Here is a 55,651-nt window from a genome sequence, read left to right as displayed (position 1 = left end):
TGCAGGCCCACGTTGCCGCCGGACAGCACGACACCGACGCGGTCCGGGAGGTCCTCGACGCGGCCCGCCAGCAGTGCCGCCAGGGCGCTCGCACCGCTCGGCTCGAGCACGATCTTCAGTCGCTCGAAGGCGAACGCCATCGCCGCCCGGATCTCGTCGTCGGACACCAGCGAGAACGCCTCGACCAGCCGCTGGTTCACCGCGAAGGTCAGCTCGCCCGGCGACGAGATCGCTTGCCCGTCGGCGATCGTGCGCGGCACCTCGATCTCGACCCGGTGCCCGGCGGCCAGCGAGCGGGCGTGGTCGTCGCCCGCGGCCGGCTCGACGCCGATCATCCGGATGCCGGGCGACAACGCGGTCGCGGCGGTCGCACAGCCGGCCATCAGCCCGCCACCCCCGACCGGGACGAGCAGCGCGCCGAGCGGGCCGACCTCCCGGATCAACTCGAGCGCCACCGTGCCCTGCCCGGCCATCACGTCGTAGTGGTCGTACGGCGGAATCAGCGTCAGCCCGCGATCCTGCGACAGCTTCGCCGCCAGCGCCGCCCGGTCCTCGGTGTAGCGGTCGTAGCGGACCACCTCCGCGCCGTACCCCTCGGTGGCCGCGACCTTCGTCGGCGGCGCGTCGGCCGGCATCAGGATCACCGCGCGCGTCCCGGCCAGCGCGGCCGCGAGCGCGACGGCCTGGGCGTGGTTCCCGGACGAGTACGCCGCGACGCCGCGTGCGCGTTCGGCCGCGGTCAACCGGCTGACCGCGTTGCAGGCGCCGCGGAACTTGAACGCCCCGATCCGCTGGAAGTTCTCCGCCTTGAGGAACACCTCGGCGCCGACCCGCTCGTTCAGCGTGCGCGATGTCAGCACCGGCGTCCGGTGCGCCGCCCCTTCGATCCGGTCCGCCGCGGCCAGTACGTCGTCAAGGGTCAGCATGGGCCCGAATCTATCGCTCTAGCAGGAGATTCGGGTGTCTCCGATCCCGAGGCAGAGGTCCTTTCCCGGCCCGCCGTCGAGCACGTCCTGGCCGGTCCCGCCGATCAGCAGGTCCTTGCCCTTGCCGCCGCGCAGGACGTCCTTGCCGCCGCCACCGATCAACAGGTCGTCGCCGTTCAGGCCGCACAGGACGTCGTTGCCCGGCGTACCGATCAGCAGGTCGTTTCCGTTCGTACCGGTCTGGGTGCAGGCAACAGCTGGTGGCGCTTCGGCCACTTCGGCAGCTCCCGCTTCGCAGTTGGTTCCCTGTGGCCGAGCCACTCCGCGCTGGTCCGTAGTAAGTACAGTGCACGCGGCTGCCGGGACCAGTCCGTTCGCCGGTGAGCCGGCCAGCGGGAGCATGGTCTGGGTGGGACCGCCGTTGCTCGCCAGCGCGGCCAGCTGCGGACTGCCGACGTTGCTTTGATCGCCCGGACCGGCCAGTGAGCAGCTGCCGTCGCCGTCCAGGTTGTAGCCGGTCGAAGTGGTCGCCAGCTCGATGCCGCAGTCGCTGGAGCCGGTACCGCCGGCCAGGATCGAGCCGAAGGTGTGCAGCCCGGCATTGGTGGCGACGTTGCGTCCCACGCCGCCCGCGGTGTTGCCGGAAACCGTTGCGTGGCGCAGATGTACGTCGTGCTCGAGCGTGTAGATGCCGCCGCCCGCCGCGTCGGCGCTGTTGCCCGTCACAGTCGAGTTGTCGACCCGCACCTCGCCGGTCAGCGCGGCGATGCCGCCGCCCTGGCTGTCCGCGACACCGGCGGCCGAGTTGCCGCTGATGGTGGAGCGGACGACCACGATCTGCGCCGGGGGAGGGCCGCCGCTGTTCTCGATGATGCCGGTGGCGAGGCCGCCGCCCGCACCGGTCCGGGAGTTGCCGGAGATCGTCGACTCGGTCACCGTCACGACCGGCTGGTCGTCAGGTTCGTCCTGGTCGAACAGCACCTGTACGCCGCCGCCCTGACTCGTTCCCGCCGGGTGGTTGTGGGTGATGGTCGAGCCGGTGATGGTGAGGTCGCCGCAGGCCGAGCAGATGACGCCGGTGCCACCGTTGTTGTGCACCGTCGTACCGGTGAGAGCGAACAGCCCAGATCCCTGCCCAGTCGTCCGTACGCCGTCACTGCCGTTGCCGCTGATCGTCGACCCGGTCACCGTCAGGGCTCCGTCGGTCAGACCGACTCCGCGACCGGTGTTGTTCGAGATGGTCGTCCCGGTGACGTGCACGGTGCCGAGCGACAGCCCGACGCCCGTACCGGTGTTGGCGTGAATGGTGGAGTCGGTCAGGTCGAGCACTGCGCCACCGAGCGGGCTGGCAAGCACTCGGCCGGCTCCGGCGTTGTTGCCGGTCACCGTGACACCGGTGAGCGAGGCGTCGCCGTTGTGGCGCAGCGCGGCCCCGTCGACGTCGTCCCCGCCTGTCAGAACGACTGCCTGCAAGGCGATCGAGCCATCCGAGTCGACCGTGTCGAGCACGCGTTCGCCGACGCAGTTCTGGTCGATCGTCGCCCCGTTGCCGTCGAGGGTGAGCGGCTGCGCCGACGTACTGTCCAGGTCGCCGGCGACGTTGGTGTCGTCGTCACCACACAGACTCAGCCCGTACGACGCGGCCGGCGCGAGCGTGATCGTCGTGGGAGTGCCGGCCGCGTTGGCCGCGCTGACCGCCTCCCGCAGCGAGGTCAACCCGTCGGCGCCGTTGACGACGTCCGCGGTGGTTGTGACGGTGATGGTGGCGGCCTGCGCCCGGCCGGCCGGAACCAGAACCGCGGCAACAAGCACCAGACAGGACAAAACGACGCGACGCATGAGCACTCCCCCAAGCCGTGCGCGGTTCCCCCCGGCAACCGGCTTTCCGAGACCTCACCGTCCCACAACGCCTCAGTGGCCGCCAGAGTTCGTAGCATCGCGATGTCAAGACGGACGGGACGGCTCCGTACTGATGACGAGCGGTTCCCATCGGGGGAGCCGGGACCAGAGGAGACACCGTGAAGTACCTGGTGGTGCTGAACATCAATCCCGACGTGCTGAACGCCCTGACCGAGGCCGAGCAGCAGGCGATCTTCAGCGGGCACGAGAAGTTCCTGGCGACCGTGCAGGAGTCCGGTGAGTTCCACAGCACGGTCGCGCTGGCCGAGCCGGCCAAGTCCTCGGTGGTCAAGGTCCGCGACGGCGTACCGGCCGTGACGGACGGGCCCTTCGTGGAGGCGAAGGAGTTCCTGGCCGGCTACTACCTGCTGGACTGCGCGTCCCGCGAGCGGGCCGAGGAACTGGCGGCGATGATCCCGGACGCCGGGATCGAGGGCCTCGGCGTCGAGGTCCGCGAGGTGGTCTTCGAGCTCGGCAACTGAGCTGCGACGACGGACGGCAGGGACCCTCGCGGGTGCCCTGCCGTCGGAAGTCGTCTGCTCGGGTCAGACCGTCCGCCCGCCGGACTGTCTGCCGACCGGCCGCTGGTCCTGGCCGATCAGCTCGCCGAGCTCACCGAGCAGCTGAACGGTTGGCCCCTGGCCACGGACCCGGCGGCGGTCCATCGGCGTCCGGGCGCTCTTCCTGCTCTGTCTTGTAGGGCCGCATGCCGCGGGCCTTGTAGTTCGCCAGTGCGTTGGGACCGTCGAGGGTGTTGGTGTGCAGCCAGACGCGAGTGACCTCGCTGAGCTCGGGGTGCCGCGCCGGGAACGACCAGGCCTGCTGCAGCCCGACGGTGAGCAGATGCCCGCCGATGCCCCGGCCGAAGAAGCCGGGGAGCAGCCCGAAGTTCTCGACCTCGATCTCGCTGCCCTCGCCCTTCAGCGCGATGTAGCCGGCCGGTACGCCGCCGGCGTACGCGACCCAGGTCTCGAAGGCCGGGCGGGTCAGGTGCTCGATCCAGCGGTCCCAGGTCCAGGTGAGCTTCTCGGTCCAGTGCCAGTCGCCGCCGACCGAGGCGTAGAGGAACCGGGCGAACTCCGGCGAGACCTCCTCGACTCGTCTGACGTCGACCGGCTCCTGCGGCTCCTTCGCCGGGCGCAGGTCCGCGGGACTGGTCTGTTCGAGGTAGGTCAGCGTGGAGGTGGTCATGAGTCCTGAGTGGTCAGTACGCCACGGATGCCGGCGACGACCAGGTCGATGCCGAGGGCGTAGTACTGGTCGGTGGAGGTCGGGCAGATCAGGGTATCCGCGGTGCTGGTGATCAGGGGATAGCGCTTCGGATCGAGAGCGCCGAGCGCGGCGCGCTTCAGTCGCAGGGACTGCTCGCGCGCGGCCGGTTCGGGACTCTCGCCGGCGCCGGGCTCGGCGGTGACCAGCGTGATCAGCGTGCAGATCGACTGGCGCCCGACCTCGGCCGCGAAGTTCGGCTCGAAGCCGCCCTCGACGAGCAGCTCCATCGTCCGCTCGCCCAGCTCCAGGCCGGGCTCAGCGATCAGGATCCGGGTCAACGTCAGTCCGGCGACCCTCGGATGCGGCCGCAGGGCATCGACGAAGGCGGTCAGCATCTCGCGCAGCCGGTCGTCCCACGGCCGGTCCGACGGCTCCGGCAGGCGGATGTCGGCGAGCAGCCGGTCGCCGAGCGCGGCCAGCAGCTCGCTCTTGTCGCTGAAGTGCCGGTAGAGCGCCATCGGCGTGACGTCGTGCAGCTGCGCGATCCGCCGAAGGGTGACCGCGTCGAGCCCTTCGGTGTCGGCGACCTGCAACGCGCTGTCGACGACCTTGGCCGGGTCGAGCCGCCGCGAACTCTCCTTGCTGAGCGTGGGCATATTGACAAGTTTACACCGTAGACCGTACGTTTACGGCGTCCGCTTACGACGTATACATACAACGTAGACTTGTGAGGTAGTCGCCATGCGACGCAGTCCTTGGGCCACCCTGGCGGTGCTCGCCCTGGCGCAGTTCATCGTGGTGCTCGACGTCACGATCGTGAACGTCGCGCTGCCCGACATCCAGGCCGATCTGGGCTTCTCGCCCGACTCCCTGCAGTGGGTGATCAGCGCCTACACCCTGCTCTTCGGCGGTTTCCTGCTGCTCGGCGGGCGGATGGCCGACCTGCTCGGTCCGCGCCGGGTCTTCGTCGCCGGACTGCTGCTGTTCGGCGTCACCTCGCTGATCGCCGGGCTGGCGACGTCGCCCGGCTTCCTGATCGGGGCCCGCGCGGTCCAGGGGCTCGGCGGTGCTCTGCTCTCCCCGGCTGCGCTCGCGATCCTCACGATGACCTTCGCGCACGGCCGCGAACGCAACATCGCGATGGGCGTCTGGGGCGGCCTGGCCGGGCTCGGCGGCACCCTCGGGGTGGTGGCCGGCGGCGTACTGGTCGACCAGCTCAGCTGGCAGTGGGTGTTTTTCGTCAACGTGCCGATCGTGCTCGCGCTGGTCGCGCTGATCCCGGTCTTCGTGCCCGACACCCGGCACAACCAGGACCGGCCGCGCGGCTTCGACACCGCGGGCGCTGTTCTCGGGACAGGCGGTCTGCTGGCGATCGTGTACGCCGTGGTCCGGGCGGAGCCGAAGGGATGGGGCTCGGTCGAGGTGCTCGGCTTCCTGATCGGGGGAGTGGTCCTGCTCGCGGCCTTCGTTTTGGTCGAAGCGCGATCGAAGGCACCGTTGGTTCCGCTCCGGCTCTTCCGGTCCCGCGCGCTGAGCGTCTCCAGCGTCTCGCTGGCGCTGAACGGCGCGGGCTTCCTGTCGATGTTCTTCCTGACCGCGATCTACCTGCAGCAGGTCCGCGGCGACTCGGCGCTCGAGGCGGGCGTGCACTTCCTGCCGATGGGCTTCGCCGCGATCATCGGTGCCGTCGCCGCGTCGCAACTGGTCCAGCGGGTCGGCACTCGGACCGTCCAGCTCGGGGGTTCGGTGCTCAGCCTGGTGGGGCTGTTCCTGCTGTCCCGTGCCGACGCCGGCGGCGCGTACACGAGTGAGCTGCTGCCCGGCCTCATCCTGTTCGGCGTCGGCATCATCGGCGTGGGGGTGCCGGCTCAGATCGCCGCCGTCTCCGAGGTCGAGCACCACGAGGCCGGCGCGGCGTCCGGTGCCGTCACCACCATGTACCAGGTCGGCGGCGCGCTCGGGCTGGCCGTCGTCACCACCCTGTCCGTCACCCGTACGACGGACGCCCTGACCCAGGGGATCGCCCAGCAGCAGGCGCTGGTCGAGGGCTTCCAGCGCGGCATGCTGATCGCCGCACTGTTCGCGGTCGCCAACGTGGTGGTCACGATGGTGACCCCGCAGATCCAGCCCACCGCCGAGCAGCTCGCGGAGGCCGCCGCCGCTGCGTGACCCGAGTCGCTTAGCGTGGCGCGGTGATCCCCACCAGCTTCGCCACGCAGACCATCGCCCGAGAGGGTGCTCCGGGCCGGAGCTGGATCGAACAACTCCCCGGCCTCACCGAGCACTACCTCGGGCGATGGCGTTGTGTCCCGGACGGTCCGGCGCTGCACGGCCAGGTCGCGCTGATCGTGCCCGCCACGCGCGACGGAGCGTCCGTCGTACTGAAGCTGTCGTTTCCGCATCCTGGCAATCGTGGCGAGCCGTTCGCTCTGGCGGCGTGGAACGGGCGGGGTGCGATCCGCCTTCTCGAGCGCGACGACGACGCCTTTGTGGTGCTGCTGGAACGTGCGTCGCACGAAACGTTGTCCAGCGCAACGGAGGTGTGGACGGTGGCGGGCCGTCTCGCCCAGCGCCTCGCCGTCCCTGCTCCTCCCGAGATCACCCGGCTGTCCTCCCTCTCGCCGGGCTGGCGGCAGCAGATGCTTGCTCAGAGCAAAGAGCTCGGCAATCCGTTGCCAAGCAGGGTGATCGACGCCGCCCTGGAAACCATCGACGTCTTCGCCGACGACCCCACCGACACGATGCTGCACGGCGACCTGCATTGCGCCAACATCCTCCGCGCCGACCGTGAGCCCTGGCTCGCGATCGACCCGAAAGGCCTGGCCGGCAGTGCGGCGTACGACGCGGCCACCATCGTGCGCGACCGCCCGGACGAACTCGCCGGCGATCTCGCCGCCGTGCTGCACCGCCGCCTCGACGCCTTCAGCGAAGCCGCCGAGGTGGACCCTCAGCTCGCCCGCCGGGCCACCCAGGCCCGAGCCGTCAGCTCGGCCCTCTGGGAACGCCTGCACAACCAGCCCCGCCTCGGCATCGACTTCGCCGACCGGATCGCCGAACTACTGCTCTGACCTGTGCGCCTTCACGATCAACGCCGTACCGGCACCCCGCGCCGGCGGCCGCCACTGCTTGCTCACCACGTCCCCGAACCCCGCCGCGGCGACCTCCTCCGCGAGTCCGTCGGGCGCCCACTTCGCATGCACCGAGATCAGCAACCGCCCACCCGGCTTCAGGATCCGGTGAATCTCCGCGAACCCAGCCGCCCGATCCGGCCACAGGTGCACGTTGTTGACCGACATCACCACACTCGCCGACCGCTCCGGCCGATGCGTGTCCGCCGCCTCGCCGTGAATCAGCTCCACTTTCCCGCACTCCACCAGCTCCCGGCACCGCCGCTTGGCCGCCAGCAACATCTCCTGCGAGGGATCCACCCCGACGACCACCCCGGCGTACTGAGCCGCGGCCCGCAACCCCACCCCAGGCCCTGGCCCGAGCACCACCACCTGCTCCTTGCCCTGCAACCCGGCCATCTGCACCAGGTACTTCTCGGTCGCTCCGTTCATCCGAGCCATCAACCACCCACCGAAGCGCCCCCAGGCTCCTTCGGGCCGCCCGAAACCTTTGGTCAGTACTTCGTCCACGACACCCATGCGGTCCATGACACCACGCACGGTCATGGGGCGGTGGTCATCCCACCCAGGTGACGTCGAAGATTCGGATCAGTTCGCGGTCCGCGTCGAGGTAGAAGGAGAGCAGACCGAGAGGATGGAAGGTGGTCTGCCGGAATGCCGGTTCCTCGGGGCTCAGCGGCAGGCTGTCCCAGGGAGCGGAGACCAGTTCGGTCGCGCGCCGCACCAGAGCGTCGAAGGCCTCGGTCGGGAGTCCGTCGAGCTGAGCGAGTGCGGTCGCGTGGAACTCCACGCGATAAGTCACGTCCTGTCGGCCCAGCCCGGCAGGACCTTCTCGGCGGGAACGAACTCCTCGTCCCGGCTTTCCCGGGCAGCGGCCGCCGCCTCGTCGAACTCCGGCTGTGAATACGCGACCGCTCTGAGGTGCCACAAGTGCAGCACGTCACGCAGTTGGCGGAACCGCCAGACCTCGTGTGCCGCGTCCAGCGCTTGGTGGTACTCGCTCAGGAACTGCTCGTGCCATCGCTGGGGCAGCACGCGGAGGATCTCCGCGGGGTCGTCCCCGGGTCCCTGAACCGGCTGCGCAGTCATGACGTCAGATTAACCGCTAGCCGCACCCTGGTGCGCTAGCTTGTCCACAGGATCAATCGGCAGGACGTAGCTGTAACCAGGTTTTCCGCTCAGTTCGACCTCCCCGGTGCGAGTGAAGCCGACGCGGGCGAGGACCTTCTGGGACGCCACGTTGTCGACGGTGGTCCGCGCGGTGATCTGCCTCAGCCCGTACGGCGTACTGACGACCTCCCGAACCGCCCACGTCGCCAGCCCGCGCCCGGCGGCCGACTCCGCGATCCGGTAGCCGAGCTCGGCCGAGCCGTCCTTGATGTCGACCAGGTTGACCCGCCCGACGATCCGTCCGTCGTCGACCAGCACGTGAAAGTGGTCCGTGCCGGCGTCCTGCATCGCGAGCAACGCCGCGTGCCGCTCGGCGAACTCCGCGAAGTACTCGTCACCACGGTCGGGAATCACCCGCGCGAAGTACGCCCTGTTCTCCCGCTCGAACCGCAGCAGCTCGTCCGCGTGCTCGGCCCCGAGCCGTTCCACCGACACCATGCGGCGAACCTACAACCCGCCCCGCGCCGTACGCGAAGGAGTTATTCGACCGGATACGCGACGTACGCGAACGCACTGCTGTCCGGCGACCAGCTCGGCACGTTCATCGTGCCCTGCCCGCCGAACACCGTCGCGATCTCCCGGATCCGCCCGCCCTCGAGCAGCCGCACCCGCACGTCCTCGACGTCGGCCGGATGCCCCAGCGTGCCCGGCGGAAAACTCACGTACGCGATCGCGGACCCGTCCGGCGCCGGATGCGGGAACCAGTTCACCCGCTCGTCGTCGGTCAACTGCTCGACGGTCTCACCCGCGATCCGGAACAACTGCGCATGCCCCGGCGCGGTCGAGGCTCGCTCGGAGTTGAAGTAGATGGACCCATCTGGTCCGAACTCACATCCGTCATCAGCAAATTCGTCATCGGTGACCTGGACGTCAACCCCACCGCCGGCCGGAATCGTCCACACATTCGTCGTCCGCGCCGCATCCATCCCGATGTAGGCCAACGTCTCCCCGTCCGGCGAAATCCCGTGCAGGTAATGCCGGAACCCGTCACCCCGGTCGTTGCTCACCCGCCGCGGTTCGCCGCCCGCCATCGGTACGGCGTACAAATGCCCGTCCTCCGCCGAAACGTAAACCGTCGCCCCGTCCGGGCTCACCACATGATCGTTGTTGATCTCCGGCACCCCACCGAGCGGAATCTCTTCGAGTTCCCCACCATTCACCGGCAGCCGAAACAGCAACCCGTCGCCGTTCACCACCAGCCATTTCCCGTCCGGCGTCCAGTTCGGTGCCTCGACCAGCACTTCGTCGGAAGCGAACACCAGCCGGCTCACCCCCGTCCGCACGTCGACCACAAAAACCTCAGCCCGCTGCCCTGCCCGAAGTCGCCGCGCCATACCGCAAACCTACCCGCCTTCGGGGTGGTGCCCACAGCCTCGGCACCCACCCGAGACAAATCCCGAGCGGCACCGATCGCCCGTCCGTACGCTCGTCCCGTGACTGACAACTTCCCGTACGCCGAGGACGGCCCCGACGTCTGGACCTGGCTTCAGTCCTGGTACGTCGCCCAGTGCAACGGCGACTGGGAGCACAGCTACGGAATCACGATCGACACCCTCGACAACCCCGGCTGGCAGGTCGCGATCGACGTGGCGGAAACCGCCCTCGACCCGACCACCTACACCCGCCGCGAGGTCCACCGCAGCGACGACGACTGGTGCGTCACCTACACCGAAGGCGCCAAGTTCCACGCCGCCTGCGGCCCGACGAACCTCGCCGAGGCCCTCCACCACTTCCGCGTCTGGGCCGTCAACCGTTGATCACCGGCCGAGACGCCGGTTGCAGCTCCGATAATTGCCTGTAGCAACAACTCTGCAACAGCACGACGTGATCGGCCGGCCTCACCAACGTGATCAACACGTCCTGAGCGTCGATCGCCAGAACCCTTGCCACCGCCGCCCAAGAACCCCCGAACAACTCCAGCCCAGCAACCTACCCCGCGCCCCAGCCTGCCTTCCGCAGTACCTCGTCCGCGATCGCCGAAACCGTCCGCCCATCGGTCGCCACTGTGAAATCCGCCGGGCCCGACCGCTCGAGGCTCTCCGCCAGCTCGACCGACCGCCGTACCAACGCCTCGTACGACGACCCGACTTCCCGCTTCTTCACCCGCTCCCGCAAAGCGTCATCTCCAGCCGTCAACCGGCACACCCGAATCTCCGCGCCCGGAACAGCCTCCGCATACCCCGCCAGGTCCTCCGCAGCCTCGACCACCCGAGCGACGACCAGCCGGTCCACCCCGGCCGCCGCGTAGTTGGCCCACACCGCCGCCAGGTTCCGCAGCGCCATCCGCTCGTTGAACGGGTCGCCCTCGCCGTACGGCCAGCAGATCCCCAGCGCGTCGAGATCGACCACCGCGTGCGCGACGTTCCGCCCGCTCAGCTGATCGAACATCTCATGCGCCACCGTCGTCTTGCCGACCCCCACCGGCCCACTCAGCACCAGCACCGGAACCCTCACGCCCGACCCATCCACCCTCGAACCGTACCGGCGCCCGCCCCACCGGTCCCGCGGATTTCCCCGCGTCCGACTCGTTGCCGCCCGCAACACCACCTCGCCGTACGCCGATCACCGACGTCTCGAACCGGCGAGTCGCCGATTGACGATCCCGCCCGTCGTCTGTTGAGATATGGCTCCGGCGCGGCCCGCGCCCAACCTTCGTCGACCGGCCCCAGCCCGGTCCACCCTCAGAAGGCAAAGGGATCCATGATCTCGGGCCGCTCGTCCTGGTCGACCGCCTCGGACGGGATCGCTGGGGGATCGCGGACGAGTGCGTGGAAGGCCAGATGACAGCGCACAGGAATCTCAAACGCCGGGTCCGCGCCCGCGCGGCCAAGACCGGCGAGTCCTACACGACTGCCCTCCGGCACTTCCGTCCGACTCCCTCAGGAGAAGACATGCCGGAACCCACCACCCTGCGCATCGCCGTCGCCCAGTCGACGGTCCGCCAGGACCCCACCGACCCTGCCGCCCTCCGCGAGAGCGGCGCCGAGGTCCGCACCCAGATGAAGCAGGCCGCCAAGGCGGGCGCCCGCCTGGTCCACTTCCCGGAGGGCGCCCTCTGCTTCCCCAGCAAGTACGTCATGTCCGAACTGGGCCCCGACGAGGTCGGCCCCGCCGACTGGACCAAGGCCCAGTGGCCGGTCCTCGACGCCGAACTGGCAAGCATCGCAGCCCTCTCCGCCGACCTGGGCATCTGGACCGCCATCGCATCGCTCCACCAACTCCGCGACGCCCGCCCCCACAACTCCCTCTACGTCTTCGACGACCACGGCAAACGGGTCACCCGCTACGACGAACGAACCCTCTCCACCACCAAGCTCAACTTCATGTACACCCCTGGCACGAAGCCGATCACTTTCGACCTCGATGGCTACCGCTTCGGTCTGGCCGTAGGCATGGACGCCCACATCCCCGAAATCTTCATCGACTACGTACGCCGCGACGTGGACGCCGTCCTCCTCTCCTACGCCACCACCGGCCTCACCGCCGGCCAGGACGCGGTCGCCGCGGTAGCCCCCGCCAACGCCGCCATCAATCACTACTGGCTAAGCCTCGCCGTCTCCACCAACCCAGACCTCCCGGAAACCACCGCCGGCATCCTCAACTCCGCGGGCCAATGGGTCACCCAATGCCCCACTGACGCCACCTCCGCCGTCACCACCTACGACCTTCACAAGAACAACGCCCTCAACGACTCAGCCCGAGCCTGGCGCCAAGCAGCCCGAGCCCGCGTGACGTCTTAACCCGTACGCCGACCCCGCCTCCACCCCTGCCGTCCTCGGCTCGTAGGCAGTCGGCGAATTGCCTGAGTCATCAACGGCCCGTACGCCGGTCCGGACGCGCTCCTGCCTCCGGGCCGGCGCGCGCCGTTCGCTCCGCGTTCCCTTCCGCTCCCTATCCTTCCCCTGCCCTACAGAGGAAGGGCGCGCGGATGCTGCTCCCCATCTTGATCCTCCTGGCGGCGTTCGTTGCCCGGGGCCTCGGACGTCAACGCCACTCCACCACGCCGCACCCCTCAACACCTGCGAGACGGCATGCTTGAGTGAAGCCCAGCCGATCTCGCCGATTACCCTGCCGTTCCTCTCGGCACCTCAGCGGACGCGACCCAGCGCTTCCAGCTGGCCAGAGTCACCTTCATGCTCCGATCGTCGAGCACCCTGTAGACGTAGCCCGCCCGCAGCCGCACCACCGGATCATCCGACTCCTCGGCCTCCGCCAGCCGACTCCGCAAGTCCGGCCCGTCGAGATGCCGCGCCAACGCGGCGTACCAGCCATCCTCACACCGCTGCGGACGACCGACCGCGTCCACGACCAGGTCGGTCAGCGCCCGTTCCTGCCCGACCGGTCCCACCTTGACGAACCCGCGCAGAATCTGCTGCTTCACCCCCCACGGCGACCAGGGCGACGCAGCCCGCCACTCGTCCGGGAAGTCGGCTTCACACCTCAGGTACAGCACCGCGTACGGCGCGGTTTCCCTCTCGTCACGATCCGGATACCAGCAAGCCACACAGAATTCCCCAGCCACACCGTGCAGCGTCTGATCGATCGCGTCCTTCTGGTCGGCCTGCGCCTGCTCGTACATCGACGCCATCCTCATCGACCGCGAAAAATCAAAACTCCCCCCATTCTGGAAATACAACGCGTTCGACCGCCGCAGCGCGTCAGACCATTCCTCCCAAAGGCCAGCTTGCCGTTTCCACGCAGCCAACCGCCGCCCAGGATCGCCATCCACCAACCCGAACAACCACTCGTGCCCCTCCAACGCCTCCACCCCCGCAGCTTGCCAGACCCCAAACCTCATGCCCCGCGGCCACTGCCGCGCCCCGCTAGAACCCCGTGGCCACCTACCGCTCAGCCAACCTCACCGACCGCCCGGAATCCAACCCCTCCTCCCTGACCGCCGGAGAAAGCTGTGATCGGAAGTTGGAACCCCGCCCGACACTCAGTGCGCGATTGCCGGTGTGTTCCGAATGGCCAAGACTGGGACCGCTGCGCCAAGAGAGGGGAGATCTTGGACGTCGAAGTGCTGACTGAGGACGATTGGAAGCTCCTTCAGGACCTTCGGCTGCGCGCCCTCGAGGAATCGCCGGACGCATTCTTGTCGAAGGCCGACACCGGAAGAGCCGGCGACGAAGCGCACTGGCGCGGCCGTTGCACGCGGGATGTCTGGGTGGTCGCCCGCACAGGCCGACAGGTCATCGGAATCGCTTGTTCGAACCAGGATTCCGAACAGCCGCCGTACTCGAGGCATATCGAATCAGTGTGGGTCGATCCCGAGCACCGCGAGAAAGGCGTCCTCAGGGCGATGCTCGCCTACCTTGTCGAGCTGGAGCCGGACGTCCGCGACTGGTTCGTCTGGGTCCTCGACGGCAACGAGTTGGCGCGGGAGGTCTACGAGCACCTGGGTTTCGAAACCACCGGCGAGCGTCAAACGCCGGCTGGCGCTTTCGGGCGATCGGAAGAGCGGCTGAAGCTGGCCGAAGAAGGCATTCCCGATCCCGCCGACCGCGGGCTGTTGCCGTAGCCACAGGAAATCCAGGTCGTGAGATCGAGCTCGTTCAGTGCCTCGCGTTCGCTGAGAACGGTGCCCCTTCGCGGCATGACCTCCTGCCAGCTCTCATGGTCGACTCGCCACCGCTGAATGAAGTCGACGCAGAGTTCAGGATTGATCTGGTCCAGTTGCAGTTTGGCCCTGCGCAGCGATTTCTGTGCCGAAGACAGTGCTATTTCGGTTCGGTACTGCACTGCTGAGAGTTGGCGGAGGGTCTCTGAGATCATCACGTACCGATCTTCGATGAAGAGTCGCCAATGATGCGTGCTGGTCGCGACCTTCAATTGATCTTTCAGCTCCCACCCAGGCGTATCGCTGAACAACGCGTACAGGCCCTCCGCCAAGAGATCACCGAACTCCTCGCGAGCCGCTCGCTCGGGATCCGCAAAGGGGTCGTACTCGTCCTGCCGTGCTTCTCCGATCTTCGGTAACGAGCGCGCCGCGGCATGCTGCGCGAAGAAGAACCAGTCCTCGTTGTAGACATCGGGAAAGAACGACACCGCCGGATGCTGTGTGTTGACACCGAGCACGGCGCCGCTCACGAACACGTCCTGCCCGAGGCCAGCGAGGCGCCGCGCGTGACACACCACCGAGTTGTCGGGAAAGTACCTGCTGGCCATCGCCGCAACGGGATTCCGATCAAGAGAGCCCGAGAGGCGCAGGACGTCGCGTGGACTGAGCTGGTGGATGTCGTCGTCAACGAAAAGGATTTTGCTCCAGCCGCGAAGGCGGGCCAGCACCAAACCGATGTTGCGCTTCATGCTCAGGTCGCTCACACGTTCGGCGCTGGCGACGAAGAAGGGTTTGTCGGAGGTCAGGTGGTGATGCCTGAGCAGCTGATAATCGTGAGGCACGTCGACGACCAGCGCCCGTGCGCCGAACGTGGCCTCGACCCGCTCAGCGACTCTCTCTGCCTTCGCCTGCCGGCTGCACAGCACCACGAGGGGTACGGACAGCATCGCGGACAGTCCGATGAGCCGTTGCAGATTCGGCCGGGACGCCGGTACGACGATCGCATCCAGTCCGCTGTTCGTCGGCGACGGCGCCACGGCGGACACGTCGCGCAGGAGTGCGGCGTGCGACGCCACATGTTTGGTGCCGTTGCTCATGCGGAGGTGGCCTCGTCCTTCGGAGACCACTCGTAGAGCCGGTTCGAGTCGATCTCGAGATCGGGTGAGAGTGCCTCGCCGTTCAGGACCGGCACCCTCAGCAGCAACGCGAACTCTCCACTTGGGAAACGGCTGGCGAGGAATGCCTCATTGCCTTCCCGTACGGCGGTATCGGTCAGAGCCCGGACCGCGCCGACGACGCCGCGACTGTGAATGCCGTTGCAGATGGTTAGAGTCTGGCTGTGGTTGTAAGGATTTCGAACCCTGGCCAGCAGGGCGACGTCTTCGAGCAGTTCACGGCCGCTGTCCGCCTCGTCGTCCCAGACCGGCCGGTACTCGCGCTGGTCAGCACCGCTGGTGCGGAAGATTTCCCCGGTCTTCAGATCGTCGACCTCGACCTGGGACACCGGCATCTCGCGCAGAGTCTTGAGCATGCGCCGCATCACCCGGTTCCAGCCGACGCCCCCCAGCACCACTACGTGGCCGGACAGATCATCAGACACAACTTCAGAAGGAAGCCGATGAACGACGCTCGCGGTGGGGTTGCACGCACGGATGTGCCCCCACAGTTCGATGAGGGCATCCAGATCGGCGTACCGGAACATCCGTGTGTAGTTCGGGTTCTTCTCGTTCGCCATCGGAGGCCGCTCGGCCAACGGTGCCTCGGGACAGATGATCGTGATCGGATCGCCGTCGAAGGTCCAGGTCGAGAGCTCGCTGGGCGCGGATTCGCCTGGGCTGCTCGGGGCATTGACCGCATCGCGTAATGCGTCAAGCTCCTCGTGGAGATCCTCGAAGCGGCTTCGCTCGTCGGCGGTCAGATCGTCTTCGGTGACCGGGGGCTCAGTTCTCGTTGGATCTGAGGAGAAGAACAGCGCATAGGAGCGGAGCCGGTCGGCCGGCGGAGGTTTGGGGTTGGTCCGCGACTCCCAGGAACTGATGGCCGCCACCGAAAGCCCGAACGCGTGCGCCAGATCCGCTTGAGTCAGCTTCGACTCATGCGACGTACGGAGGTCGCGAAGTTTCCTCGCAAGTCGTGCGGCCTCTGGTGTGGGGGCCAAGATCACTCACTCCCGGGTGTCGTCGACCGACACGCCCACGCGTCCGGTAACCGTATACATGTCTACACCTGAAATCACCTGTAGTACACAGCATCCGTCGATCGCTCCGGAAACCTCAACGACTCACGGGAGCGAAAGGTTACGGTTCAGCTCAAGCGAGTTCACGGTATTGCCCTGAACTACACGGCGCTATACTGTAATTACAGATCATCCACTGGCTTCACGGTGAAGTAAGTGATTGACGGTAGAGGAGACGACGGGACTCAACAGCCACGTGCGAGCGCTCTTGGGATCCGTCCGCACATCCGCCCGCAGGCCACCCTGAATCTCGAGCGACGCCATTCTCGTGGCGCCTCCGTCCAAGTCCATACCGACGCTGGCTTGTCAGCGTTCGATGGTCCGCACGTCTGCACTGACCAGCACCGCCAGGCGACAGCTCGTCCTCAGCGTCGAGACCGCGAGATCACCCTGCCGGGAGCTGGAGTCTCCGTGGAAGTAGTTCGGAGGTGGTGACCATGTTGCAACGCATGCCGCGGCACAACACAGCCACATACATTGCCTCTCGTTCCGTCTTCGGGATGTGGGCCCTGATGGCCGCGGACCTGATGGCGGTTGTCTGGATGCACACCTTTGGCCCGTGGCTGGACCAGTCATCCCGGCTGACGGCCACCGCCACACTCGGCGGGCACCATCTCGTCGTGCTGGGGTTCGCCGCCGCCGGCTTCCTGATGCTCGCCGCGCTCGCACTGCTGACGGAAGGCTTCACCAAGACCACCCCCAAGCTGACACTGGCTACCAACGCAGCCTGCGTGGTCTCGGTGGTCGCTGTCGCAGGCCTGATCGCATTCGTGTTGGTCGCACTGCTGAGCCGGCTGCTGTTCGGAAAACTCCGCCCCTGAGACCACCCGAGCATTACGACGTACGGCGGGCCCGTTCAATCGATCTGGACGGGTCCGCCATCGCCTGAGTGAGCGCCAGTGTCCGACCCAGCTGACGACTCGGCGGCACCGCTCGCTGTTGTCGCTGGATGCGTGAAGCGTCCTCGTCCTCCGTCAATCACCGGTGCGTCGCTCTACTCTGCTGTCAGGCTCGCATTGACCCTGCAGTTTCGCCTCGGCCTTCTCCGCGATGCCGACATGTACGACGAACGACGAGGGCAGAGCGGCTGTGATGTTCCCGGCAAGCGCAACGCCGAACAACGTGATGTTCGCTCCTTCGCTGTAGCGCTCGGCATCGAGAACAGCAACAGCAGCGACAAACCCCAGCAAACCAACAGTCCCTACGGCATGGGTGAGGTTTGCCCCCGCAAGCTCGTCGAGGTTTGCCCAAGCCGCTCAAGCGCTGTAGCGGTCCGCAACGCCCGCAGAAGAGGCAACACCAGAACACCAGCAAGTCGGCAACGTGGCCAGAACAAACCGGCTCTTGCTGGGGTGAGTCCCCGCCGCAAGAAGTAGTCGGCAGCGAATCCGATCCAGATCACTACGCTCGCCACAGAACACGCTCGCGCCACCTCGCGCGGCAGAACCGGGTCGAGGATCGGCCAGGCGTACCTGGATCAGGAAGGCTGTGGAAGCTGACGTGAACGTACAGGTGGGCGTCCTTGCTCTGGTCACCGCTGTGCTGGCCTTGGCGATGGCGATCGACGTGTTGCGTGATCTGAGAGACCGTCGATGACGGCTTCTGAGCGCCGCAAGGTGCAAGTGTGGTTCGGCAGCCATGTGATCGCCACCTATGTCGGCGAGAGCCAGCTCGCCGACCGGTACGCCGCCGCCATGGAGCGCCGATTCGCAGACTTGCGCATCAGCAACGAGCCGCTGCCGCCCACAGCACGCACCGAGTCAGACCATGTCCCAGACCACCCTCCGATTCCGTCCGAGCAACGGCTCTGGCCGTTGACCGTGCTCTGATCCTCAAGTTCGTCAGGAGAACCCATGTGGCAAGACGAGGACCGCTTTTCGCTCAGCAGTACTCAGGTTCCGGTGATCGCCGTGCAGGAGTTCGTTCGCCCCTTCGGTCTGCGCTTCGTCGACTACTCGCCGGGGCGCCCGCGGTTCAGTCGCCCGAACGTGACGCTCTGCCGGGAACGGCAGATCGGCCTCGTGGACGGACGAGTGGCGACCGAAGTCATGCCGGTTGCGGCGACCATGACGCACACGGAGTCCGACGGCAAGGACGTTCTGACCGTGGACTGGATGGCTGACGACAAGTAGGCGGACTCATGCCGATGACCGAACCTCCGCAGATCTTGGTGCTGACGCACGATGACGACCCAACGGTCGTCCTGCACCAGCTCAACGCCAGGGGAATACCGTTCTTACGCTGCGATCCGGGCCGACCTTTGTCTCACGGCGAGGCTCGATCCAGGCGGGATCGCCTGGGAGGGCCACCTCTCTGACACACCTCGAGAGATCGAGTTGCAATCGCTTCGGGCCATCTACTACCGCCGGCCGTCGGAATTCCGGCTCGCGCGTGGTGGAACGACCAGCGAGGAAGCGTTTGCTCGTTCCCGGGCGAGGCATGGGTTCTCTGGAGTTCTGAGCAGCCTGCCCGAAGCGGTCTGGCTCCACAGCCCGTCGGCCATGGCGGATGGGTCTTCCTCGAAGCCAATCCCAATGGGCAATGGGCCTACATCCCCGAGCTACGGGTCCCATCGCCCGCGCGATCGCCGATTTCCTGGAGAGCAGTTGCCGATGAGTGGACGCCAGGCAGCTACAGATCTGAAGAAAGTGGTCAGTGAACTTGTTGTGAACGGCAACATCCCTGATCCGCGCTGGCAGGCCGCTTTCGGCGCAGTGCCGCGGCACTTGTTCGTGCCCCGGTTCTGTCGGAACGACCAGCACGGCAGCTCGGTCGTTGACTCGGCCGCCGCAGAGCAGTGGCTGTCGACGATCTACTCCGACATCCATCTGGTCACCACTGAGGACGTCAGATCTTCCTCGACCGCCCCGAGCTTGATGGCGAGCATGCTCGAAGCGCTCGAGCTCAACGGCGACGAGCGGGTTGTCGAGATTGGCACGGGGACTGGATACAACGCGGCGTTGCTCTCGGAGAGGTTGGGCGCTGATCGGGTGACGAGTGTCGACATCGATCCTGACCTGGTCGCACAAGCTCGGATGAGGCTCGGAGAGGCGGGCTACAGGCCGCTGCCAGCGGTCGCCGATGGCGTGGACGGCTATCCGGCCGGCGGGCCGTACGACGCTGTCATCGCGACCTGTCGGCTCGACTACGTTCCGGACGCCTGGCTTCGCCAGCTTCGGTCGGGCGGGGTCGTCGTCACTCCCACTGGGAGCCGGCGTTGCCGTACTCCGGAAGGGAGCAACAGGCAACGACGCGGCAGGACAGTTCCTGCCGAACTCGGCGTACTTCATGCCGCTACGGCATCAGCCGGAGCCGGCGGCGATCGGTGAGTTGATCGAGCTCGCGGTGAATGGTGTCGGCGTCAGCCGGCCATATCGCTTCGACATATCGATCTACCGAGACAACGAGGCCCGGTTCTGGCTCGACCTGACGAATCCCGATGTCCGCACGATGAGTATCGATGGTGTTCCGATCGCCTTTCACTCCGAGGGTTCCTGGGCCCGGTTCGTCGGCGGCTTGGTGGTGCAGGGTGGTCCTGGCGTGGTCTGGGACAACGTCGAGGCCGCACATGACGCCTGGCTCGGTGCCGGCCGTCCACCGCGTGAGCAATACTGGCTGACCGTGACCGCGGCAGGTCAGGAGATCTTCCTCGCCGGTGCACCGGCTGGAGCCGTTGCCTGAGTGAGGTCTCGACGGTCGGAGGCGCGGGGCTTGTATTCAGTCGCGAGCCGCCTTGCCCGTACGGCGAGGTGAGCACGATCACGTCGACGGGGGAGGTCGGCGCCTGGGAGCTGACACGCGCGATAAGCGCGCGGACGGAGGGCGATAAGCCCACAGCCCGGCGGTAGCCGGATACTCCCGGCGCCAGCCGGGCAACGCCTGCGATAAGCAGGCAACCTCCGCCGGCGCCAAGCCGGAGGGTGGGCGGGAGCGCGCGTAGCTGGTGCCTGGAGGAGCGGAGCGACGGAAGGCGGCTGCGTAGCTCGCGTGGGAAAGAAAATCCCTCCCCGGAAGCCGGAGAGGGTTCGTGTGGTCAGGGGCGGTCTCGAACCGCCGACCTTCCGCTTTTCAGGCGGACGCTCTACCAGCTGAGCTACCTGACCGGGGAGAAAAGGCGGCGGCGGATGCTTGGACATCCGCCGCCTTCTCCTGGCGACCCAGACGGGACTCGAACCCGCGACCTCCGCCGTGACAGGGCGGCACGCTAACCAACTGCGCTACTGGGCCAGGATGCTCGACGATGGTACACCATCTTCGAACTGTTCAATTAATCGGCCTTTCGACCGTATCCCCAACGGGATTCGAACCCGCGTTACCGCCTTGAAAGGGCAGCGTCCTAGGCCACTAGACGATGGGGACTCGGACCCGCGGGAGCCGAAGCTCCAGGGACAGCCGTAAGCATAGATGAGACTTGGCCAGGGTCCAAAACGAGTTCTGGGACGGGGGGTGGCCCGCCTGGGAAGGGCCTGGGATGGGGGTGGGGGTGGGTGCTGGGAGGGCTGGCTGCCGGGGTGACGTTGCTGAGTGGCTGAGCTGTGGTCTTGGGCGATCGGCGAATGAGGGGCTGGTGGGCGTGCCGCTGGTGGAGGGGCCGTAGGTGGCGGTGGGGACTTGCGGGCAGGAGGGGGCGCCGCTGGGTGGCGTGCGGGCTGGGTGGGGTTGTGCGCGGCCGACTGCGGCTTCGCGTCGACGGGTAGGCGTGTGGTGGGGCTCACTAGGCTGGGGCCGTGATCGAGATGAGCCGGGCGGACTTCGAGGTGCTGGTGGCCGAGGCGCTGGATGAGGTGCCGGTTGAGTTGGCGTCTCTGATCGACAACGTCGCGATTTTCGTGGAGGACGACGCGCCGGCCAGTGACCCGGGGTTGCTTGGGATCTATGAGGGGATTCCGCTGACCGAGCGCGGCAACTGGTACGGCGGGGTGTTGCCGGATCGGATCACGATCTATCGCAATCCGACGCTGGCGATGTGCGAGACGGTCGAGGATGTGGTGGATGAGGTGAACATCACGGTCGTGCACGAGATCGCGCACCACTTCGGGATCGATGACGCTCGGTTGCACGAGCTCGGGTACGACTGAGCCGGGGCACCAAAACCCAGCACGACGACTGCCCGTAGACCCCCGCGCGACGACCGCCCGCAAACCCCAGCACGACGAAACGCCCGCACACCCCGGTACGCCGTACCGGAACATGCGGGCGCGCAAAACCACCTGCACCGGGCTCAACGAGCCCCGGCGGGATCAGGAGCGGCGGAAGAGCAGCTTCCAGGGCATCAGGGCCGACTCGAGCTGGACCTTCAGGCTCATCTTGGATGCGCCGTGGGTGCGTTCCTCGAAGCGGATCGGGACCTCGGCGATGCGGAAGCCGCGGCGGACGGCGCGGTGGTTCATCTCGACCTGGAACGAGTAGCCGTTGCTCTGGATCGAGCCGACCTCGATCGCGCGCAGCGTGTCGGCCTTCCAGGCCTTGAAGCCGGCGGTGGCGTCCTTGACGTGCAGGCGCAGGATCGTGTTGACGTAGAAGTTCGCCCAGGCCGAGAGCAGCCGGCGGTGCCAGGCCCACTCGGCGGCCGCGGAGCCGCCGGGGACGTAGCGTGAGCCGATCACCACGCCCGCGTCGGTGGTCCGCAGCGTCTCGACCATCGTCGGCAGGACCGACGCCGGGTGGGACAGGTCCGCGTCCATCTGGATCACGATGTCGGCGCCCTCGTCGAGCGCGCGGGTGATCCCGGCCACGTAGGCGCGGCCGAGGCCGTCCTTCTCGGTCCGGTGCAGTACGCCGACCTGCTCCGGCGCGGCCTTGGCCAGCTCGTCGGCCACGTCGCCGGTACCGTCGGGGGAGTTGTCGTCGACGACCAGCATCTGCAGCCCGGGCAGCTGCAGGTCGGCCAGGAGCTTGGCCAGCTCCGGCAGGTTGTCCCGCTCGTTGTACGTCGGGACGACGACGATGATCTTGGAGGAGCTCTCGCCCATGAACCTGTTTCCTTCTTCGGGGACCTAGGACGCTATCGCATCAACCGGTCTAGATTCTGTTAGGTGACGTGGCTGGGAATAGATGTCGGTACCACCAACACCAAAGTGTGCCTCTGGCCCCAAACCAAGGTGCTGTCGGCGACAACCCCGCGGACGGCGGCTGAACTGGTCGCGACGACGCTGAAACTGGTGGCTGAGATCGCCGCCGGGGAACGGATCGAAGGCGTCGGCATCGCCGGAATGGCCGAGACCGGGGCACCGCTCGGAGCGGACTACGAGCCGCTCACCGACCTGATCAGCTGGCGGGATCAGCCCGGCGTCGAGCAGGTCGCGCGCCTCGAAGACGAGTTCGGGCCCCAGGAGCTGTACGCACGGACCGGTCTGCGGCTCAGCCCGAAGCTTCCGCTGACCACCTGGCGCTGGCTGGCTGACACCACAGACGTCCTGGCCCGCACCCGGCTCTGGGCGGGAGCGCCCGACCTGGTGTTCGCCGCGCTGACCGGCCGGTACGCGACTCACCTCACCCACGCCCAGCGGTACGGCGTACTCGATCTGCGCCGGCGCACCTGGGACGACGAGCTGCTCGCCTGGGGTGGTCTGGACCGCTTGCCCGAGATCGCCGAGTCGATGACGATCGCCGGGCACACGATCGCCGGGCCGCTGCCGACCGGCGTACCAGTGGTGCTGTGTGGTCATGACCACCTCGTCGGTGCCTGGGCGGCCGGAGTCCGCGAGCCTGGGCAGGTCGCCGACTCGCTCGGGACCTCTGAGGCGGTGATCACGCCGAGCGCGGAACTCGTCATCGACGACGAGCTGCGAAGGCAAGGGATCAGCGTCGGCTGGTACGCCGACGGCCGGCGCGGGGTCGCCGTGTCCGGGCACGCGGCCGCGGGTGGCCTGGTCGACGAGCGGCTCGCACACTTCGGCCACGGCTACGACTGGCTCGTCGGGGTCCTCGAGGTCCTGGGGCCGCCGAGCGATCAGGTCATCGCCCCGTACCCGACCGGCCGGCAGGCGCCACTGCCCGACCCGACCGCCTCGTACGACGTACGCGCACCCGCCGCCGATCCCGCCGCCGAGCTGCGCGCGCTGGTGGACGGGCTGAGCTTCCACGCCCGCTGGATGGCCGAGGAGCAGACGCGGCTGCTTGGGATCGACTGGCAGGACACGATCGCCTTCGGTGGTCCCACCCGGCTCGAGGGGTGGATGCGGCGCAAGGCGCTGGCCGGTGGCGGCCGGGGATTCGCAGTGGTGGAAGGCGAAGCGGTGGCGGCCGAAGGGGCGGCGCTGATGGCCGCGGAGGTCGTGAGCGGACGCCGTTCGCAGGCCCTGACAGGGAACCCGGTGCGCATTTCTCAGGCACTCTCCAGGACTTGGGATGGATTCTTCTGGGATCGATTCCATAAGGTGGTCACAGCGGTCGGATGATCGCGGTGGAGGGAGACCGGTGGACGTGACACTGCAGGCCTTGTCCTACGACGACGGGACTTTCGCGATGGTCGCCATGGACCAGCGCGAAAGCCTGCGCACGATGCTGGCCGAACACGGCCGGCCCGACGATCCGGCCGCGATCACAGCGTTCAAGGCCGCCGTCGCCGAGCATCTGGCGCCGCTGGCCTCCGGCTTCCTGATCGACGCCGGGTACGACGCGCCGACCGAGCCGGGGCTGATTCTGGCGGTCGACCAGCTGACGCAGGAACGCGGCGGTCCGGTCACCGACACCCATCTCGACCGCGCGCAGCTGGAGGATCTCGCGGCGGCGAAGGCGCGCGGGGTAGTGGCGCTGAAGTTGCTGGTGATCTGGAAGCGCGACGGCGAGCAGGCGCGGCGGCTGGAGATGGCCCAGGAGTTCGTGGAGGTGTGCCGTACGGCGGGATTGCTGTCGGTGCTCGAGCCGGTCGTGCAGCCCGCGCCGGATGAGGACGACTTCGACCTCGACGAGGCGATCGTCGCCGGGGCCGAGGCGCTGGGGCCGACCCGGCCGGATCTCTACAAGGCGCAGGTGCCGAGTCGAGGGCTCGGCGACGCCGACGCGATCGTGAAGACCTGCGAGCGGATCACGGCGACGTTGCCGGTTCCGTGGGTCGTGCTGTCGAACGGCGTGGCCCGCGACGACTTCCCGCGTGCGGTCGAGCTGGCCTGCACCGGCGGAGCCTCAGGCACGTTGGCCGGGCGCGCGTTGTGGACGCCCGCGCTGGAGGCCGACGACCCGGTGCCGGTGCTGGCGACTCGCTGCCGGGAAAGGCTGGCGGAGATCGCCGAGATCGTCCACCGCACGGCCCGCCCGTGGCAGGCCGCGGTAGGACACAACTGACACCGCAGCGGAGCTCACCACTGCACTGACTGAAGCTCCGCAACCGTCAACGCGTCCTCACACGCCAGCAACAGGACCCCGATGCACCACGAGTGCGACAACGTCAGCACCGCACCAGGCGGCCCGAAGCACTCCGTCTGGTAGTACCGCTCGGTCACCATTCCGCGCCGCGCGTTGAAATCACCATCGCGCCGCGCGACGAATTGCCGGAAACACCGCAGATGCTCCGCCGCCGACACCGCGTACGAAGGGTCCCCGGTCAGCGTCGACAACTCGGCCAGCTCCCGGGTGCAGATCAACCCGTAGTTGTGCAGATGCTGATTCGACGGACTCGCCTGATCAGCCCCGCGCGAGCGGAAACCGTAGGCGCCGAGAATCGTCTCCGGAGCGAACGACACGTCGTAGCTGTAGCGAAAGGTGAGCATCCAGTCCGCCGCCGAGCGAGCCAGTTCGACCCACCGCGCGACCGGATCCACCCGGTGCAGCGCGACATACGCCATCACCGCCGCGTAACCGTCCTCGGAAGTCGGCGCCAGGTCGACGTCTTCCGGGGCTCCGCACAACGTCCCGTTCCGCACGTCCGCCGCGTAGTACGCCGCACCGCGCCGCGCGGCGTCCAGATACCGCTCGTCGCCGAACAACTCGTACGCCTCCGCGAGCGCCGTCACCCAGGTCAGCCCGGCCGCGCCCAGACGGGACAGCACCTCGCCGGTGTCCGCGTGGTACAGACTTCCCAAGTTGCCGGAAGCATCTTGGACGCCGACCGCGAAGTCGAGGTTGGCGAGCGCAGCCGCCCGCCAGCGCGGGTGCTCGACCGGTTCGGCCGCCAGCGCGCGCACCGTGAACAGCGTCGCCTCGGCCAGCGTTCGGGCGTGCAGCCCGCGCGGTACCGGCGTCCATGACTGGGTCCAGCCGCGCTCGGCGTACCAGACGCCCCAGAAGGTGCCCGCCAGAGTGAGTTCCCCGGTGATGTGGTCGATCACCGCGATGCCGGCGTCGACGTACTGCTGATTGCCGGTCCGCCGGCCATGGCGCAGCAACGCTTGCGCGTAAGGGATGCCGCTCACCCACGCGACGTGCATCGCCAGCCGATCGCCCTGCCCCGGCGTACCGGCGAAGTCCCCGGCCAGCTCCCGGTCGAACAAGGCCGTCTCCGTCAGCACCGCCGGATCGGTGCGGTAGTGCCACCTCCACAGCCCGTACGCCGTGAGCTCGGCCGCGGTCGGCACATCGACCCACGGCTCGACCGGCGGCCGGGCCGATCGCTCACGAGACCGCAAATGGCTCAGGACCGGGGCGTAGGAATCCGTGTCGGCCGGCAGCTGCCAAAGCCCGAGCCGCAGCTCGTGCGATTCGCCCGGCTGCCAACGGTGCACCGCCGACAGTGGCGCGACACCGCGCGGTTCGCCGACGTAGCTGAACGGCTCTTCCCGATAAGGAAAGCTGACCCAGATCCGCCGCCCGTCCTCGGATTCACCGAAGCCCAGGCCGGTGAGTCCCAAGGACGTCGTGGCATCGGTCTCGAGCGCGACACCGCCCGACTGGTCCCAGCCGAAAACCACCGGCGTCGCAGCCCGATCGGCGCGAAAGGCCCACCGGTCGGCGACCAGCTTCTCGGCGTCCAGCCCGCCGGGCGCAAAGCGCGGATAGAGCCGCGCGCAGGCCGGATCCCGGTTGTCGCCGTAGAACAGCCCTGGGATCAGCCAGTGCGGATGCCCGGACCCACCCGGCAGCGGCACCTCGACGCGCAGGCGCGCGTCGATCGGCTCAATCCCGGTGTAGACGACGCGAAGCCGCACCCAGTGCTCACCATCCGCCACCGGCGTGATCGTCAAATCGAGCTGCCAGGGCCCGTCGTCCACCCGATTGCCGCGTTCGTCCTCGACCGTCACCTGCATCGAACCACTCCTTCTCGCAGGCCGAGCCCGTCGACACTGACCAGCCGCTCACCTCGGACTCCGACCCAGTCCAGATCGAGTACCCGTTCCTCCCCGGGCAGCAGGACGAAGCCGCTGTCCGAGCAGACCATCCACCCGTCCGCGTCGCCGCCGAGCGGTCGCCCGTCCAGCACCCGCACGAACGGCGCCGCGGGTCCGGCGAGGTGCCGGATCGTCAGCCGGCCGTTGTGTTCGCTTGCTCCGATGTGAGGCTCGAGCGACAACAGCTCGGACAGATCCTCGGCGCCAGTCAAAAGGTAGCGGCGATCAGCGATTACGTTGCCGTCAGCAACCACCTTCAGATCGACGACGAAGCAACCTGCTGGAGTGGGCAGCCGCAGCTCGCCGATCGGAACATTGCCCGACAACCGCACATCTGGGAACGACCGCCGAGCGAGCTCGGTCCCGTCCAGCAGCACGAGGCGGGCGATGACGGTGGCGGCCTCGACCGGGGTGTCAGACAGGGCCCACAGGGCCAAGCGAAGTTCCGGTACGCCGTACCAGCTCTGCCGCGAGCAAACCGCCCCGACCAGCACCGGACGGTACGCCGCCGCCACGCCGTAGTACGCCGGCTTCGGCTCACCGCTCCACGTCACCGCCGACGTGCACCACGCATTGGGATAGGGCTCGTTGAACTGCCACGGGAACGTCCCGACGCATCGTGACGTCCGGCGGCGATGTGCCTCCACGGCGTACTGCAGGCCGTCGCGCTGGAGGAACTGGCTGGCCAGCCCCAACGTCGTCAGGTCGCCGATCGCCCCGCCGAAGCAGCGCTGCACCAGGTCCTCGTTGTTCCACCAGCGGCCGAGGTGGTCCCAGACCGGCCGTCCGCGGGTGGGCATCCGGCGCTCGGCTTCGGGCACCACCCGAGCCACCGTGCGAGGCGTCGTCGCGCCCTCCACCCCGAACTCGCTGAGCAGCATCGCCGTTCCCGCGTCGTACAAGGCGTAGTGATCGACCAGGCCCTGGTGCTCCCACGGCCCATGCACGTCGTGCTGATCGTCCGGCGCTTCCGCGATCGCATCGCGCCGGTTGAGAAACGCCGGCCCGGTCGGTGACGTCGGCAACCACAGCCGCGAGGGGTCGAGCCGCCGCACCACCTCACCCAGCGTCCCGAGCACCGGCGTCCGGTCGTCGAGCGGCTCGCCCTCGCCGGCCTGCAACTCGTTGCCGCCGCCCCAGATCGCGAGCGAGGGGTGATTCCGCAGCCGGGGCACGATCTGCTCGGCCTGTTCGCGCAGCATCCCGACGTACGCCGGATCGTCGGACGGCGTGGACGTGATGCCCGAGCTGGACTGGGAGAACTCCTGCCAGACCAGCAGACCACGCCGGTCGCACGCCGCGTAGAACTCCGGGGTCTCGATCAGCCCACCACCCCAGACCCGCAGCATCGTCACGCCGGCGGCCACCGCGAGATCAAGGAGGTGCTCCAGCCGCTCCTGCCGCGGTACGCCGTACGCGAGGTCCAGCGGGACCCAGTTCCAGCCCTTGCTGAAGATGCGACGGCCGTTCACCACCACGCCGTACGGCAGCGCGCTTTCGTCGACGGGGTAGAAGTCCAGCGTTCGCAGCCCGATCGGCAGTTCGCGGACGTCACTCACCCGTCCGTTCACCCAGACCCGCACGGTGAGCGTGTAGAGCGGCTGCTCGCCATGCCCGTTGGGCCACCACAGCTGCGGATCCTCGACCACCAACCCGTCCAGCACGTCACCTTGCGGCGAAGTCAGCACCCGCTCGACCTCGTAGTTGCCCGGAGCATCGACCTCCACGGCGACGCTCACCAGCGCCCGCCCGTCCTCGATCGACGGGACGACCGCCACCTCGGCGATGCTGGCCGGTCCGGTCACCTCGACGTACGCCGCCTGCCAGATGCCCTGGTGCACCAGTCGCGGACAGAAGTCCCACCCGTAGGTCATCCGCGACTTGTGCACCCCGACGGCGGACGTGTGCCCGACCTGCGGCTCGCTCGGCGGCGCCGGCTCGACCACGACCACCACGACGTGCGATGTCCCGGACCGCAGCAGCTCGGTCACGTCGAACCGGGAAGCGACGAACATGCCGTCGACCCGGCCGAGCTCCACGCCGTCCAGGAACACGACCGCGCTGTGGTCGACGCCGTCCAGGCACAACCACGCCCGCCGGCCGTCCTCGGGCGATGCGAGCTGGAATTCGTGCCGATAGGCCCAGTGCCGGTCCGCGATCCACTCGATCGCCCGGGTGTTCAGTCCGGCGTACGGATCGGGGACCGCGCCGGCCCGCCACAGGTCGTCGACGACGCTGCCCGGCACCCGGGCCGGCAGCCACGCGTCGTGCTCCCGCAGCGGGCCCCAGACCCGGTGGTGGCGCCACTCGTGTCCCAAGAACCCCCGGACCCGCCACGGGGTCCGGTCGAGCGGGATCCGCATCTCAGCGGATCACACCAGGCGGCGGCTTGTTCGGATCCCACTCCAGCAGGTCGACCTCGACAGCGGGGGCGTCCCCGGCGGCGCCGAGCACGAGCGTCTTCACCTCACCAGGACGGAAGACCGTCTCCACGCTCCGGCCGAGGAACGGCAGCGCGATCGTCACCGAAGCCTCCCGCCCGCTGGTCTCGTAGCCGCGGACCACGACCGCGCCGTTGTCGTCCTCGTCCTTCTTGAGCACGCTCAGCACGATCTGGTCGGCGTCCGGCCCCTCGACGGAGACGAACGACTGCTGCTCCGGCAGCGGCCCACGGTGGAAGCACTCGATCAGCGGCGTCACCGGCTGGTTGAGGACCGCCGCGTTGCGCACGACACCGGCCGCTCGCCAGTCACCCGCGTGCGGCTGCAGCCGGTACCGGACCTTCTGGATTCCCTGATCGAGGTACTCGTAGATCCCGTCGTCGTCGAGCCGCCGCGGGTCGTGCCACGCGTACACGGGCGAGCGCACGCAGGTCATCGCCAGCACCGGCCGGCCGTCGACGGACCCGTCAACGGCGAACGAGTACTTCCCGTCGTTGAGCAACGCGACACCCCCGCCCGGCCCGGACAGGTCCACCCAGGCGTGCGACGGCACCTCCTCGCGGTTCTGCTCGCGGACCAGGTGCCCGTACGGGATCTCGTGCGTCGCCTCGGCGTCGTCGAGCGCGAACGGGAAGCACAGCTTGAGCGTCTTCAGCTGCTCCCGCCAGTCGATCGTGACCCGCACCTCGACGGCGTCGGCGCCGGCGTCCAGCACGTACTCCTCGACCAGCGTGGAGCGCTCGTACGCCGACTCGACCCGGACGATCTGCCGGACCGGGCCGTCGGCCAGCCGGCGGATCCGGGTCACCTCGAACGCACCGGACTCCTTCCACAGCGAGCGGACACCGTGGCTCCAGGTGTCGGTGTCGTCGTCGATCACCTGCGCGTGCGCGACCTGCTTTTTCCTGCCCGGCACCAGGTTCGGGCCGTCAGCGGTCGCCAGCGACTTCAGCCAGCCGGTCTTCGGGTCGACCTCGACCCGCACGATGCCGTTGTCCAGCACCAGGTCGTCCCGCGACGGCGTTCCGAGGTGGTACGCCGATTCGCCCGGCCGCAGCGTGTAGAGCTGATAGCCCAGGGCCGGCAGGTCCGCGACGAACGCGACCCGGCGACGGCCGTTCGCGGTCGCCGCCGACCGGATCTCCTGCATCTCCAGCGTCCGGCCCGCCAGGCCCTCGGTCACCGCGATCGCGCCCCGCAACGGCGCCGGGTATCCGAGCTCGAGCTCGACGGTCGCGGTCACCGGCCACGGGTGCGGGTTGAACACCGCGACCGGGACCATCTTCTCCTCGGCCGGTACGTCGATCTGCCGGGCGATCGACTGGATCGACCGGTTCGCCAGCCGGGCCGCGATCGACTTGGCCTCGCCGAGCTGGTCGCGCGCGTCGTCGTAGGCCGGCTCGATCGCCGTCCCGGCAGCGATGTCGTGGAACTGGTTGAACAACACCTGCTTCCAGGCGTGCCCGAGCTCGGCGGTGGCGTCCGGCGTACCGCTGAGAACGCCGGCGACCGTGGTCCACTTCTCGGCGGCGAGCAGCAGCTGCTCGGCCAGCCGGTTCTGCCGCTTGACCTCGGAGTGGGCGGCGTAGCAGCCGATCGCGTGTGGCTGCAGCTCGGTGCTGTGCACCGGGATGTCGTCGAAGCCGCGGGCCTCGTCGAAGAACCGCCGCATCGTGGACGGGAACATGGTCGGGAACAGGTCACGCTGGGCGAGCTGCTTGATCGACTCGATGTTCTCGATCGTCGGTCCGCCGCCGTGGTTGCCGACGCCGTAGAAGACCATCAGCGGCTCGGTGGTGACCGGGAGCTGCTGCAGCGCCTTGGTCACGTGGCCGGAGATCTCGCCGCCGGGCGAGCAGTACTCGTGTGGGATCCGGTAGGCCAGCACGCGCGAGCCGTCCATCGACTCCCACCAGAACTTCTGCCCCGGCAGCTCCCGCTCGTGCGACTGCGGCCGGAGGAAGGCGTAGGAGTCGAGCCGCGCCTTGCTGAGCAGCTGCGGCAGGGTCGCGTTGTGGCCGAACGGGTCGACGTTGCAGCCGACGGTGGCGATCACGCCGAGGTGCTCGGCCAGCCAGCGCTGCGAGTACAGCGCGTGCCGGACGAAGGCCTCACCGCCGGGCAGATTGCAGTCCGGCTCGACCCACCAGCCGCCGACGATCTCGAACCGGCCCTCGGCGACCCGCTTGCGGATCCGGTCGAACAGGCCGGGGTCGTGCTCGGCGATCCAGCTGAAGTAGGCGACCGAGTCGGCGGTGAACACGTAGTCGGGGTACTCGTCCATCCGGTCCAGGGCGGAGCGGAAGGTGGCGCGGACTTCTTGGTACCCCTCCTGCCACTGCCAGAGCCACACCGCGTCGATGTGGGCGTTGCCGATCATGTGCAGGGGGCCACGGGTCATGGACACTCCATGGTTGGGGCACCGGTCACGCTGCTGGGCCGGGCCTGAAGATGTGCGTACGTCGGATCTGTCGTGCAAAGGGGAAACTCAGGACGCCGGCTCGGTACCGTCGGCCCAGCGGTCGACCAGCTCGCTGATCAGGTGCAGGGCGAGCAGGTGCATCTCCTGGATCCTGGCCGTCTCGTCGGCCGGGACGACCACGGCCAGGTCGGCCGCCGCGGCGAGGTCCCCGCCGCGGGTGGAGGTGAAGGCGACCGAACAGGCGCCGTTCGCCCGGGCTGCGGCAAGGCCCTTCACCACGGTAGGTGAAGTGCCCGAGGTGCTGAAACCCACCACCATGTCCTGCGGCCGCGCCAGCGCCTGGACCTGCCGGGCGAAGACGTCGTCGTAGGAGTAGTCGTTGGCGATGCAGCTCACCACGGCCGCGTCGCCGACCAGGGCCACCGCCGGGAGCGGACGCCGCTCACGCAGGTACCGGCCGATCAGCTCGCCGACGAGGTGCTGCGCGTCCGCCGCGGAGCCGCCGTTACCGTACGTGTACAGCACGCCGCCCGCGGCGAGCCGCCGGATCAGCTCGTCGGCGACGGCCTGCACCTGCGGCAGGTTGGCCCGCATCGCGGCTGTCACCTCCGCGTGCCGATCGAGCTGGGTGTCCAGCAAACGTTCCACCTGAAGCTCGGTCATGCGTCGCCTTCCGGGCGCTCGGAGTTGTCGTCGATTCGGTGAAAAGCGATGGCGGCCGCGCCGAGCACACCCGCCTGATCGCCGTGATGACTCAGTACGACGTCGCAGGCCTTCGCCGCCGGCGGCATCGCCTGCCGGAGCGCGCCCTCGCGGACCGGATCCAGCAGGAACGCACCGGCTCGGGTCACGCCGCCGCCGAGCACGACCAGCGCCGGCTCGCAGACGTTGATGATCACCGCGACCATCCGCCCGAGCATCGCCGTCGTCTCGTCCCACACCTCGCGGGCTAATGCATCACCCGCGCGGGCGTGCTCGGCCACGTCCCGCGCGGTCACGTGGGGAATCGTTGCCAGGGAGGAGGTCCGTGCGGTCAAGGCCTCGGTCGCGCGGCGGGCGACCGACGTACCGGAGACGTAGGCTTCGGCGCAGCCGCGAGCGCCGCAGCCGCACTCGCGGCCCTGCCAGTCGACGACCACGTGGCCGAGCTCGCCGCCCTGGCCCGCGGCACCGCGGAACAGCTCGCCGTCGATGACCACCCCGCCACCGAAACCGGTCGAGATCGTCAAGTAGACAAGGCTGTTCACACCCCAGCCGCCCCACCGGTGCTCGGCGAGCGCGGCGGCCGTCGCGTCGTTCTCCACGTACGCCGGAAGGCCGAGCCGCTCGGTCACCATCCGGGCCAGCGGCACCTCGTCCCAGCCGGGCAGGCCGGGCGGGCCGAGGATCACGCCGGTGCTGGGATTCAGCGGCCCGCCACAACCGATGCCGACGGCAATCACTTCCGGGTGCCCGGCCTCGGCCAGCGTCTTCTCGGCCAGGTCGAGCAGCCGGCCGACGACCGCGTCCGGGCCCTCGTGCACCGCGGTCTCGACGGTGCGGAACGACAGCACGGTGCCGTCGGCAGCGACCACGCCGGTGGCGAGCTTGGTCCCGCCCACGTCCAGGGCGAGCACGGTTGGCTCAGGCATGCGCTCGGTTCAGCCCTTCTGCGCGGTGGTCGCCACGCCGTCGAGAATGTAGCGCTGGCCGAAGGCGAACAGCACGATCATCGGAACCACCGCGATCACGCTCGCCGCGATCGCGATCTCCCACTCGTAGTGGCCGGACAGCGCGAACGCGTCGATGATCGACTTCAGGCCGCGCGGCATCGTGAAGTAGTCCGGCGTCTGCAGGTAGATCAGCGGTTTCATCAGGTCCGACCAGCTGGCCTTGAACTCGAAGACGAACACGATCACCAGCGCCGGCTTGCACAGCGGGAACGCGATCCGGCGGAACATGCTGAAGTAGCCGCAGCCGTCCACCCGGGCCGCTTCGAACAGTTCGCGCGGGATGCCGAGGAAGAACTGCCGGAGCAGGAACACGTAGAACGCCGAGCCGAACAGGTTCTGCGCCCACAGCGGGATCTGGGTGTCGATCATGCCGAGGCGGTTCCAGATCAGATACACCGGGATCATCGTCACCGCGCCCGGCAGCATCATCGTCGACAGCAGCACGCCGAACAGCAGGTTGCGGCCACGGAACCGGAAGTACGCGAAGCCGAACGCGACCAGCGCGCTGGACAGCGTGACCGCCGCCGCGGCCATGAAGCCGACCGTCAGCGAATTGACCAGCCAGCGCATCACCGGTGCCGTGTCGAACACCCGGGCGTAGTTCTCCGGCTGGAAGACCCGCGGGATCAGTTCGTTGTCGAACACCTGCGACCGGGGCTTCAGCGACGCGCTGACCAGCCAGACCAGCGGATACACGAACGCGAACGTCGCCGCGGTGAGAAAGATCAGGAACGGCAGCCGGCGGATGTCGAACCGCGACGGGGCACCCGGGGACGCGGCAGTGGTGGTGGCCATCAGCGCTCCCCGTGGTAGTAGACGTAGCGGTTGCCGATCCGGAACTGCAGGAAGGTGATCAGCAGGATGATCACGAACAGCAGCCAGGCCATCGCCGAGGCGAAGCCCATCTTGAAGAACTGGAAGGCGTTCTGGAACAGGTAGACCATGTAGACCAGCGACTCCTCCGACGCCGAGGCCTTCTGCTGCGGGCCGTAGAACATCGTGTAGGCCTGGTCGAACATCTGCATCGCCGCGATCGTGTTGGTGATCACGGTGAAGAACAACGCGCCCGAGATCATCGGCACGGTGATCCGGAAGAACTTCGTCAGCGGCCCGGCGCCGTCGAGATCGGCCGCCTCGTACAACTGCTTCGGTACGCCGTTCAGCGCGGCCAGGTAGATCACCACCGTGCCGCCGAGCGTCCACAGGCTGACCATCGCCAGCGACGGTTTCAGCCAGTTCGGATCGGTGGTCCAGTTCGGTCCGTTGATGCCGACCCAGCCGAGCACCTTGTTCACCAGGCCCTGCTGGCCGTTCAGCAGCAGCAGGAACATCGCGCCGGCGGCGACCGCGGGGGTCATCTCCGGCAGGTAGAAGGCGGTCCGGAAGAAGCCGCCGGCCTTGCCGACGCGCATCAGCATCATCGCCAGCACCAGCGCGAAGATCGTGCCCAGCGGCACGAACATCGCGGCGTACACGAAGGTGTTGCTCAGCGACTTCAGCACCCGCGGGTCGTTGAACAGCTCGCGGTAGTTGTCCAGGCCGACCGACTGCGGGGCCTGGATCATCTGGTAGTCGGTGAACGACAGCACCAGGCTGGCGATCATCGGCCCGGCGGTGAAGACCAGGAAGCCGATCACCCAGGGCGCCACGAACATCCAGCCGGCCCGGTCCTCCTGCCGGGCCAGCGGGCTGCGCTGCGGACGGCGGCCACGGCGGACGGGCTCGGCCTGCCCGTCCGTCGCGACCTGCTCCACGGTTGCCGTCACGAGGTCAGCCCTGGCTCGCCTTGTCGAAGGCGGCCTTCGCCTCGGTCTGCGCCTGGTCCAGGGCCGCCTGCGGGGTCGCCGTACCGCCCAGGGCCTTGCCGACCGCGTTCTTCCAGGCCGCCTCGATCTCGGCGCCGGCCGCCGACGGGTTCAGCGACTTGGCCTTGTCGAGCGCGGAGTAGTAGTTCTCGATCGCCTGGTCGAAGCCGGCGTCACCGGTCGGCTTGAGGTACTTGGTCTTGATCTCCTCGTCGGCCACCTTGTTGCCGGTGAACAGGCCGGTGAAGAAGCTCTTGTCCTTGGCCACGGTCTGCATCCGCGCCTCGGCCGCCTTGTGCCAGGTCTCCACCGAGGTCAGCGTCTTGGCCCACTTGCAGGCGGCGTCGAAGTTCTTCGCGCCCTTCGGCACCACCCAGGCGCTGCCGCCGAGGGTGCTGATCTGCTGGCCCTGCCGGTCGGTGAACGGCGTGGAGGCCAGCTCGAGGCCGTTCTTGCGGGCGTCGCGCAGCACGTTGACGTACCAGTTCTCGATCGGCATCACGCCGAGCTGGTCTTGGGTGAACTGGTTCTTCTCGCCGAAGATGTCGAAGGTGTCGCGGAAGGTCTTGAAGTTCGACCAGCCGCCCTGGTCCTGGACCAGCTTGATCGCGAAGGTGAGCGCCTCGACCGCCTTCGGGTCGTTCAGGTTCGGCTCGCCACCGGGCTTGACCAGCTCGGCGCCGTTGTTCATCGCCCAGAGCGGGAAGAAGTCCGGCATCCGCGGGTCGTAGCCGATCCGGGCCGGGCGGCCGTTCTTGGCCTTGTAGAGCTTCTTCGCGGTCTGCTCGAGCTTGTCCCAGTCGGTGGTCTGGATGTCGGAGACCTGGACGCCGGCCGACTTCAGCGCCTTGGCGTTGATCAGGTTCGCGGTGACGGTGTAGAACTCCGGGATGCCGTAGGTCTTGTCCTTGAGCTTGACCTCGTTCATCGCGGCCTCGCGGTACTGGCCGGTGTCGATCTCGTTGTTCTTGATGCAGTCGTCCAGTGGCTGGATCGCGCCCTTGGCGGCGTAGGTGCCGATCAGGTTGCGGGCCATGTAGACCACGTCCGGCGCGTTGCCGCTGGAGACCGCGGTGAGGAACTGCTGGGGGTCGAAGTCGCCCTTGTTGTTCTTCACCGTCACGCCGGGGTAGGCGGCCTTGAACGCGGCGATCCGCGACTGGGCCACCTCGTCCTCACCGCTGAAACCCATCACGTTCAGCGTGCCCGACGGCGTGGAGCCGGCGGAGCTCTCCCCGCCGCCACCCTCGTCCTCCTTGCCGCCGACGCCGGCGCAGGACGTCAGTACCAGCGCGCTCGCTGCCAGTACCACGGGCAGGCGGAGATGCTTCATTGCGTGCTCCTTACCTCACAGGGGATCAACACCTGGCGAATGTGGCATCGATGCCACATTCGATGCCAGGAACCGTATGCGCACCGACGAGCTGCCGTCAATGCATCAGAGGTCCGGGGATGGATAACGATTCATCGGTACCCGCTGACAAACCGGTGGGCGCCGAGCGGGAGGGCGCGGGGGTCCGGCGGTGGGCGCCGAGCGGGAGGATCCGCGGGTCAGGCGGTGGGCGCGGGGCCGGTGGAGCCCCGGACGATCATCCGGGGAGCGACCCGGACGATGCGGCGGCGGGCGGGCAGCTCGCCGCGGATGCGGGACAACAGCAGCCGGGCGCCGGCCCGGCCCAGGTCGACCGTGTGCTGGTCGACGGTGGTCAGCGCCGGCTGGACCAGCGACATCCACGGCACGTCGTCGTACGCCGCGAGGCTGAGCTGGCGGGGGATCTTGAGCCGCCGATCCTTGATCTCGGCCAGCGCGCCCTGGGCCAGCACGTTGTTCGCCGAGATGATCGCGGTGACGTGCTGCTCGTTCAGCAGCCGGCGCGTGGTCTGCTGGGCCGCGTCGGCGTCGAAGCTGGTGAAGGCGATCAGGTTCTCGTCCACCTCGAGCCCGTGGTCGGCGTGCGCGGCCCGGAAGCCGGCCAGCCGGCCCGCGCCGGTGGACCACTTGGTCTCGTCGATCAGCAGCCCGATCCGGGTGTGGCCCAGCCCGATCAGGTGCTCGGTCAGCTCGCGCGCGCCGGCCTTGTTGTCGCTCAGCACCACGTCGCTGCCGGACCGGCCCAGCTCACGGTCCGCGCACACCACGTGCACGCCGTTGTCCTGCAGGATCCGCGGGCACGCGGCGGTCACCGGGGTGACGATCACACCCGGCACCCGCATCGCCAGCAGCGTCTCGGCCGCCCGCATCTCTTCTTCGGGATCGCCGTTGTCGTTGACCAGCACCATCTGGTACTCCGCCGCGCGCAACTCCTCCTCGATGCCGGCCGCCAGGTCGGCGTAGAAGGGGTTGCGCAGGTCGGAGATCAGGACGCCGATCGACGTGGACGTCCGGCTGCGCAGGTTGCGCGCGTTGTGGTCCAGCACGTAGCCGATCTTGTCGGCCGCGGCCCGGACCCGGTCGCGCACTTCCGGAGATGCGTAACCACGGGTGTGCAGTGCGCGGGAAACCGTTGACGGTGAAACCCCGGCCTCACGGGCGACGTCCTGGACGGTCGGCCGTTTGACCGCTGCCCCTGGACGCGGACTGCCTGCCTGCTGCCCCCGCGGGTTCATGGGCGGCAGTCTAGAGCGTCTCCTGGGCGGCCACCTCCCGGGCGGCCGCGCCGAAGCTGCGCCAGCTCTCGGCGATGGCGGCGAAGTCGTCCGGACCGAAGTCGTGCCGGTCGGTGTCGGTGCCGTCCACGTAGTACAGCGCCGGAACGCCCAATCCGTGCTGGATCTTCAGGTACTCGCGCCACTCGGCGTGGCTCGGCATCATCCAGCCGTCGGTGTCGATGCCCAGCTCGGGACACGTCGCGCGGACCACGCCGGCCCGGTACGTCATGTGGCGGGCCACGTAGCCCGGCTCGGCGGTGTCCGCCGCGCGCAGGACGTCGTTCAGCCGGATCATGTCGGTCACGTCGATGAACGCCGGGTTCGGCGTGTGGGTGACGACGAGCGCCTCGGGCTTGACCCGCTTGGCCGTGTCGTACACCAGCCGCAGCTGTTCGTGCAGCAGCGCGTTGCCCCAGCGCGAACCGCTGTGCTTCAGCGACGATCCGGACGGCGTCCGCGCGGTGAAGTCGATCTTGAAGCCGTCCGCGTCCAGGCCGTCGGCCGACAGCATGTACTCGACCGCGTCCACGATCAGCGCACGGCAGGCGGGAGACTCGGGATCCAGGCCGACCGGATGGCCGTCCGCGTCGAGGATGCACGCGTCGGCGGGTGCGCCTTCCTCGTCCCACGCCTTCCACCACAGCAGAACGCGCTGACCTGCCGCGTGCCGTTCGGCGATCCAGCCGCGCAGGTCGGTCCATTTCGCCGGGTCGGGCCGGCAGGTCGCGTACGCCTCCTGCCACTTGTCGTCCACCACCACGGTCTGCGGCACGATGCCCTGCCTGGCCAGCCTGGTCAGGAACCGGTCGTAGTTGACCTGCGTGGCCAGTGGCTGCGGCGCCTCGCCGGTGCGGGCCGAGATCGCGCACTGGGCACCCCACCCGCAGAAGATGGTTCCCTGCCACCAGTCCTGTTTCTGTGCCGTACGCCGCGGGACGACGCCGTACTCGTCGAGCAGCGCGCGGTGCCGGACGAGCACGTCCTCCGGGTCCTTGCCGCCGAGGTGCACCACCAGCAGCGGCGTACGGAAGGAGCCGTCGACGGTGGTCTGGCCCTCGTAGTCCAGCCGGAGCGAGAACCCGCCGGTGACCGGGGCGTAGTTGTAGTTCGTGAAGGTCTGCTCGTCGATCGGTGCGACGAGGCTCAGGCCGAACCACTGCTTCGAGTCGGGCGTCACCGCGAAGCACCAGGGCGCGGGGGAGAACAGCCAGCGCTCGATGCCCGGTTCGCTGCCCTCGCCGCACGGCCCGATCGTGGCCGGCTCCAGGGCGTCGCGCAGCACGCGGGTCGGGTGGTCCGGATTCGGCGAGTAGGCCTGGACGAGGTGCGACCCGCTGGGCAGGAAGCCTCGCGGCGTACGGCGTCCGCCCAGCAGGTGCATGTCGGTGATGCGGCCGCTGCCGGTGACCGTGGTGGAGGACTCGATCCGGTCCGGCAGGAAGCGGACCGTGGTGATCCGGCTGTCCCACACGGTGCTGCGGCTGGTGGCGGTCAGGACCAGCTCACCGGGGTGCCGGGCCTCCTCGACCACGATCTGGCCGTAGCTCTCGTCGAGGCCGCCGACGGTGTCGAGCGACGCGTGCAGCCGCAACGCGAACCAGGGCCGGCCGTCGGTCCCGTGCACCGCGGCGTACGCCTTGGCGGTGTTGACCTCGACCACGTAGTCGCCAATTCTCACGAACTCTCCTCAGGCAGGCGAACGTCGACCAGCGCCTCGGCCAGCTGACCGAGGTAGCGGCCGTCGCGGGTGACAGCGGCGGCGATCCGCGCCCGGCGGACCGGTTGCCGCACGTACGGCACGACCAGAAAGGTCCGGTCGTCGACCTGTTTGCAGGTCCAGTCGGGGGGTACCACCAACTGGACGGAGTCCGCCGTCTCCACGGACACCTCGAACGGCACTCCGTGCACCGCTTCGATTCGGTACGGCGTGATGCGGGTGCTGCCGCCGAAGACTGGATCGTCGGGCTGGAGCAGCGCCCGGTGGACCCGAGCGACCTCGGCTCCAACCGTCGTGAGCTCGTCCAGGTAGTCCTGCTCGACCAGCCGCGGCTCCCAGTGCCCGGTGATCATCAGCTCCGGCTGCAACCGCTGGTAGAGCGCGGCCGAAGCGGCGAAGTCGTCGGGCCGGAACAGGTTCGCGTACTGGAAGTTGGGGATCTCGGGCAGCGCTCCGGGAACCCATGTGCCGGTCTGCTGGTCGCCGGTGGCCAGCACGCGCCGCCCGTCCACGGTGAAGCCGATCGCCGACGCGTAGAGCGTGTGCCCGGGCAGCGCGTGCATCTCGAGCTCGTACTCCCGCCAGCGCACGCTGGTGCCGTCCGGGATGTGCCGCTCGCAGTGGATCGGCTCGTACCAAAGGCACGGCAGGTCGTACTGCGACGGGTTCTCCAGGACGTCGGCGACCAGGCTGGAGGCCCACACTTCCGTGCCGTGCACCTCGCGCAGCAGGTTGAACCCGGCGACGTGGTCGTCGTGGTAGTGCGTGGGGACGGCGACCTCGATCTTGTCGATGCCGTAATCCCTGCGCAGGGCGCGCAGGCTGGGAAGCCACGGCCGGACGGTGAACCGCTCGCCGCCCTGCGGGATGCCGGTGGTGAGGTCGTAGCCGAAGTCGATCATCAGCGCCGTACCGGCGTCGCTCAGCAGCACGTAGCAGCGGGACTCGCTGGTCCGGTTCATCAGCAGGTGCGGGCTGAGCTGCACGAACGGTTTGTCCAGCTTGTTCAGAATGTCGGTGCCGAAGCCCATCCGGACGTGGTACAGGTCGGCGAGCGTGCGGCAGGTCTGCTCGGCGGCGGCGGCCGGGTCGGTCATCGGTTCGCCGTGACTGGGCAGCAGCACCGTCGGATGGTGGTCGAGCAACTGGGTCAGCGACGCCATGGTGAGCGCCGCGCCTTCGAGACCGACGTACGACCACTGCAGGGCGGCCGCGGACCAGACCTTGCCGGGGCTGTGGATCAGGTCGCCGACGAAGGCCTGACCGCCGATCAGGTAGGTGACGCTGCCGGGGGTGTGCCCGGGCGTCGGGACGGTCGTGACGTCGAGGTGGCCGATCCGGGTGGTGCTGTAGTCCTTCATGACTCCGGTGACCGGGACGGACTCCAGCAGCGAGAAGCGGTCGAGGCGCAGGTCGTAGTTGTTCGCCACCGGGCGGCGCTGCCAGTTGCGGTCGACGTCGTCGATCAGGCTCGCCTCGTTCTCCGGGACCCAGATCCGGGCGCCGGCCGCGGCCAGCAGCGGCAAGCCCTCGACCTGGTCGCGGTGGTGGTGGGTGACGATCACGTCGGTCACCGAGTCCACGCCGTACTCGTCGAGGTGGTCCAGCCAGCGGCCGGATCCGGCGTCCACGGCCACGGCGGTCCGGCGGACGGGATCGACGTGCAGATAGACGACGCAGGTGTCGTCGACAGCCAGCACGTTCGGGCCGACCGTGCGGCGATGGGTGGTCACACTCAGCAGCCTAAGCAACGCTTGGGGGGACTTGGCAAGTTCATATGAAAACGATTCCACATGCCGGGCGGATTCACGGGTAAGCGCTTCACGCAGTAGCGCTTCCCGCTCGGCGCCCCGAAGCAGCGCTACTGCGGGTGTATGCGGCCGGGGCATGGGTACCTCCGTGGCCCCGGTGAGGCGATTTCAGGAGGTGGACCCGATGCGGGTTCTCGGCGTCAACGCCATCTTTCACGATCCGTCCGCCGCGCTGGTTGTCGACGGCCGGATCGTCGCGGCAGCGGAGGAGGAACGGTTCAGCCGCCGCAAGCACGGCAAACGGCCGGTGCCCTGGTCCGCCTGGGAGCTGCCGGAGCAGGCGATCCGCTGGTGCCTGGACGAAGCCGGGCTGAAACCGGAGGACATCGACGCGGTCGGCTACTCCTTCGATCCCTCGCTGTGCGTCGACCTGGAAGGACTGGGGGTCACCGATCCCGGGGACGCCGTCCGGACCGACTACGCGCGGCGGGCTCCACGTTTCCTCGCCGCCGCGTTGCCCGGGCTCGACCCGGACAAGGTGCGCTTTGTGCCGCACCACGTCGCGCACGCGGCGTCGGCCGGCCTCGCGGCGCCGTACCGGGAGAGTGCTTGTCTGGTGCTGGACGGCCGCGGCGAACGGGCGTCCCACCTGGCCGGCCGGTACGACGGCCCGAAGCTCGAGATCCTGGCCGCGCAGGACCTGCCGCACTCGCTCGGACTGCTGTACGAGGACCTGACCGAACACCTGGGGTTCCTGCGGTCCAGCGACGAGTACAAGGTGATGGCGCTGGCCTCCTACGGCAAGCCGCGTCATCTGGGCGACTTCCGCGAGCTGGTCCGCGCCACCGACGGCGGTGGCTTCGTCACCGAGAAGATCGACTGGGCGGCGTATGCCCCGAAGGTCGCTCCGGGCGAGGACCTGATCGACGCGCACGCGGATCTGGCCTGCAGCGTGCAGCGCAGACTCGAAGAAGTGCTGCTGGACTTGGCTCGCTGGCTGCACGAGCAGACCGGTGCGAAGGCGCTGACCATGGCCGGTGGCACGGCCCTCAACTGCGTCGCGAACTCCGTCCTCGCCCGCAGCGGTCCCTACGAGCACGTCTGGGTGCAGCCCGCCGCCGGTGACGCCGGTACGTCGCTGGGCGCCGCCCTGCAGCTCAGTGCGGAGGAGGGACGCCCGGAGCCGATGGCGACGCCCGCGCTGGGCCGGGGGTTCAGCGACGAGGAGCTGGCCGCGCGGCTGCGGCAGGCGGCGCTTCCCTTCGAGACTCCGCGCGACCTGGCCGCGGTGGTGGCGCAGGCGCTGGCGGACGACCAGATCATCGCGTGGTTCCAGGGCCGGGCCGAGTACGGACCGCGCGCTCTCGGACACCGCTCGCTGCTGGCTCACCCGGGCCGCAAGGAGAATCTCGAGCGGCTCAACGACATCAAGGGCCGTGAGCAGTTCCGCCCGGTCGCGCCGCTGGTGCTGGCCGAACGGGCCGCCGACATCTTCGTCGGGCCGTTGCCCAGCCCGTACATGCTGTTCGTGCACGACGTCGTCCCGGCCTGGCAGGAGCGGATCCCCGCGGTCGTGCACGTCGACGGCACGGCCCGGATCCAGACCGTCGACCGGACCGACGAGCCACTGGTGGCCGCGCTGCTGGAGGAGTTCGAGCAGCGCACCGGTCTGCCCGTTCTGGTCAACACCAGTTTGAACATCGCCGGACGGCCGATGGTGGACAGTCCGCACGACGCGCTGGAGCTGTTCGGTGCCGCGCCGGTCGACATGCTGGTGCTGGGTCCGCACGTGGTCCGGCGAGCCGGGGCCTTCCGGTGACTCGGTGGTCGGTCGTCGTACCCACTGTGGGGCGTCCGTGCCTCACCGATTTGCTGTCCGATCTGGCGCGGCAGCCGAACCGGCCCGAAGCGGTGTACGTCGTGGACGACCGGGCCGCTGCGGAACCTCCGCTCGACCTCACCGCGACCGGGCTCGACGTGCTCGTGCTGCCCGGCGGTGGGCGCGGACCGGCGGCCGCCAGAAACAAGGGATGGCGCGCGGCCTCGACCGAGTGGATCGCCTTCCTGGACGACGATGTCAGGCTGCCGGACGGCTGGTCCGACCTGCTCGTCGAGGACCTTCGGCAGCCTGATCAGGTCGCCGCGGTGCAGGGACGCATCGTCGTACCGCGGGCGTCCGGCCGGCGGCCGACGGACTGGGAGCGCAGTACGGCCGGGCTGGAAGGGGCCAGGTGGGCCACGGCCGACATGGCCTACCGGCGGTCGGTGCTGGAAAGGGTGGGTGGCTTCGACGAGCGGTTCCCGCGCGCCTACCGCGAGGACGCCGAGCTCGCGCTGCGGGTACGGCGTACCGGCGGGCGGTTGGTGGTCGGCGAGCGGTTCGTGAACCATCCGGTCCGGCAGGAGAACTTCTGGGTCAGCGTGCGGGTCCAGCGGGGCAACGCGGACGATGCCCTGCTGCGCGCGATCTACGGCAAGCACTGGCGTGAACTGGCCGAGTGCCCGCCCGGCCGGTTCAAGTGGCACCTGGCAACAGTCGCTGCCGCGGGGTTGGCAACCGCCGGAACGCTGCTCGGCCGGCGCCGTACGGCGGCTGCGGGACTGGCCGGCTGGCTGGCCCTGACCGCCGACTTCACCTGGCGCCGGATCGCTCCCGGTCCACGGACCAAGAACGAGTTGCAGCGGATGACCGCGACCTCGGCGGTCCTGCCGTTCGTCGCGGTCTGGCACCGGACGCGTGGGTGGTGGCGTCACCGCGGCAGCATGCAGTGGCCTGGCCCGGTGCGCGCGGTGCTGTTCGACCGGGACGGGACGCTGGTGCACGACGTGCCGTACAACGGCGATCCGGCCAAGGTCGTGCCGGTGGACGGCGCGGAGGAAGCGGTCGCTCGGCTGCGTGCGGCGGGCCTGCGCCTGGGCGTGGTGACGAACCAGTCGGGGATCGGGCGCGGGCTGATCAGTGCCGACGACGCCGCCGCGGTGAACCAGCGGGTGGACGAACTGCTCGGACCGTTCGACACCTGGCAGCTGTGCCCGCACGTCGAGGCCGACGGCTGCACCTGTCGCAAACCCGCAGCGGGCCTGGTGATCTCGGCCGCGGAGCGGCTCGGCGTACGGCCTGAGCAGGTGGTTGTGGTCGGGGACATCGGCTCGGACGTCGCTGCCGCGCGGGCCGCGGGGGCACGGTCGGTGCTGGTGCCGAACGGCAAGACCCAGCCGGAGGAGATCGTGCAGGCCGCCGTTGTCGCTCCGGATCTCGGTACGGCGGTGGACCTGGTGCTGGAGCAGTGCCGATGAGGACCGTCCTGATCAGCCGGATGGACAACGACGGCGACGTCCTGCTCGCAGGACCGGCGATCCGTGCCGTGGCGGCGACCGATCGCGTGGTGCTGCTGGTGTCCCCGTCCGGCGAGCAGGCGGCGCGGTTGCTGCCCGGAGTGCACGACGTTTTCGTCTGGCCCTGTCCGTGGACGGGTTTCGATCCGCCGGCCGTCGATCCGGTCAGCGTGAGCACGCTGGTCGACGCGTTGCGGCTGGCGCGCGTGCATCGAGCACTGATCCTGACGTCGTTCCACCAGAGTCCCTTGCCGATGGCGCTGTTGCTGCGGATGGCCGGGCTGGGGTGGATCGGGGCGTCGAGCATCGACTACCCGGGTTCGCTGCTCGACCTTCGGCACCATCCGGAACCGGGCCACGAGGTCGAACGTGCGCTGTCCCTGGTCCGGGCCGCGGGCTACGAACTGCCCGACGGTGACGACGGCCGGCTGGCGGTCCGCGACGCCCTACCGCCCATATCGTTGCCTGAAGCGCCTTTTGTGGTGGTCCATCCCGGCGCCTCGGTGCCGGCGCGCGCGCCGGGCGCCGCGACGGCCCGCGCGATGGTCGAGGCATTGGTTGCTGATGGCCACCAAGTGGTGGTGACCGGAGCGGCGTCGGAGCGGCGGCTGACCGCGCAGGTCGCGGCCGGTGGCGGCATCGATCTCGGTGGCCGTACCGGCTTCCGGGAGCTCGCCGCGCTGCTGAAGGCGGCGTCCTGCGTCGTGGTCGGCAACACCGGTCCGGCCCATCTCGCCGCCGCCGTCGGTACGCCGGTGGTGTCGCTGTTCGCGCCGGTCGTCCCGGCCGAATCCTGGGCGCCTTGGGGAGTGCCCACCGTTCTGCTCGGCGACCAGCAGGCGCCGTGCGCGGCGTCCCGCGCCCGGATCTGCCCGGTGCCGGGCCATCCCTGCCTGGACGGGATCTCGGCCGACGAGGTCGTGGTCGCCGTTCGCAAGCTGATCGAGGAGGTGGCCGGATGAGGATCCTGGCCTGGCACGTGCATGCGGCCTGGATGACGTCGTTCGTCCAGGGGCCGCACGAGTACTACGTCCCGGTGCTGCCGGACCGGGGCCCGGACGGCAGAGGGCGCGCGCAGACCTACCACTGGCCGGACTCGGTGCGGGAGGTGACGCCCGAGGAAGTGCGGACCGCCGACTTCGACGTCGTTCTGCTGCAGCGGCCGAGTGAGGTGGACCTGTTCGAGCGTTGGTCCGGCCGGTCCGTCGGCGAGCACGGAGTGCCGGCGGTCTACGTCGAGCACAACACTCCACGCGGCGACGTGAACGACTGGATCCACCCGCTCAGCAAGCGCAGCGACATCCCGGTGGTCCACGTGACCGAGTTCAACCGGGCCATGTGGGACAACGGCGTCGCGCCGGCGATGGTGGTCGAGCACGGCGTACCGGACTACGGCTACCGCTACACCGGTGACCTCGACTCCCTGGTCGTCTCCGTCAACGAGCCCGTACGCCGCTGGCGGGTCGCCGGGACCGACCTGGTCGCGCGGATCGCAGAGCAGGTCCCGGTAAGCGTGTACGGGATGAAGACCGACGAGCTGACGGCCCGGATCCGTTCTGGTCTGGCGGGGGTCGACAACCTGTCCCAGGACGAGCTGCACGACCGGATGGCGCAGCACTTCGCCTACCTGCACCCGTATCGCTGGACCAGCCTCGGCCTGTCCCTGATCGAGGCGATGACGCTGGGCCTGCCGGTCCTCGTGCTGGCGGCGACCGCGGCGCCCGAGTCGGTCCCGGCCGACGCGGGACTGGTCAGCTCCGACGTGGAGCTGCTCGGCTCGACGGCGCTCAGGTGGCTGGCCGATCCCGACGAGGCCCGCGAGATCGGCCTGCGGGCCCGGGCGCACGCGCTGCAGCGGTTCGGTCTCGACAGGTTCTTGGACGACTGGGAACGACTGCTGAAGGAGGTGGCTCGATGAGGATCGCGATGGTGTCCGAGCACGCCAGCCCACTGGCGGTGCTGGCGACCGGCCTGGGCACGGCCGACGCGGGTGGGCAGAACGTCCACGTCGCGGCACTGGCCTCCGCGCTCGCGCGGCGCGGCCACTCGGTCGAGGTCTACACCCGGCGGGACGATCCGGAGCTTGCTGAGCGGGTCCCGCTCGGCGACGGCGTCGAGGTGATCCACGTCCCGGCCGGTCCACCGCGGCAGATCCCGAAGGACGAGCTGCTGCCGTACATGGCGGCGTTCGGCGACTGGATGGCCGAGCGTTGGGCGGTCACGCCCCCTGATCTCGTGCACGCGCACTTCTGGATGTCCGGCGTCGCCTGCGACCGCGTACGGCGTACCGTGCCGGTTGCGTTCGCACAGACCTTCCACGCGCTCGGGGTGGTCAAGCGGCGCCACCAGGGAGCGCAGGACACCAGCCCGGCGGAGCGGCTGGAGCTGGAGGCCGGGCTGGCCCGGACCGCCGACGCCGTCATCGCCACGGCGACCGATGAGGTGCGGGAACTGCTCGCCCTCGGAGCGCCGGCGCAGAACATGCATGTCGTTCCGTGCGGTGTCGACCCAGCCCTCTTTGCACAAGCATCGACCAGTACGCCGGACGACTGGTGGCAGGGCCAGGGCGGACGCGTCCTGTCGCTCAGCCGCCTGGTCGAACGCAAAGGCGTCGACACCGTGATCGCCGCGCTGGCGAGCGTTCCCGATGCGGAGCTGGTCGTCGCCGGCGGTCCCGCCGGAGCAGCCTTCGACCAGGACCCCGAAGTACGCCGGTTGCGCGCCGAGGCCGAACGCCACGGTGTGGCCGGCCGGGTGCGGCTGATCGGCGCGGTCCCGCGCGACCTGGTGCCGCAGCTGCTGCGTTCGGCGGACGTCGTCGCCTGCACACCGTGGTACGAGCCGTTCGGCATCGTGCCGCTGGAAGCGATGGCCTGCGCGCGGCCCGTGGTCGGGTCGGCGGTCGGTGGACTGCTCGACACGATCGTCGACGGTGTCACCGGCATCCACGTGCCCCCGCGTGACCCCGCCCGGCTCGCGACCGTGCTGAAGGAGCTGCTGGCCGATCCCCGGCGCCGGGCCGAACTCGGCAAGGCGGCAGCCGACCGGGTGGCCGAGCGCTACACCTGGGCCAAGGTCGCCGAGGACACCGAGCGGGTCTACGAGCGACTGACCGCTCCGGTCGCCGCGGTGAGGAGGCGTTGATGGCCAGGTTCGGAACTCTGTCCGGGCACCTGGACGACCTGCGGACCGGCCTGGCCAGTCTGGAGCGGCACAACGCGCTGATCGAAGGCTGGGGCCGGCAGCTGGCGCCGCATCTCGCCGGTGGCGGTCGATTGCTTGCCGCAGGCAACGGAGGCAGTGCGGCGGAGGCGCAGCATCTGACCGCGGAGTTGGTCGGCCGGTTCGAGACCGACCGCGCACCGCTCGCGGCGCTGGCGCTGCACGCCGAAACCTCCAGCACCACGGCGATCGGCAACGACTTCGGTGGGGACGAGGTGTTCGCTCGCCAGGTGCAGGCGCACGGCCGGCCCGGTGACGTCCTGATGCTGCTGTCGACCAGCGGCCGCAGTACGAACCTGCTGGCCGCAGCCGAACGGGCCCACGCCGGCGGGCTGCTGGTCTGGGCGATGACCGGTCCGGGCCCGAACCCGTTGGCCGACGTGGCCGACGAGGCGCTGACCGTGGAGACCGAGGCGCCGACGGCGGTCCAGGAGATCCACCTGGTCGCGGTGCATGCGTTGTGCGCGATCGTCGAGCGGCACCTGTCGCCCGCCGTACGGGAGACGAACGAGGAGGTGGTGGTGTGACCATCCGGGTAGTGGTGATCGGCGACGTCCTGCTGGACCGCGACATCGACGGGCACGTGGACCGCGTCTGCCCGGACGCTCCGGTGCCGGTCGTCGAGATCGGGGCGGTGAACGAACGCGCCGGTGGCGCCGGTCTGGCGGCCAGTCTGCTCGCGCGGGAGGGGATCGAGGTCCGCCTGCTCACCGCGCTGGCCGACGACGAGCCGGCCAAGCGCTTGTCGGCGCTGCTGACCGAGCGGGTCCCGGTGACGGCGATCCTGACCGCGTCGGGCACGCGCTGCAAGACCCGGGTCCGCAGTGCCGGGCAGTCGTTGCTGCGCCTCGATGTGGAACCACCGAAGGAGGAACCGGCGATCCAGGGGCCCTGCGACGTGCAGGCGCTCGAGGAAGCGCTGGAGGAGGCGGACGCCGTCCTGGTGTCGGACTACGGCGGCGGTGTGGTGGCCCACCCGGAGGTGTACGGCGTACTGCGGCGCTGGGCGTCGCAACGGGCTGTCGTCTGGGATCCGCACCCGCGCGGTGCTCAGCCGGTGCCTGGCGTCACGCTGGCGACACCGAACCGGTCGGAGGCACAGCACTTCTGCGACACCGCCGGAGAACCGGACCAGCTGGTGGTGCGGTTGCGTGACCAGTGGCAGGCCTGGGCGGTGGCGGTGACCGATGGTGGCAACGGGGTGTTCACCGCGGCCGGTGGTGGACCGGCCACCTTCACGCCCACGCCGTTCGACCACCGCGGCGACGCCTGCGGTGCGGGCGACCGATTCGCCGGCACGGTGGCAGCGGCGCTGGGCTCGGGCGCGACCGCCCGGGATGCTGTCGAGCGGGCGGTCTCCGACACCGCCGCGTGGCTGGTCGCAGGAGGCGTCTCCGGGCCTGCCGGCGCCGGTCTGCGGATCCCCTGGACCACCGAGCAGGATGACGCCGCGGCGGTGATCCGACGGGTTCACGGCGGTGGCGGCAAGGTGGTGGCGACCGGCGGCTGCTTCGACGTCCTGCACGCCGGCCACATCGCCAGCCTGGAAGCCGCTCGCCGGCTGGGCGACGCGCTGATCGTGCTGGTCAACTCCGACGACAGCATCCGGCGCCTCAAGGGCCCGGACCGGCCGGTCAATTCGCTCGCCGATCGCCTCCAGGTCCTGCGCTCGCTGCGCTGTGTGGACGCGGTCGCGGTCTTCGACGACGACGACCCGTGCCGGCTGCTCGACGAACTCCGCCCGGACATCTGGACCAAGGGCGGTGACTACACCGCCGAGATGTTGCCCGAGACACCTGTGGTCAGCGAGTGGGGCGGCCGAGTCGTGCTGGTGCCCTACCTGGCGGGCCGGTCCACCACCTCCATCCTGAACCGCACTACACCGATCGACGAGAGGACTGTGTGATGACCGAGCCGATCCCTTCCGCTCTGTCCCGTGTGGCGGTGACCGGAGGCGCCAGCGGCCTGGGCGCCGCCGTGGTTCGCGCCGTCCAGAAGCGCGGCGGAACGGCCGTCGTCCTGGACCGCCAGAAGCCGGCCGAGGACGGGCCGTGGGTCGAGGTGGACCTGTCCGATCCGTCGGCCGCCGAACCTGCGCTGGCCGCGGCCGAGGACCAGATCGGCCCGCTGACCGGTGTGGTCACCGCGGCCGGGACCGACGCCTGCGGGCTGATCACCGACGTCTCGCTGGAGGACTGGGTCCGCGTGATCAACGTGAACCTGATCGGTACGGCGGCGATCGCTCGTGCCGCGGTCCCACGGCTGGAACGCAGCCGCGGCCGGATCGTGACCGTGGCGTCCACGCTCGGGCTGCGCGCGCTCAGCGACGCCACGGCGTACTGCGCGTCGAAGTTCGGCGTGGTCGGCTTCACCCGGGCGCTGGCGGTGGAGACCGCCGGGCGGGTCGGAGTCACGATGCTGATCCCGGGTGGGATGCAGACCGCGTTCTTCGACGGGCGCCCGGACCAATACAAGCCCGGGCCGGACGCCGTACTGAACGATCCGGACGCCGTGGCGGAAACTGTCGCGTACGCGCTGTCGCAGCCGCCGGGCATCGAGATCCGCGAGCTGGTGGTGACCCCCTCGACGGAGCCGTCCTGGCCGTGACGATCCTCGTCCTGCGGGCGCTCGGGCTCGGTGACGCGCTGACCGGCGTACCGGCGTTGCGGGGGCTCAAGCGTCGTCATCCCGGGCACCCGCTTGTCCTGGCCGGGACCGAGCCCGTGGCGAGTTGGCTTCGTCGGCTCGGTGTGGTCGACGAAGTGGTCCCGACGCCTGGGCTGTCCGGACCACCGCCGGGCCTGGGTCTTGGACCGCACCTTGCCGTCAACCTGCACGGGCGCGGGCCGCAGAGTCACCGGATGCTGCTCGCCGGCGGTCCGGAGGAACTGATCGCGCTCGACTGCCCGGACGCGGGCTATCGCAGTACGACGGTGTGGCGGGGCGACGAGCACGAGGTCGACCGGTGGTGCCGGCTGGTTCGGGACGCGGGTGGCGACTGCTCACCCGAAGATCTGCGGCTGGACATCCCGTCCCTCTCCACGGATGTCGTCCTCGTCCACCCGGGCGCAGCCAGTACGGCGCGGCAGTGGCCGCCGGAGCGCTGGATCGCCGTCGTCTCCGAACTCCAGCGCGCGGGCCGCCGAGTGATGCTGACGGGTGGACGGCATGAGCGTGAGCTGTGTGGATTGATCAGCAAGCCCACGGGATGCGAGGACGCGAGCGGACGCTACGACCTGGACGAACTGGCACAGGTGGTGGCTGGAGCGGCGCTGCTGGTCAGCGGCGACACCGGAGTCGCCCATCTGGCCACCGCCGTGGGCACGCGCTCTGTCACGCTGTTCGGGCCCACCCCGCCGCAGTGGTGGGGCCCTGCGATCGATCGCGAACTGCACACCGTGCTCTACCGCGGCACCGAGCCCGGCGATCCGCATGCGGACCAGCCGGACGAAGCGTTGCTGAGGATCAGCGTCGACGACGTCCTGGCCGCCGCGGTCACTGCGCTGGGCTGAGCTCCTGCTCGCGGAACCAGGCGACCGTGCTGCGCAGTCCGTCCCGCCAGTCGACCGCCGGCTTCCAGCTGAGCAACTCCTCGGCCAGCGCGGTGTCCGGACGCCGTACGCCGGGGTCGTCGACCGGCCGGTCCACGAACTCGATCGTCGACTGCGAACCGGTCGCGGCGATCACGTCCTGGGCGATCCGCAGCACCGACCGCTCGTCCGGGTTGCCGATGTTCACCGGACCCGCGTGGCTGCCGGACGCCAGCCGCAGAATGCCCTCGACGGTGTCGTCGACGTGGCACACCGACCGCGTCTGGCTGCCGTCACCGGCCACCGTCAGCGGCTCCCCGGCGAGCGCCTGGCGGATGAAGGTGGGGATCGCGCGGCCGTCGTTCGGGCGCATCCGCGGGCCGTAGGTGTTGAAGATCCGCACGATCGCGGTGTCGACGCCCTCGGCTTGCCGGTACGCCGTGGTGAGCGCCTCGGCGTACCGCTTGGACTCGTCGTACACGCCCCGCGGGCCGATCGGGTTCACGTGGCCCCAGTAGTCCTCCGGCTGCGGGTGCACCTGCGGGTCGCCGTACACCTCGGAGGTGCTGGCGAGCAGGAACCGGGCGCCCTTGTCCTTGGCCAGACCCAGCGCGTGCCAGGTCCCGATCGCGCCGACCTTCAGCGTCTGGATCGGCAGCCGCAGGTAGTCGATCGGCGACGCCGGGCTCGCGAAGTGCAGCACCAGGTCGACCGGCCCGGGCACGTGCACGAACTCGGTCAGATCACAACGGGTGAGGGTGAAGCCGGGATCCTCGAGCAGATGGCCGACGTTGTCCGGCTTGCCGGTGAGGAAGTTGTCCAGACAGGTGACCTTGTGCCCGGAGTGGAGCAGCCGTTCGCACAGATGACTGCCGAGGAATCCTGCTCCACCGGTGACGACCGCGTGAATTGGCATGGATCGAAGTACCCCTGGCCGGGGTGGACAAACGGCGTGGCCCGGTCGAAAGCGCTGGTGCCACGGGCAGTCAGTGAGAGTCGTCGTCGACCTGGCGCTCGGCGTCCTCGACGGAGGCGAAGATCCGGAACTCCTGGCCCAGACCGGTGATCGTCAGCGGCCGGTCGACCGGCCGGCCCACCCCGACCAGGGCCAGGTCGATGCCGTGCTGGGTCGCCAGCCGGCGCGCCTCGACCAGGTTGCCCAGTCCGGCCGAGCTGCAGAAGGTGACCGCGGAGACGTCGATCAGCACGCTCCGGGCCGGTGGGGCGATCGCCGCCCGGATCGATTCCGAGGCGAAGTCGGTGGTGGCGATGTCGATCTCGCCGGACAGCCGGATCAGCACGACCCCGGGTCGCAGCTCCTCGGTGACGGCGTCGAACGTCGTCCTGATCATGGCGCCGTCCTCGGAATCTGCCTGGCTCACGACGGTCTCTCCCCCGGGCAGCCCCGCGAACGCCGGTCGGTCCTGGCGCGGTGGGTGACAGCCCTGGTGTCACCGTATGCCGGATTGCTCCGGGGTCACAATGGCTGTACCGCCAGTGACCCCGGAGCGTGATCTGGGTCGGTCAGCGCCGGAAGGCCGGCTGGGTCTGGACGTTGAGCTCTTTCAGCTTGACCCGGGCCGCTGAGTCGGTGCGCGGGTCCTTGATCGAGAACACGTCGAACGCCGTCACCGACTCGGTGCCGTAGATCGCGCCGTTGTAGTAGTAGACCGACCAGTAGCCACCGAACGACGCCGGGTCGCGCGGCGGACGGTCGAAGTACCCGATCTCCTGCGGGTGCGCGGAATCGGTGAAGTCCCAGACCGAGAAACCGCCCTGGTACCAGGCCTGCACCATGATGTCGCGGCCCTTGACCGGGATCAGCGAGCCGTTGTGCGAGACGCAGTTCTCCTTCTCGGCCTGGTGCCGGTCGATCTTGTAGTAGCTGCGGAACTGCAGCTTGCGGTGCTTGACGTCGAAGATCGCGGTCGCGCCCTTGTTCGGGCCGACCTCGGGGTTGCACTCCGCGCCGCCCCCACCGCCGAGCTCGTCCATGAACACGACCTTGCTGCCGTCGCCGTTGAAGGTGGCGCCGTGCCAGAAGGAGAAGTTCTCCGCGTCCTGGACCCGGTCGAGCACCTTCGGCTGCTCCGGCCGGGAGATGTCGAGCAGCAGGCCGTCACCCATGCACGCCGCGGCGGCGATGTTCTTGGCCGGGAACGCGGTGATGTCGTGGCAGCCGCTGGTCGCGTAGCCGGTCTCGCTGCCCGGGAACCCGCCGTCGGGGAAGAGCACCGGCGAGGCGACCACGGCGGCCTGCTCGGGGTGCCGCAGCGGCACCTTGACGATGTCGACCCGGTCGTTCGGCGGCTGGCAGTCGGGGTACGTCGCGTTCGGGAAGTACGACGAGTTGTAGACGTAGACCGAGCGCTTGGACTTGTCCGGCACCAGCGTGTGGGTGTGCGAGCCGCAACGGGTCTCCACCGCCGCGACGTAGCGCGGGTTGCGGGGATCCTTCACGTCGAAGATCTTGATCCCCTCCCACGACTCCTTGAGCGTCGGCGACTGCGCGACGCTCTGGCAGGAGCTGTTGTTGCGCGACGAGTCGGTGCTGAGGAACAGCAGGCCGTCGTACACGCTGATGTCGTTCTGGCTGCCGGGGCACGAGACCTGGCTGATCAGCCGGGGCGCGGCCGGATTCGCGATGTCGTAGATCGCGAAGCCGGAGTAGTTGCCGACGTAGGCCGTCTTGCCGGCGAACGCGATGTCGGTGTTCACCCCGCCGGCCAGGGGACCGGTCATCGGCACGCTGGCCAGATGGGTGATGTTGTCGCTCTTGGCCGCGCCGGTCTCCGGCGGGGCGGGCACCTCCGCGGCGGCGGCGCCGGACAGACCGGTCAGACCGGCGACAAGGGCTAGGGAAAGGCTGAGACGGGCGAGCGTGCGTGGGCGGCGCATGCCGTGGTCCCTTCTGTGCAGTTGAATCGATCGATTGCCTCAGGGTAAGCGTGATAGACACTGTGGGGAAGCGATTTGCCACGAAGAGTGAGGTGCTGTGAGCCACTTCCGCCCGCCCCGGACCCTGACCCTGTTCGCCGCGCTCGCCCTCGCCCTGACCGGGTGCAGCGCGTCCACGCCCGACGCGGCTCCCTCGCCGTCCGGCCCGACTGTTCCGTCTGTTCCGGTCATCGTTCCCGGTACGCCGGGCGGCCCGAACCAGACCCTCGCCACGGTTCCCACGTCGGCGGCCACCGTCGATCCCGACGACCTCACGTTCCTGAGCGACATGATGGTCCACCACAGCCAGGCCCTGGTGATGGCCGAGCGCGCCCGAACAGCCGGCTCCAATGCGCGAGTGAAGGGACTGGCCGAGCGTATCCGGGTCGGTCAGAAGCCCGAGATCGAGGCGATGCGGCAGTTGCTGGTCGAACGCGGCGGAACCCCGCCGGCGCTGGAGCACGTCGAGCACACCGACCACAGCGGCATGCCGGGCATGGCCACGCCGGCCGAGCTGGCCAAGCTGCTGAACTCCACCGGGAAGGCGTTCGACCAGCTGTTCCTGGCCCTGATGATCAAGCATCATGAGGGCGCGGTGACGATGAGCGGAACGGCGATCGAGAAGGGCGCCGACCTGCGGATCGGCGAGCTCGCGCAGGACGTCAGCGTCACCCAGACCAAGGAGATCGCGACGATGCGGCAGCTGCAGAAGGAGCTGTGATGGGAGTCCTGGACGGCAAGGCGGCGCTGGTCACCGGCGGCTCGCGCGGCATCGGCGCCGCGATCGTTCGCCGCCTGGCGGCCGACGGCGCCGCGGTCACCTTCACCTACGCCTCGTCCGGCCAGGCCGCCGACGAGGTGGTCGCCGCGGTCAAGGACGCCGGCGGCCAGGCGTACGCCGTACAGGCTGATCAGGCCGACGTCGATCGGCTGCCCGCGGTGTTCGAGGCCGCGGCCGAGCCGGCCGGCGGGCTGGACATCCTGGTGTGCAACGCGGCGCGGTCGATGGTGAAGCCGATGGCCGAGGTGACGCTCGACGACTACGAGCAGATGTTCGGCACCAACCTCAAGGGCCCGTACTTCGCGATCAAACAGGCCGGCGAGATCCTGCGCGACAACGGCCGGATCGTCACCGTCTCGACGCTGAACACCAGCTTCCCGGTCCCCGGCATCTCCCTGTACGCCGGCAGCAAGGGCGCGCTGGAGCAGGTCACCAAGGTCGCCGCCCGCGAGTTCGGCGCGCGCGGCATCACCGCCAACGTGGTCTCGCCCGGCGCGACCGACACCGACATGTTCCGCGACTCCAACCCGCCGGAAGCCGCCGATCTGCTGATCGGTCTGACCGCGCTCGGCCGCGTCGGCGTACCGGCCGACGTCGCCGACATCGTCGCCTTCCTGGCCGGCCCCGACTCGCACTGGCTCACCGGCCAGAACCTGCGCGCCACCGGCGGCTTGTTGCTGTGACCGTCGCGAGCCTCCTGGCCGACATCGACGCGGCGGCCGACGCGGGAACGGCGGCGATCCTGTCCCGCTACTTCCAGGTCAAACCCGGCGGGTACGGCGACGGCGACCTGATGATCGGCGTCAAGCTCTCCACCCTGCGCGGCATCATCAAGCCCTACCAGCGCAGCGATCTGCCGCTGCCGGACCTCGAAGAGGCTCTCCACAGCCCGGTCCACGAGCACCGCCTGGCCGTGCTCTGCCTGCTCGCCGACCGCGCAGAGCGCGCGCTG

Annotated in this window: 55 protein-coding genes and 3 tRNA genes (2 of these 58 running past the window's edge); 26 read left to right on the top strand and 32 right to left on the bottom strand. The window is 69.1% G+C overall.

Annotation, left to right across the window (positions count from 1 at the left end; translation table 11 throughout):
* Window positions 1-926, bottom strand: partial view of a pyridoxal-phosphate dependent enzyme gene (locus BWI15_RS29240; RefSeq protein ID WP_077017768.1) — the 5' portion only. It extends 43 nt beyond the left edge of the window; 926 of the gene's 969 nt are visible here — the first part of the coding sequence; the start codon lies at window positions 924-926; the stop codon falls past the left edge of the window.
* 18 nt (window positions 927-944) lie between these two features.
* Entirely contained in the window at window positions 945-2,765 is a 1,821-nt protein-coding gene (locus tag BWI15_RS40630; protein WP_083751092.1) for a choice-of-anchor Q domain-containing protein, read from the bottom strand.
* 179 nt (window positions 2,766-2,944) lie between these two features.
* On the opposite strand from BWI15_RS40630, the gene BWI15_RS29230 reads away from it, so the two are divergent.
* The gene (locus BWI15_RS29230; protein ID WP_077017766.1) at window positions 2,945-3,307 is read left to right on the top strand and encodes a YciI family protein; all 363 of its coding nucleotides are present in this window, start codon (window positions 2,945-2,947) and stop codon (window positions 3,305-3,307) included.
* A gap of 130 nt (window positions 3,308-3,437) precedes the next feature.
* Here the strand turns inward: BWI15_RS29230 and BWI15_RS29225 are convergent, their stop codons facing one another.
* Both BWI15_RS29225 and BWI15_RS29220 read right to left on the bottom strand, forming a co-directional pair.
* The gene (locus BWI15_RS29225; protein ID WP_077017765.1) at window positions 3,438-4,016 is read right to left on the bottom strand and encodes a GNAT family N-acetyltransferase; all 579 of its coding nucleotides are present in this window, start codon (window positions 4,014-4,016) and stop codon (window positions 3,438-3,440) included.
* Window positions 4,013-4,693, bottom strand: a complete 681-nt coding sequence (locus BWI15_RS29220) for a TetR/AcrR family transcriptional regulator (protein WP_077017764.1) — start codon at window positions 4,691-4,693, stop codon at window positions 4,013-4,015. The genes BWI15_RS29225 and BWI15_RS29220 overlap by 4 nt, the downstream gene beginning before the upstream one ends.
* An 85-nt stretch (window positions 4,694-4,778) precedes the next feature.
* Between BWI15_RS29220 and BWI15_RS29215 the strand changes: the two genes are divergently transcribed.
* The gene (locus BWI15_RS29215) at window positions 4,779-6,206 is read left to right on the top strand and encodes an MFS transporter (RefSeq protein WP_077017763.1); all 1,428 of its coding nucleotides are present in this window, start codon (window positions 4,779-4,781) and stop codon (window positions 6,204-6,206) included.
* A gap of 23 nt (window positions 6,207-6,229) precedes the next feature.
* A complete protein-coding gene (locus BWI15_RS29210) occupies window positions 6,230-7,105 on the top strand; it encodes an aminoglycoside phosphotransferase family protein (RefSeq protein ID WP_077017762.1) in 876 nt (291 codons plus the stop codon).
* On the opposite strand, the gene BWI15_RS29205 is transcribed toward BWI15_RS29210, so the two are convergent.
* The 5 genes from BWI15_RS29205 to BWI15_RS29185 all read right to left on the bottom strand — a co-directional run bounded on the left by BWI15_RS29205 (window position 7,094) and on the right by BWI15_RS29185 (window position 9,669).
* Complete coding sequence (locus tag BWI15_RS29205) at window positions 7,094-7,597, bottom strand: class I SAM-dependent methyltransferase (RefSeq protein ID WP_237771510.1); 504 nt, start codon at window positions 7,595-7,597, stop codon at window positions 7,094-7,096. The genes BWI15_RS29210 and BWI15_RS29205 overlap by 12 nt on opposite strands.
* A gap of 124 nt (window positions 7,598-7,721) precedes the next feature.
* Window positions 7,722-7,967 carry a type II toxin-antitoxin system RelE family toxin gene (locus BWI15_RS29200; RefSeq protein WP_143465955.1) on the bottom strand — a complete coding sequence of 82 codons (246 nt, stop codon included), beginning with the start codon at window positions 7,965-7,967 and terminating at the stop codon, window positions 7,722-7,724.
* On the bottom strand, window positions 7,964-8,254 hold the full coding sequence (locus BWI15_RS29195) for a DUF6247 family protein (protein ID WP_077017760.1): 291 nt from the start codon (window positions 8,252-8,254) through the stop codon (window positions 7,964-7,966). Before BWI15_RS29195 ends, BWI15_RS29200 begins: the two co-directional genes overlap by 4 nt.
* 9 nt (window positions 8,255-8,263) lie before the next feature.
* Window positions 8,264-8,773 (bottom strand): GNAT family N-acetyltransferase, encoded by a 510-nt coding sequence (locus BWI15_RS29190; protein ID WP_077017759.1) that lies wholly within the window; start codon window positions 8,771-8,773, stop codon window positions 8,264-8,266.
* Between the two features lie 41 nt (window positions 8,774-8,814).
* Window positions 8,815-9,669, bottom strand: a complete 855-nt coding sequence (locus BWI15_RS29185) for a TolB family protein (protein ID WP_077017758.1) — start codon at window positions 9,667-9,669, stop codon at window positions 8,815-8,817.
* A 99-nt stretch (window positions 9,670-9,768) separates the two neighbouring features.
* Here BWI15_RS29185 and BWI15_RS29180 point away from each other — a divergent pair, with 99 nt between their 5' ends.
* Window positions 9,769-10,092, top strand: coding sequence for an immunity 53 family protein (locus BWI15_RS29180; protein WP_077017757.1), 324 nt, complete (start codon window positions 9,769-9,771; stop codon window positions 10,090-10,092).
* Window positions 10,093-10,264: 172 nt separating this feature from the next.
* Here the strand turns inward: BWI15_RS29180 and BWI15_RS39020 are convergent, their stop codons facing one another.
* Complete coding sequence (locus BWI15_RS39020; protein WP_077017756.1) at window positions 10,265-10,789, bottom strand: hypothetical protein; 525 nt, start codon at window positions 10,787-10,789, stop codon at window positions 10,265-10,267.
* Between the two features lie 437 nt (window positions 10,790-11,226).
* Between BWI15_RS39020 and BWI15_RS29170 the strand changes: the two genes are divergently transcribed.
* Window positions 11,227-12,075, top strand: coding sequence for a carbon-nitrogen hydrolase family protein (locus BWI15_RS29170; protein ID WP_202817759.1), 849 nt, complete (start codon window positions 11,227-11,229; stop codon window positions 12,073-12,075).
* 323 nt (window positions 12,076-12,398) lie between these two features.
* On the opposite strand, the gene BWI15_RS29165 is transcribed toward BWI15_RS29170, so the two are convergent.
* Complete coding sequence (locus tag BWI15_RS29165; RefSeq protein WP_143465953.1) at window positions 12,399-12,914, bottom strand: hypothetical protein; 516 nt, start codon at window positions 12,912-12,914, stop codon at window positions 12,399-12,401.
* A gap of 429 nt (window positions 12,915-13,343) precedes the next feature.
* On the opposite strand from BWI15_RS29165, the gene BWI15_RS29160 reads away from it, so the two are divergent.
* Window positions 13,344-13,856, top strand: a complete 513-nt coding sequence (locus tag BWI15_RS29160; protein WP_077017753.1) for a GNAT family N-acetyltransferase — start codon at window positions 13,344-13,346, stop codon at window positions 13,854-13,856.
* Here BWI15_RS29160 and BWI15_RS29155 read toward each other — a convergent pair.
* Together BWI15_RS29155 and BWI15_RS29150 are read right to left on the bottom strand one after the other, a co-directional pair.
* Entirely contained in the window at window positions 13,760-14,992 is a 1,233-nt protein-coding gene (locus BWI15_RS29155; protein WP_077017752.1) for a hypothetical protein, read from the bottom strand. The genes BWI15_RS29160 and BWI15_RS29155 overlap by 97 nt on opposite strands.
* On the bottom strand, window positions 14,989-16,059 hold the full coding sequence (locus tag BWI15_RS29150) for a helix-turn-helix domain-containing protein (RefSeq protein WP_143465951.1): 1,071 nt from the start codon (window positions 16,057-16,059) through the stop codon (window positions 14,989-14,991). Before BWI15_RS29150 ends, BWI15_RS29155 begins: the two co-directional genes overlap by 4 nt.
* Window positions 16,060-16,568: 509 nt before the next feature.
* Between BWI15_RS29150 and BWI15_RS29145 the strand changes: the two genes are divergently transcribed.
* Window positions 16,569-16,952: a hypothetical protein gene (locus tag BWI15_RS29145; protein WP_143465949.1), complete on the top strand. Its 384-nt coding sequence runs from the start codon at window positions 16,569-16,571 to the stop codon at window positions 16,950-16,952.
* 153 nt (window positions 16,953-17,105) lie between these two features.
* Here BWI15_RS29145 and BWI15_RS39015 read toward each other — a convergent pair whose 3' ends face one another.
* Window positions 17,106-17,321, bottom strand: coding sequence for a hypothetical protein (locus BWI15_RS39015; protein ID WP_143465947.1), 216 nt, complete (start codon window positions 17,319-17,321; stop codon window positions 17,106-17,108).
* 402 nt (window positions 17,322-17,723) lie between these two features.
* On the opposite strand from BWI15_RS39015, the gene BWI15_RS29140 reads away from it, so the two are divergent.
* The 4 genes from BWI15_RS29140 (at window position 17,724) to BWI15_RS40255 (ending at window position 19,812) form a co-directional block, all read left to right on the top strand.
* Window positions 17,724-17,960: a hypothetical protein gene (locus BWI15_RS29140; RefSeq protein ID WP_077017750.1), complete on the top strand. Its 237-nt coding sequence runs from the start codon at window positions 17,724-17,726 to the stop codon at window positions 17,958-17,960.
* Window positions 17,961-17,984: 24 nt separating this feature from the next.
* The gene (tgmA, locus tag BWI15_RS29135; protein WP_077017749.1) at window positions 17,985-18,263 is read left to right on the top strand and encodes a putative ATP-grasp-modified RiPP; all 279 of its coding nucleotides are present in this window, start codon (window positions 17,985-17,987) and stop codon (window positions 18,261-18,263) included.
* Window positions 18,264-18,743: 480 nt separating this feature from the next.
* Window positions 18,744-19,460, top strand: a complete 717-nt coding sequence (locus tag BWI15_RS29130; RefSeq protein WP_237771509.1) for a methyltransferase domain-containing protein — start codon at window positions 18,744-18,746, stop codon at window positions 19,458-19,460.
* Between the two features lies 1 nt (window position 19,461).
* Entirely contained in the window at window positions 19,462-19,812 is a 351-nt protein-coding gene (locus tag BWI15_RS40255; RefSeq protein ID WP_237771508.1) for a hypothetical protein, read from the top strand.
* A 349-nt stretch (window positions 19,813-20,161) separates the two neighbouring features.
* Here the strand turns inward: BWI15_RS40255 and BWI15_RS29125 are convergent.
* The 3 genes from BWI15_RS29125 to BWI15_RS29115 form a co-directional block, all read right to left on the bottom strand.
* A tRNA-Phe gene (locus tag BWI15_RS29125) sits at window positions 20,162-20,234 on the bottom strand.
* A gap of 47 nt (window positions 20,235-20,281) precedes the next feature.
* Window positions 20,282-20,358: transfer RNA gene (locus tag BWI15_RS29120), tRNA-Asp, on the bottom strand.
* A gap of 59 nt (window positions 20,359-20,417) precedes the next feature.
* Window positions 20,418-20,490 (bottom strand) — tRNA-Glu (locus tag BWI15_RS29115).
* Between the two features lie 377 nt (window positions 20,491-20,867).
* Here BWI15_RS29115 and BWI15_RS29110 point away from each other — a divergent pair.
* Window positions 20,868-21,209: a metallopeptidase family protein gene (locus tag BWI15_RS29110; RefSeq protein ID WP_441327748.1), complete on the top strand. Its 342-nt coding sequence runs from the start codon at window positions 20,868-20,870 to the stop codon at window positions 21,207-21,209.
* A 162-nt stretch (window positions 21,210-21,371) separates the two neighbouring features.
* On the opposite strand, the gene BWI15_RS29105 is transcribed toward BWI15_RS29110, so the two are convergent.
* Window positions 21,372-22,103 (bottom strand): polyprenol monophosphomannose synthase, encoded by a 732-nt coding sequence (locus BWI15_RS29105; protein ID WP_077017747.1) that lies wholly within the window; start codon window positions 22,101-22,103, stop codon window positions 21,372-21,374.
* 189 nt (window positions 22,104-22,292) lie between these two features.
* Here BWI15_RS29105 and BWI15_RS29100 point away from each other — a divergent pair, with 189 nt between their 5' ends.
* The gene (locus BWI15_RS29100) at window positions 22,293-23,531 is read left to right on the top strand and encodes an FGGY-family carbohydrate kinase (RefSeq protein WP_168197392.1); all 1,239 of its coding nucleotides are present in this window, start codon (window positions 22,293-22,295) and stop codon (window positions 23,529-23,531) included.
* Between the two features lie 19 nt (window positions 23,532-23,550).
* Entirely contained in the window at window positions 23,551-24,417 is an 867-nt protein-coding gene (locus BWI15_RS29095; protein WP_202817758.1) for an aldolase, read from the top strand.
* Between the two features lie 14 nt (window positions 24,418-24,431).
* Here the strand turns inward: BWI15_RS29095 and BWI15_RS29090 are convergent, their stop codons facing one another.
* The 11 genes from BWI15_RS29090 to BWI15_RS29040 all read right to left on the bottom strand — a co-directional run bounded on the left by BWI15_RS29090 (window position 24,432) and on the right by BWI15_RS29040 (window position 40,875).
* A complete protein-coding gene (locus tag BWI15_RS29090; RefSeq protein ID WP_143465945.1) occupies window positions 24,432-26,315 on the bottom strand; it encodes a hypothetical protein in 1,884 nt (627 codons plus the stop codon).
* Window positions 26,306-28,759 (bottom strand): glycoside hydrolase family 2 protein, encoded by a 2,454-nt coding sequence (locus BWI15_RS29085; RefSeq protein ID WP_077017745.1) that lies wholly within the window; start codon window positions 28,757-28,759, stop codon window positions 26,306-26,308. Before BWI15_RS29085 ends, BWI15_RS29090 begins: the two co-directional genes overlap by 10 nt.
* Before the next feature lies 1 nt (window position 28,760).
* Entirely contained in the window at window positions 28,761-31,238 is a 2,478-nt protein-coding gene (locus BWI15_RS29080) for an alpha-mannosidase (RefSeq protein WP_077017744.1), read from the bottom strand.
* 87 nt (window positions 31,239-31,325) lie between these two features.
* Window positions 31,326-31,922 carry a D-sedoheptulose-7-phosphate isomerase gene (locus tag BWI15_RS29075; RefSeq protein ID WP_077017743.1) on the bottom strand — a complete coding sequence of 199 codons (597 nt, stop codon included), beginning with the start codon at window positions 31,920-31,922 and terminating at the stop codon, window positions 31,326-31,328.
* Window positions 31,919-32,890 (bottom strand): ROK family protein, encoded by a 972-nt coding sequence (locus BWI15_RS29070; protein ID WP_077017742.1) that lies wholly within the window; start codon window positions 32,888-32,890, stop codon window positions 31,919-31,921. Before BWI15_RS29070 ends, BWI15_RS29075 begins: the two co-directional genes overlap by 4 nt.
* A gap of 9 nt (window positions 32,891-32,899) precedes the next feature.
* The gene (locus BWI15_RS29065) at window positions 32,900-33,766 is read right to left on the bottom strand and encodes a carbohydrate ABC transporter permease (protein WP_143465943.1); all 867 of its coding nucleotides are present in this window, start codon (window positions 33,764-33,766) and stop codon (window positions 32,900-32,902) included.
* The gene (locus BWI15_RS29060) at window positions 33,766-34,737 is read right to left on the bottom strand and encodes a carbohydrate ABC transporter permease (protein ID WP_143465941.1); all 972 of its coding nucleotides are present in this window, start codon (window positions 34,735-34,737) and stop codon (window positions 33,766-33,768) included. The genes BWI15_RS29065 and BWI15_RS29060 overlap by 1 nt, the downstream gene beginning before the upstream one ends.
* A 4-nt stretch (window positions 34,738-34,741) precedes the next feature.
* On the bottom strand, window positions 34,742-36,109 hold the full coding sequence (locus BWI15_RS29055; protein ID WP_077017741.1) for an extracellular solute-binding protein: 1,368 nt from the start codon (window positions 36,107-36,109) through the stop codon (window positions 34,742-34,744).
* Between the two features lie 218 nt (window positions 36,110-36,327).
* The gene (locus BWI15_RS29050) at window positions 36,328-37,383 is read right to left on the bottom strand and encodes a LacI family DNA-binding transcriptional regulator (RefSeq protein WP_077017740.1); all 1,056 of its coding nucleotides are present in this window, start codon (window positions 37,381-37,383) and stop codon (window positions 36,328-36,330) included.
* A gap of 10 nt (window positions 37,384-37,393) precedes the next feature.
* Window positions 37,394-39,103: a hypothetical protein gene (locus BWI15_RS29045; RefSeq protein WP_077017739.1), complete on the bottom strand. Its 1,710-nt coding sequence runs from the start codon at window positions 39,101-39,103 to the stop codon at window positions 37,394-37,396.
* Window positions 39,100-40,875, bottom strand: coding sequence for an MBL fold metallo-hydrolase (locus BWI15_RS29040; protein WP_077017738.1), 1,776 nt, complete (start codon window positions 40,873-40,875; stop codon window positions 39,100-39,102). The genes BWI15_RS29045 and BWI15_RS29040 overlap by 4 nt, the downstream gene beginning before the upstream one ends.
* Before the next feature lie 202 nt (window positions 40,876-41,077).
* Between BWI15_RS29040 and BWI15_RS29035 the strand changes: the two genes are divergently transcribed.
* The 9 genes from BWI15_RS29035 to BWI15_RS28995 are packed head-to-tail and all read left to right on the top strand — an operon-like array spanning window position 41,078 to window position 50,963.
* Window positions 41,078-42,712 (top strand): carbamoyltransferase family protein, encoded by a 1,635-nt coding sequence (locus BWI15_RS29035; protein WP_077017737.1) that lies wholly within the window; start codon window positions 41,078-41,080, stop codon window positions 42,710-42,712.
* Entirely contained in the window at window positions 42,709-44,190 is a 1,482-nt protein-coding gene (locus tag BWI15_RS29030; RefSeq protein WP_077017736.1) for an HAD-IIIA family hydrolase, read from the top strand. The genes BWI15_RS29035 and BWI15_RS29030 overlap by 4 nt, the downstream gene beginning before the upstream one ends.
* Entirely contained in the window at window positions 44,187-45,191 is a 1,005-nt protein-coding gene (locus BWI15_RS29025) for a glycosyltransferase family 9 protein (RefSeq protein ID WP_077017735.1), read from the top strand. The genes BWI15_RS29030 and BWI15_RS29025 overlap by 4 nt, the downstream gene beginning before the upstream one ends.
* The gene (locus tag BWI15_RS29020; protein ID WP_077017734.1) at window positions 45,188-46,147 is read left to right on the top strand and encodes a glycosyltransferase family 4 protein; all 960 of its coding nucleotides are present in this window, start codon (window positions 45,188-45,190) and stop codon (window positions 46,145-46,147) included. Before BWI15_RS29025 ends, BWI15_RS29020 begins: the two co-directional genes overlap by 4 nt.
* The gene (locus tag BWI15_RS29015; protein WP_077017733.1) at window positions 46,144-47,373 is read left to right on the top strand and encodes a glycosyltransferase; all 1,230 of its coding nucleotides are present in this window, start codon (window positions 46,144-46,146) and stop codon (window positions 47,371-47,373) included. The genes BWI15_RS29020 and BWI15_RS29015 overlap by 4 nt, the downstream gene beginning before the upstream one ends.
* On the top strand, window positions 47,373-47,978 hold the full coding sequence (locus BWI15_RS39005) for a D-sedoheptulose-7-phosphate isomerase (RefSeq protein WP_143465939.1): 606 nt from the start codon (window positions 47,373-47,375) through the stop codon (window positions 47,976-47,978). Before BWI15_RS29015 ends, BWI15_RS39005 begins: the two co-directional genes overlap by 1 nt.
* Complete coding sequence (locus BWI15_RS29005) at window positions 47,975-49,357, top strand: PfkB family carbohydrate kinase (protein ID WP_077017731.1); 1,383 nt, start codon at window positions 47,975-47,977, stop codon at window positions 49,355-49,357. Before BWI15_RS39005 ends, BWI15_RS29005 begins: the two co-directional genes overlap by 4 nt.
* Window positions 49,357-50,058, top strand: coding sequence for an SDR family oxidoreductase (locus BWI15_RS29000; RefSeq protein WP_077017730.1), 702 nt, complete (start codon window positions 49,357-49,359; stop codon window positions 50,056-50,058). The genes BWI15_RS29005 and BWI15_RS29000 overlap by 1 nt, the downstream gene beginning before the upstream one ends.
* Entirely contained in the window at window positions 50,055-50,963 is a 909-nt protein-coding gene (locus tag BWI15_RS28995; protein WP_083751086.1) for a glycosyltransferase family 9 protein, read from the top strand. The genes BWI15_RS29000 and BWI15_RS28995 overlap by 4 nt, the downstream gene beginning before the upstream one ends.
* On the opposite strand, the gene BWI15_RS28990 is transcribed toward BWI15_RS28995, so the two are convergent.
* The 3 genes from BWI15_RS28990 to BWI15_RS28980 all read right to left on the bottom strand — a co-directional run bounded on the left by BWI15_RS28990 (window position 50,947) and on the right by BWI15_RS28980 (window position 53,879).
* A complete protein-coding gene (locus BWI15_RS28990) occupies window positions 50,947-51,897 on the bottom strand; it encodes a UDP-glucuronic acid decarboxylase family protein (protein WP_077017729.1) in 951 nt (316 codons plus the stop codon). The two genes, BWI15_RS28995 and BWI15_RS28990, sit on opposite strands and share 17 nt — an antisense overlap.
* Window positions 51,898-51,967: 70 nt before the next feature.
* Window positions 51,968-52,333, bottom strand: a complete 366-nt coding sequence (locus BWI15_RS28985; protein ID WP_083751085.1) for an STAS domain-containing protein — start codon at window positions 52,331-52,333, stop codon at window positions 51,968-51,970.
* A 172-nt stretch (window positions 52,334-52,505) separates the two neighbouring features.
* Window positions 52,506-53,879 (bottom strand): LVIVD repeat-containing protein, encoded by a 1,374-nt coding sequence (locus tag BWI15_RS28980; protein ID WP_077017727.1) that lies wholly within the window; start codon window positions 53,877-53,879, stop codon window positions 52,506-52,508.
* Window positions 53,880-53,976: 97 nt separating this feature from the next.
* On the opposite strand from BWI15_RS28980, the gene BWI15_RS28975 reads away from it, so the two are divergent.
* The 3 genes in view from BWI15_RS28975 to BWI15_RS28965 are tightly spaced (each overlapping or abutting the next) and all read left to right on the top strand, a layout consistent with a single transcriptional unit that may run on beyond the window.
* The gene (locus BWI15_RS28975) at window positions 53,977-54,639 is read left to right on the top strand and encodes a DUF305 domain-containing protein (protein ID WP_077017726.1); all 663 of its coding nucleotides are present in this window, start codon (window positions 53,977-53,979) and stop codon (window positions 54,637-54,639) included.
* A complete protein-coding gene (locus BWI15_RS28970) occupies window positions 54,639-55,382 on the top strand; it encodes an SDR family oxidoreductase (protein WP_077017725.1) in 744 nt (247 codons plus the stop codon). Before BWI15_RS28975 ends, BWI15_RS28970 begins: the two co-directional genes overlap by 1 nt.
* Window positions 55,379-55,651 carry the 5' portion of a DNA alkylation repair protein gene (locus BWI15_RS28965; protein ID WP_077017724.1) on the top strand. Its footprint extends 453 nt past the window's final position, so 273 of the gene's 726 nt are visible here — the first part of the coding sequence; the start codon lies at window positions 55,379-55,381; its stop codon lies beyond the right edge, outside the window. Before BWI15_RS28970 ends, BWI15_RS28965 begins: the two co-directional genes overlap by 4 nt.

Source organism: Kribbella sp. ALI-6-A, assembly GCF_001984195.1.
Lineage (GTDB): Bacteria > Actinomycetota > Actinomycetes > Propionibacteriales > Kribbellaceae > Kribbella.
This window is presented reverse-complemented; position numbering and strand designations above follow the sequence as displayed.

What these genes read in the sequence shown, in the direction of transcription:
- BWI15_RS40630 (WP_083751092.1), bottom strand. Translation starts at nt 2,765, where the DNA reads ATGCGTCGCGTCGTTTTGTCCTGTCTGGTGCTTGTTGCCGCGGTTCTG.
- BWI15_RS29225 (WP_077017765.1), bottom strand. Translation starts at nt 4,016, where the DNA reads ATGACCACCTCCACGCTGACCTACCTCGAACAGACCAGTCCCGCGGAC.
- BWI15_RS29220 (WP_077017764.1), bottom strand. Translation starts at nt 4,693, where the DNA reads ATGCCCACGCTCAGCAAGGAGAGTTCGCGGCGGCTCGACCCGGCCAAG.
- BWI15_RS29215 (WP_077017763.1), top strand. Translation starts at nt 4,779, where the DNA reads ATGCGACGCAGTCCTTGGGCCACCCTGGCGGTGCTCGCCCTGGCGCAG.
- BWI15_RS29205 (WP_237771510.1), bottom strand. Translation starts at nt 7,597, where the DNA reads ATGAACGGAGCGACCGAGAAGTACCTGGTGCAGATGGCCGGGTTGCAG.
- BWI15_RS29195 (WP_077017760.1), bottom strand. Translation starts at nt 8,254, where the DNA reads ATGACTGCGCAGCCGGTTCAGGGACCCGGGGACGACCCCGCGGAGATC.
- BWI15_RS29190 (WP_077017759.1), bottom strand. Translation starts at nt 8,773, where the DNA reads ATGGTGTCGGTGGAACGGCTCGGGGCCGAGCACGCGGACGAGCTGCTG.
- BWI15_RS29185 (WP_077017758.1), bottom strand. Translation starts at nt 9,669, where the DNA reads ATGGCGCGGCGACTTCGGGCAGGGCAGCGGGCTGAGGTTTTTGTGGTC.
- BWI15_RS29170 (WP_202817759.1), top strand. Translation starts at nt 11,227, where the DNA reads ATGCCGGAACCCACCACCCTGCGCATCGCCGTCGCCCAGTCGACGGTC.
- BWI15_RS29165 (WP_143465953.1), bottom strand. Translation starts at nt 12,914, where the DNA reads ATGTACGAGCAGGCGCAGGCCGACCAGAAGGACGCGATCGATCAGACG.
- BWI15_RS29155 (WP_077017752.1), bottom strand. Translation starts at nt 14,992, where the DNA reads ATGAGCAACGGCACCAAACATGTGGCGTCGCACGCCGCACTCCTGCGC.
- BWI15_RS29145 (WP_143465949.1), top strand. Translation starts at nt 16,569, where the DNA reads ATGTTGCAACGCATGCCGCGGCACAACACAGCCACATACATTGCCTCT.
- BWI15_RS29140 (WP_077017750.1), top strand. Translation starts at nt 17,724, where the DNA reads ATGACGGCTTCTGAGCGCCGCAAGGTGCAAGTGTGGTTCGGCAGCCAT.
- tgmA (WP_077017749.1), top strand. Translation starts at nt 17,985, where the DNA reads ATGTGGCAAGACGAGGACCGCTTTTCGCTCAGCAGTACTCAGGTTCCG.
- BWI15_RS29130 (WP_237771509.1), top strand. Translation starts at nt 18,744, where the DNA reads ATGAGTGGACGCCAGGCAGCTACAGATCTGAAGAAAGTGGTCAGTGAA.
- BWI15_RS29110 (WP_441327748.1), top strand. Translation starts at nt 20,868, where the DNA reads ATGAGCCGGGCGGACTTCGAGGTGCTGGTGGCCGAGGCGCTGGATGAG.
- BWI15_RS29105 (WP_077017747.1), bottom strand. Translation starts at nt 22,103, where the DNA reads ATGGGCGAGAGCTCCTCCAAGATCATCGTCGTCGTCCCGACGTACAAC.
- BWI15_RS29090 (WP_143465945.1), bottom strand. Translation starts at nt 26,315, where the DNA reads ATGCAGGTGACGGTCGAGGACGAACGCGGCAATCGGGTGGACGACGGG.
- BWI15_RS29085 (WP_077017745.1), bottom strand. Translation starts at nt 28,759, where the DNA reads ATGCGGATCCCGCTCGACCGGACCCCGTGGCGGGTCCGGGGGTTCTTG.
- BWI15_RS29080 (WP_077017744.1), bottom strand. Translation starts at nt 31,238, where the DNA reads ATGACCCGTGGCCCCCTGCACATGATCGGCAACGCCCACATCGACGCG.
- BWI15_RS29075 (WP_077017743.1), bottom strand. Translation starts at nt 31,922, where the DNA reads ATGACCGAGCTTCAGGTGGAACGTTTGCTGGACACCCAGCTCGATCGG.
- BWI15_RS29070 (WP_077017742.1), bottom strand. Translation starts at nt 32,890, where the DNA reads ATGCCTGAGCCAACCGTGCTCGCCCTGGACGTGGGCGGGACCAAGCTC.
- BWI15_RS29065 (WP_143465943.1), bottom strand. Translation starts at nt 33,766, where the DNA reads ATGGCCACCACCACTGCCGCGTCCCCGGGTGCCCCGTCGCGGTTCGAC.
- BWI15_RS29055 (WP_077017741.1), bottom strand. Translation starts at nt 36,109, where the DNA reads ATGAAGCATCTCCGCCTGCCCGTGGTACTGGCAGCGAGCGCGCTGGTA.
- BWI15_RS29050 (WP_077017740.1), bottom strand. Translation starts at nt 37,383, where the DNA reads ATGAACCCGCGGGGGCAGCAGGCAGGCAGTCCGCGTCCAGGGGCAGCG.
- BWI15_RS29035 (WP_077017737.1), top strand. Translation starts at nt 41,078, where the DNA reads ATGCGGGTTCTCGGCGTCAACGCCATCTTTCACGATCCGTCCGCCGCG.
- BWI15_RS29025 (WP_077017735.1), top strand. Translation starts at nt 44,187, where the DNA reads ATGAGGACCGTCCTGATCAGCCGGATGGACAACGACGGCGACGTCCTG.
- BWI15_RS29020 (WP_077017734.1), top strand. Translation starts at nt 45,188, where the DNA reads ATGAGGATCCTGGCCTGGCACGTGCATGCGGCCTGGATGACGTCGTTC.
- BWI15_RS29015 (WP_077017733.1), top strand. Translation starts at nt 46,144, where the DNA reads ATGAGGATCGCGATGGTGTCCGAGCACGCCAGCCCACTGGCGGTGCTG.
- BWI15_RS39005 (WP_143465939.1), top strand. Translation starts at nt 47,373, where the DNA reads ATGGCCAGGTTCGGAACTCTGTCCGGGCACCTGGACGACCTGCGGACC.
- BWI15_RS29000 (WP_077017730.1), top strand. Translation starts at nt 49,357, where the DNA reads ATGACCGAGCCGATCCCTTCCGCTCTGTCCCGTGTGGCGGTGACCGGA.
- BWI15_RS28990 (WP_077017729.1), bottom strand. Translation starts at nt 51,897, where the DNA reads ATGCCAATTCACGCGGTCGTCACCGGTGGAGCAGGATTCCTCGGCAGT.
- BWI15_RS28985 (WP_083751085.1), bottom strand. Translation starts at nt 52,333, where the DNA reads ATGATCAGGACGACGTTCGACGCCGTCACCGAGGAGCTGCGACCCGGG.
- BWI15_RS28980 (WP_077017727.1), bottom strand. Translation starts at nt 53,879, where the DNA reads ATGCGCCGCCCACGCACGCTCGCCCGTCTCAGCCTTTCCCTAGCCCTT.
- BWI15_RS28970 (WP_077017725.1), top strand. Translation starts at nt 54,639, where the DNA reads ATGGGAGTCCTGGACGGCAAGGCGGCGCTGGTCACCGGCGGCTCGCGC.